General features: G+C 37.8%; 56 protein-coding genes, 1 tRNA gene and 1 other RNA gene (1 of these 58 running past the window's edge). 5 read left to right on the forward strand and 53 right to left on the reverse strand.

The features are described from left to right. Positions 1-226: 226 nt before the first annotated feature. Both ACTJJ9_RS14555 and ACTJJ9_RS14560 read right to left on the reverse strand, forming a co-directional pair. Positions 227-706 carry a GNAT family N-acetyltransferase gene (locus ACTJJ9_RS14555; protein ID WP_145582097.1) on the reverse strand — a complete coding sequence of 160 codons (480 nt, stop codon included), beginning with the start codon at positions 704-706 and terminating at the stop codon, positions 227-229. A gap of 92 nt (positions 707-798) precedes the next feature. Beyond that, positions 799-1,908, reverse strand: coding sequence for a PQQ-dependent sugar dehydrogenase (locus tag ACTJJ9_RS14560; protein ID WP_095297215.1), 1,110 nt, complete (start codon positions 1,906-1,908; stop codon positions 799-801). A 535-nt stretch (positions 1,909-2,443) separates the two neighbouring features. Between ACTJJ9_RS14560 and ACTJJ9_RS14565 the strand changes: the two genes are divergently transcribed. Then, positions 2,444-2,899 carry a hypothetical protein gene (locus ACTJJ9_RS14565; protein WP_095297213.1) on the forward strand — a complete coding sequence of 152 codons (456 nt, stop codon included), beginning with the start codon at positions 2,444-2,446 and terminating at the stop codon, positions 2,897-2,899. Positions 2,900-3,066: 167 nt separating this feature from the next. Here ACTJJ9_RS14565 and ACTJJ9_RS14570 read toward each other — a convergent pair whose 3' ends face one another. The 3 genes from ACTJJ9_RS14570 to ACTJJ9_RS14580 form a co-directional block, all read right to left on the reverse strand. Beyond that, positions 3,067-3,573, reverse strand: a complete 507-nt coding sequence (locus ACTJJ9_RS14570) for a CBO0543 family protein (RefSeq protein WP_145582096.1) — start codon at positions 3,571-3,573, stop codon at positions 3,067-3,069. Between the two features lie 199 nt (positions 3,574-3,772). Continuing rightward, on the reverse strand, positions 3,773-4,807 hold the full coding sequence (locus ACTJJ9_RS14575) for a DUF3231 family protein (protein ID WP_145582095.1): 1,035 nt from the start codon (positions 4,805-4,807) through the stop codon (positions 3,773-3,775). 178 nt (positions 4,808-4,985) lie between these two features. Then, the gene (locus tag ACTJJ9_RS14580) at positions 4,986-5,582 is read right to left on the reverse strand and encodes a CBO0543 family protein (RefSeq protein ID WP_095297207.1); all 597 of its coding nucleotides are present in this window, start codon (positions 5,580-5,582) and stop codon (positions 4,986-4,988) included. 325 nt (positions 5,583-5,907) lie between these two features. Between ACTJJ9_RS14580 and ACTJJ9_RS14585 the strand changes: the two genes are divergently transcribed. Beyond that, positions 5,908-6,948, forward strand: a complete 1,041-nt coding sequence (locus ACTJJ9_RS14585; protein ID WP_145582094.1) for an NAD(P)-dependent alcohol dehydrogenase — start codon at positions 5,908-5,910, stop codon at positions 6,946-6,948. Positions 6,949-7,300: 352 nt separating this feature from the next. Here ACTJJ9_RS14585 and ACTJJ9_RS14590 read toward each other — a convergent pair whose 3' ends face one another. The 19 genes from ACTJJ9_RS14590 to ACTJJ9_RS14680 form a co-directional block, all read right to left on the reverse strand. After that, entirely contained in the window at positions 7,301-8,050 is a 750-nt protein-coding gene (locus tag ACTJJ9_RS14590) for an ABC transporter permease (protein ID WP_095297204.1), read from the reverse strand. Next, a complete protein-coding gene (locus ACTJJ9_RS14595) occupies positions 8,051-8,812 on the reverse strand; it encodes an ABC transporter ATP-binding protein (RefSeq protein WP_440768701.1) in 762 nt (253 codons plus the stop codon). A gap of 166 nt (positions 8,813-8,978) precedes the next feature. After that, positions 8,979-9,323, reverse strand: coding sequence for a DUF1048 domain-containing protein (locus ACTJJ9_RS14600; RefSeq protein ID WP_095297200.1), 345 nt, complete (start codon positions 9,321-9,323; stop codon positions 8,979-8,981). 70 nt (positions 9,324-9,393) lie between these two features. Then, complete coding sequence (locus tag ACTJJ9_RS14605) at positions 9,394-9,714, reverse strand: PadR family transcriptional regulator (RefSeq protein WP_095297199.1); 321 nt, start codon at positions 9,712-9,714, stop codon at positions 9,394-9,396. 532 nt (positions 9,715-10,246) lie between these two features. Then, positions 10,247-10,609, reverse strand: a transfer-messenger RNA (tmRNA) gene (ssrA, locus tag ACTJJ9_RS14610). 148 nt (positions 10,610-10,757) lie between these two features. Continuing rightward, complete coding sequence (gene smpB / locus ACTJJ9_RS14615; protein WP_095297197.1) at positions 10,758-11,228, reverse strand: SsrA-binding protein SmpB; 471 nt, start codon at positions 11,226-11,228, stop codon at positions 10,758-10,760. Positions 11,229-11,366: 138 nt separating this feature from the next. Next, positions 11,367-13,706, reverse strand: coding sequence for a ribonuclease R (gene rnr, locus ACTJJ9_RS14620; RefSeq protein WP_145582092.1), 2,340 nt, complete (start codon positions 13,704-13,706; stop codon positions 11,367-11,369). Positions 13,707-13,718: 12 nt separating this feature from the next. Then, complete coding sequence (locus tag ACTJJ9_RS14625; RefSeq protein ID WP_095297193.1) at positions 13,719-14,459, reverse strand: alpha/beta hydrolase; 741 nt, start codon at positions 14,457-14,459, stop codon at positions 13,719-13,721. Positions 14,460-14,726: 267 nt separating this feature from the next. Continuing rightward, entirely contained in the window at positions 14,727-14,960 is a 234-nt protein-coding gene (gene secG / locus ACTJJ9_RS14630; protein WP_095297191.1) for a preprotein translocase subunit SecG, read from the reverse strand. Between the two features lie 250 nt (positions 14,961-15,210). Further along, on the reverse strand, positions 15,211-16,503 hold the full coding sequence (gene eno / locus ACTJJ9_RS14635) for a phosphopyruvate hydratase (protein WP_095297188.1): 1,293 nt from the start codon (positions 16,501-16,503) through the stop codon (positions 15,211-15,213). A 75-nt stretch (positions 16,504-16,578) separates the two neighbouring features. After that, positions 16,579-18,114, reverse strand: coding sequence for a 2,3-bisphosphoglycerate-independent phosphoglycerate mutase (gene gpmI / locus ACTJJ9_RS14640; RefSeq protein WP_145582091.1), 1,536 nt, complete (start codon positions 18,112-18,114; stop codon positions 16,579-16,581). Beyond that, positions 18,107-18,868, reverse strand: coding sequence for a triose-phosphate isomerase (gene tpiA, locus ACTJJ9_RS14645; RefSeq protein WP_095297184.1), 762 nt, complete (start codon positions 18,866-18,868; stop codon positions 18,107-18,109). Before tpiA ends, gpmI begins: the two co-directional genes overlap by 8 nt. Positions 18,869-18,968: 100 nt before the next feature. Beyond that, positions 18,969-20,153, reverse strand: coding sequence for a phosphoglycerate kinase (locus ACTJJ9_RS14650; RefSeq protein WP_145582090.1), 1,185 nt, complete (start codon positions 20,151-20,153; stop codon positions 18,969-18,971). Between the two features lie 160 nt (positions 20,154-20,313). Further along, positions 20,314-21,321 (reverse strand): type I glyceraldehyde-3-phosphate dehydrogenase, encoded by a 1,008-nt coding sequence (gap, locus tag ACTJJ9_RS14655; protein WP_095297180.1) that lies wholly within the window; start codon positions 21,319-21,321, stop codon positions 20,314-20,316. 120 nt (positions 21,322-21,441) lie between these two features. Beyond that, complete coding sequence (locus ACTJJ9_RS14660; RefSeq protein WP_095297177.1) at positions 21,442-22,461, reverse strand: sugar-binding transcriptional regulator; 1,020 nt, start codon at positions 22,459-22,461, stop codon at positions 21,442-21,444. A gap of 145 nt (positions 22,462-22,606) precedes the next feature. Beyond that, positions 22,607-22,843 (reverse strand): glutaredoxin family protein, encoded by a 237-nt coding sequence (locus tag ACTJJ9_RS14665; RefSeq protein ID WP_145582089.1) that lies wholly within the window; start codon positions 22,841-22,843, stop codon positions 22,607-22,609. A gap of 29 nt (positions 22,844-22,872) precedes the next feature. Next, entirely contained in the window at positions 22,873-24,138 is a 1,266-nt protein-coding gene (rpoN, locus tag ACTJJ9_RS14670) for an RNA polymerase factor sigma-54 (RefSeq protein WP_145582088.1), read from the reverse strand. 343 nt (positions 24,139-24,481) lie between these two features. Then, positions 24,482-24,557 (reverse strand) — tRNA-Arg (locus ACTJJ9_RS14675). A gap of 122 nt (positions 24,558-24,679) precedes the next feature. Further along, positions 24,680-24,934, reverse strand: coding sequence for a hypothetical protein (locus ACTJJ9_RS14680; protein ID WP_095297173.1), 255 nt, complete (start codon positions 24,932-24,934; stop codon positions 24,680-24,682). 283 nt (positions 24,935-25,217) lie between these two features. Here ACTJJ9_RS14680 and clpP point away from each other — a divergent pair, with 283 nt between their 5' ends. Beyond that, positions 25,218-25,814, forward strand: a complete 597-nt coding sequence (gene clpP / locus ACTJJ9_RS14685) for an ATP-dependent Clp endopeptidase proteolytic subunit ClpP (protein ID WP_095297171.1) — start codon at positions 25,218-25,220, stop codon at positions 25,812-25,814. 111 nt (positions 25,815-25,925) lie between these two features. Here clpP and ACTJJ9_RS14690 read toward each other — a convergent pair whose 3' ends face one another. The 19 genes from ACTJJ9_RS14690 to hprK all read right to left on the reverse strand — a co-directional run bounded on the left by ACTJJ9_RS14690 (position 25,926) and on the right by hprK (position 43,514). Continuing rightward, positions 25,926-26,183 (reverse strand): HPr family phosphocarrier protein, encoded by a 258-nt coding sequence (locus ACTJJ9_RS14690; RefSeq protein WP_095297169.1) that lies wholly within the window; start codon positions 26,181-26,183, stop codon positions 25,926-25,928. A 207-nt stretch (positions 26,184-26,390) separates the two neighbouring features. Beyond that, positions 26,391-27,341 (reverse strand): DNA-binding protein WhiA, encoded by a 951-nt coding sequence (whiA, locus tag ACTJJ9_RS14695; RefSeq protein ID WP_095297167.1) that lies wholly within the window; start codon positions 27,339-27,341, stop codon positions 26,391-26,393. A gap of 30 nt (positions 27,342-27,371) precedes the next feature. After that, on the reverse strand, positions 27,372-28,340 hold the full coding sequence (locus ACTJJ9_RS14700) for a YvcK family protein (protein WP_145582087.1): 969 nt from the start codon (positions 28,338-28,340) through the stop codon (positions 27,372-27,374). Between the two features lie 3 nt (positions 28,341-28,343). Next, a complete protein-coding gene (gene rapZ / locus ACTJJ9_RS14705) occupies positions 28,344-29,252 on the reverse strand; it encodes an RNase adapter RapZ (RefSeq protein ID WP_145582086.1) in 909 nt (302 codons plus the stop codon). Between the two features lie 150 nt (positions 29,253-29,402). After that, positions 29,403-29,861 (reverse strand): 8-oxo-dGTP diphosphatase, encoded by a 459-nt coding sequence (locus ACTJJ9_RS14710; protein WP_095297161.1) that lies wholly within the window; start codon positions 29,859-29,861, stop codon positions 29,403-29,405. Positions 29,862-30,682: 821 nt separating this feature from the next. Further along, a complete protein-coding gene (trxB, locus tag ACTJJ9_RS14715; RefSeq protein WP_095297159.1) occupies positions 30,683-31,633 on the reverse strand; it encodes a thioredoxin-disulfide reductase in 951 nt (316 codons plus the stop codon). A gap of 172 nt (positions 31,634-31,805) precedes the next feature. Further along, positions 31,806-33,266 (reverse strand): tetratricopeptide repeat protein, encoded by a 1,461-nt coding sequence (locus ACTJJ9_RS14720; RefSeq protein ID WP_255451886.1) that lies wholly within the window; start codon positions 33,264-33,266, stop codon positions 31,806-31,808. Between the two features lie 248 nt (positions 33,267-33,514). Further along, positions 33,515-34,144 (reverse strand): bifunctional phosphoribosyl-AMP cyclohydrolase/phosphoribosyl-ATP diphosphatase HisIE, encoded by a 630-nt coding sequence (hisIE, locus tag ACTJJ9_RS14725; protein ID WP_145582084.1) that lies wholly within the window; start codon positions 34,142-34,144, stop codon positions 33,515-33,517. After that, complete coding sequence (gene hisF, locus ACTJJ9_RS14730) at positions 34,141-34,899, reverse strand: imidazole glycerol phosphate synthase subunit HisF (protein WP_145582083.1); 759 nt, start codon at positions 34,897-34,899, stop codon at positions 34,141-34,143. The genes hisIE and hisF overlap by 4 nt, the downstream gene beginning before the upstream one ends. Before the next feature lie 32 nt (positions 34,900-34,931). Then, positions 34,932-35,555, reverse strand: coding sequence for an imidazole glycerol phosphate synthase subunit HisH (gene hisH, locus ACTJJ9_RS14735; protein ID WP_145582082.1), 624 nt, complete (start codon positions 35,553-35,555; stop codon positions 34,932-34,934). Next, complete coding sequence (hisB, locus tag ACTJJ9_RS14740; RefSeq protein ID WP_145582081.1) at positions 35,556-36,143, reverse strand: imidazoleglycerol-phosphate dehydratase HisB; 588 nt, start codon at positions 36,141-36,143, stop codon at positions 35,556-35,558. It lies immediately after the preceding gene. 13 nt (positions 36,144-36,156) lie between these two features. Continuing rightward, complete coding sequence (gene hisD / locus ACTJJ9_RS14745) at positions 36,157-37,425, reverse strand: histidinol dehydrogenase (RefSeq protein ID WP_095297148.1); 1,269 nt, start codon at positions 37,423-37,425, stop codon at positions 36,157-36,159. A 1-nt stretch (position 37,426) separates the two neighbouring features. Further along, positions 37,427-38,059, reverse strand: a complete 633-nt coding sequence (gene hisG, locus ACTJJ9_RS14750; protein WP_095297146.1) for an ATP phosphoribosyltransferase — start codon at positions 38,057-38,059, stop codon at positions 37,427-37,429. After that, positions 38,060-39,226, reverse strand: a complete 1,167-nt coding sequence (locus tag ACTJJ9_RS14755; protein WP_095297144.1) for an ATP phosphoribosyltransferase regulatory subunit — start codon at positions 39,224-39,226, stop codon at positions 38,060-38,062. A 227-nt stretch (positions 39,227-39,453) separates the two neighbouring features. Continuing rightward, entirely contained in the window at positions 39,454-39,990 is a 537-nt protein-coding gene (locus tag ACTJJ9_RS14760; protein WP_095297143.1) for an acyltransferase, read from the reverse strand. Continuing rightward, entirely contained in the window at positions 39,990-40,631 is a 642-nt protein-coding gene (ppaX, locus tag ACTJJ9_RS14765; protein ID WP_145582080.1) for a pyrophosphatase PpaX, read from the reverse strand. The genes ACTJJ9_RS14760 and ppaX overlap by 1 nt, the downstream gene beginning before the upstream one ends. Continuing rightward, positions 40,621-41,568: a nucleoside recognition domain-containing protein gene (locus ACTJJ9_RS14770; RefSeq protein WP_145582077.1), complete on the reverse strand. Its 948-nt coding sequence runs from the start codon at positions 41,566-41,568 to the stop codon at positions 40,621-40,623. Before ACTJJ9_RS14770 ends, ppaX begins: the two co-directional genes overlap by 11 nt. Before the next feature lie 49 nt (positions 41,569-41,617). Then, on the reverse strand, positions 41,618-42,436 hold the full coding sequence (gene lgt / locus ACTJJ9_RS14775; RefSeq protein WP_145582075.1) for a prolipoprotein diacylglyceryl transferase: 819 nt from the start codon (positions 42,434-42,436) through the stop codon (positions 41,618-41,620). A gap of 142 nt (positions 42,437-42,578) precedes the next feature. Continuing rightward, the gene (gene hprK, locus ACTJJ9_RS14780; RefSeq protein WP_095297136.1) at positions 42,579-43,514 is read right to left on the reverse strand and encodes an HPr(Ser) kinase/phosphatase; all 936 of its coding nucleotides are present in this window, start codon (positions 43,512-43,514) and stop codon (positions 42,579-42,581) included. A gap of 460 nt (positions 43,515-43,974) precedes the next feature. On the opposite strand from hprK, the gene ACTJJ9_RS14785 reads away from it, so the two are divergent. Together ACTJJ9_RS14785 and ACTJJ9_RS14790 are read left to right on the forward strand one after the other, a co-directional pair. Further along, positions 43,975-44,871 (forward strand): macrolide 2'-phosphotransferase, encoded by an 897-nt coding sequence (locus ACTJJ9_RS14785; RefSeq protein ID WP_145582073.1) that lies wholly within the window; start codon positions 43,975-43,977, stop codon positions 44,869-44,871. A 113-nt stretch (positions 44,872-44,984) separates the two neighbouring features. Further along, positions 44,985-45,674 (forward strand): N-acetylmuramoyl-L-alanine amidase, encoded by a 690-nt coding sequence (locus ACTJJ9_RS14790; RefSeq protein ID WP_145582071.1) that lies wholly within the window; start codon positions 44,985-44,987, stop codon positions 45,672-45,674. A gap of 38 nt (positions 45,675-45,712) precedes the next feature. Here ACTJJ9_RS14790 and ACTJJ9_RS14795 read toward each other — a convergent pair whose 3' ends face one another. The 10 genes from ACTJJ9_RS14795 to uvrB all read right to left on the reverse strand — a co-directional run. Next, entirely contained in the window at positions 45,713-47,194 is a 1,482-nt protein-coding gene (locus tag ACTJJ9_RS14795; protein WP_186324195.1) for a metallophosphoesterase, read from the reverse strand. Positions 47,195-47,390: 196 nt separating this feature from the next. Further along, on the reverse strand, positions 47,391-47,756 hold the full coding sequence (locus ACTJJ9_RS14800; protein ID WP_145582068.1) for a phage holin family protein: 366 nt from the start codon (positions 47,754-47,756) through the stop codon (positions 47,391-47,393). Next, complete coding sequence (locus ACTJJ9_RS14805; RefSeq protein WP_095297126.1) at positions 47,757-47,954, reverse strand: PspC domain-containing protein; 198 nt, start codon at positions 47,952-47,954, stop codon at positions 47,757-47,759. A 13-nt stretch (positions 47,955-47,967) separates the two neighbouring features. After that, positions 47,968-49,053 carry a DUF4097 family beta strand repeat-containing protein gene (locus ACTJJ9_RS14810; RefSeq protein ID WP_145582066.1) on the reverse strand — a complete coding sequence of 362 codons (1,086 nt, stop codon included), beginning with the start codon at positions 49,051-49,053 and terminating at the stop codon, positions 47,968-47,970. 16 nt (positions 49,054-49,069) lie between these two features. Beyond that, positions 49,070-49,396, reverse strand: a complete 327-nt coding sequence (locus ACTJJ9_RS14815; protein ID WP_145582064.1) for a DUF4870 domain-containing protein — start codon at positions 49,394-49,396, stop codon at positions 49,070-49,072. 82 nt (positions 49,397-49,478) lie between these two features. Then, complete coding sequence (locus tag ACTJJ9_RS14820; RefSeq protein ID WP_170944187.1) at positions 49,479-49,670, reverse strand: aspartyl-phosphate phosphatase Spo0E family protein; 192 nt, start codon at positions 49,668-49,670, stop codon at positions 49,479-49,481. 87 nt (positions 49,671-49,757) lie between these two features. Then, on the reverse strand, positions 49,758-51,851 hold the full coding sequence (locus ACTJJ9_RS14825) for an SA1320 family protein (RefSeq protein WP_145582062.1): 2,094 nt from the start codon (positions 51,849-51,851) through the stop codon (positions 49,758-49,760). A 13-nt stretch (positions 51,852-51,864) separates the two neighbouring features. Continuing rightward, positions 51,865-52,803, reverse strand: coding sequence for a DUF1672 family protein (locus ACTJJ9_RS14830; protein ID WP_145582060.1), 939 nt, complete (start codon positions 52,801-52,803; stop codon positions 51,865-51,867). Positions 52,804-53,110: 307 nt separating this feature from the next. Then, complete coding sequence (gene uvrA, locus ACTJJ9_RS14835) at positions 53,111-55,984, reverse strand: excinuclease ABC subunit UvrA (RefSeq protein WP_145582058.1); 2,874 nt, start codon at positions 55,982-55,984, stop codon at positions 53,111-53,113. A gap of 7 nt (positions 55,985-55,991) precedes the next feature. Continuing rightward, positions 55,992-57,671 carry the 3' portion of an excinuclease ABC subunit UvrB gene (gene uvrB / locus ACTJJ9_RS14840; RefSeq protein WP_145582056.1) on the reverse strand. 303 nt of this gene lie beyond the right edge of the window, so 1,680 of the gene's 1,983 nt are visible here — the last part of the coding sequence; its start codon lies beyond the right edge, outside the window; the stop codon is at positions 55,992-55,994.

Below are 57,671 nucleotides of genomic sequence, written 5' to 3' on the forward strand. Positions count from 1 at the left end.
TCGCTGCTTGATTTCTCCTTCATAAAAAAGTTTAAATCTCTATAAATTTAAACTTTTTTTGAAGGCCACCAAGCGAAAGCGCGGTAGAAATCTGTGTCTATTTTCTTGACGTAGTATCAACATCTATTTCAACATTCATTCTTCAGCTGAATTTCTATAGCATAATTAAGGAGTGGTTATGTAACCACCCCTTTTTCTTGTCACTTTGTAGATGAAACACCTATAGTTACGTTAATTTCTTTATCAATTCGATCTCGTCCCTAATTGGTATACCTTCATTACCTATCAAAGGAATTTCAGGCTTTAATTTTCTGGCTTTCTCAACTGCATTGTTGATGATTTTCGATAGGATAAACCCACGTTTTTGATAAAACTTTAATGCTAGCAAATTATCATTTGTTGTAATAAGCTTTACAAGCTTACAATTTTCCTTGCTAGCAAGATTTTCAACCTCTTTAACAAGTAATGAACCTATTCCCTGTCCTTCTTTTACACTGTCTAATGAGATAATTTCACATTCGTTATTTTCAATAATATAAGTAATTAAGCCAACAATTTTATCTTTATCCTCTACAACAGCGAAGCCATCCAACGAACTACAATCATAGATTCCACTGGATATGACCATCTCTGGACTTCCCCAATGCTCCGTAAAAAAGTCAACAATTAAATGATTTGGTAAGTTCTTAACTTCAACTACATTCATTTTTCATTCTCCTCAACAAACGATCTTAGCATACTACTTTCTTCTTCGATATGTTATCTTCTTTTGTCAACTTAACGTTCTTTTCTTTTATGTTAATGTAATTGTGAAAGTGTAATTTTATAAAGCTTATCATCATTTTCTAGCGGGTTTCCTCTCCCATCTGTATTATTACTAATGAAATAAAGGGAGTTATCTTCAATTAGTACATCTCGAATTCTTCCAAGTCCAGCTATAGCTTCTCGTTGTTCACCTGTTTCAAGATTAAATTCTAATACAGCAGTACCTCTTAAAGCTGCTACGTACAATTTGTTATTATAAAAGTCCATTCCCGATGGTGCCCAAGTTGCTCCAGATCCAGAAGTAAATAACGGCGAAACCATCTCTTCCTTTTCCTCTTTACCTTCAATAATTGGCCAACCGTAATTTTTCCCTGCTTCAATTTGATTAATCTCATCATTTGCATCATTACCATGCTCACTTGCATATAACGTACCATCAGGTGACCATGTCATTCCTTGAGGATTACGATGACCAAAACTATAGATGTAGGAATCTTGAAACGGATTATCATTTGGAACCGTTCCATCAAGATTTATTCTAACTATTTTCCCACCTAATGAATGAGGATCCTGTGCAAGCTCCGGTTCATAGGCGTCACCTGTTGTTGCATAAAGCTTGTTATCTGGACCAATTTTCAGCCTTCCCCCATGATGATAAAAACCGCTTGGGACTTTATCAAGAAGCAATTTTTCTTCCTTCCAAACGTTCCCATTCAATCGAAGTGTTACGATTCGATTAAATTGCCCTGTACTATCTTCATATGAATAATACGCATAAGCAAGCTTTGATTGGGGAAAATCTGGTGCAAGCACAAACCCTAATAAGCCAGCCTCAGATGCTGTTGCAAGCTCTCTCTTAAGTTCTACGCTTTGCCGCTCGCTCTTACCATTCTCTATTTTAACGATAGATCCTGGTCTCTCTGTCAAATAAAATGTTTCTCCTTGTTTTTCGATAGACCAAGGAACGTCAAGATTTTCTGCAATTACTTCAACGTTTTCAGTGGATACTTGTCTGTTTTCCTGTTCGCGATTCTCCAGATCCATTGAAGAGCCTTGCTGCTCATCTCGAGAATTTTGTAGCTCATTTACGGAACATCCAACTGTTAAGGTTACAAACATAAATATAAGTAAGACATTTTTCATCAACAATGCTCCATTCCTTTCAACCTTAATTTCTCGAACTACTTTACCATTCAATTTCCTCGTTCTGTTAAGGCCCACTCTATCTGTTTATTACAGCATTTTCTCTTCTTAATCTTGGAATAAACCTATCGCTTGAGGATAACCATCATCGCTCTTTCCCTCAAGACAAAGCTTGGATACAGCACAAATTAGCAATCCTTACTATCCAAAATTTGTCACGAATATCCTTTTCCTTAAATTATAAACAATAAGAAAACACTTTCAATAACTAATCGAGTAACAATTGTTAGGAATAGCATGATTAATTATCCTATATGGCAACCTTTACAAAGATAAAGCGTGTTTATTCCAATACTAAAATCAAGTGGTTTCACAAAAATATTAAAAGCTTCACTCCATACATATAAAGGATTTGAAGCTTTAACTATTCTCTTATAATCGATCATTTTTCAATACTAATGAACTTTAATGAATACTCTAGCAATTAATGAGGAAATTAATATATATATTTATTTTTTCAATTAGGAGAAATATCATGACTATTATCTTTTTGTTAGTATCGTACTTAATTACCCTCCTTATTATCCTTTTTATGCCTAAACGATTAAACCGTCATGAGTTTTATTTTGCATTTCTTGCAGTCTCATTTCATACAATTTTTGCTGACCTACTCTTCGCTGACATATTGGATTTGTATGACTTAATGAAACAAAATGGTCCATCTTTTTCAGATTTAATGGTCCAAATAACATTACCTTTTCTTTTTGGGATATTGTATTTGAACTTTATGCCGATTGAGAAAAAGAAATTTTTACTCTATTTAACTTTTTGGGTTGTTTTCTCAGTCCTTTACGAGCAGCTTTCACGATATTTCGGTTACATTGAATATAAAGGGTGGAAAATAGTTTATTCGATACTCTTCTATATATACGCATGCATCTTTATGCGTTGGCATTATATGTTCATTAAGGAGGCTCTAAATAAAAAGTAGAGTCATTTCTATTTAGCATTTTTTTGTTAGAGGTCATTGTTCAACTGAGTACTTGAGGATTCATGATAAATGCTTTAAATTATAATAGCGAAGGTTGGGATTAAAGCTTATTTTGCGATTCCACAAATCATCTTTAATAAATTGTTCAAAGTGTATAAACTATACACTTATTTCATATCCGTCAATTTCACATCAAATATACTTAACAGCGCTCCTATAATGATGATTGATATAAGCCAAGCTAATAAAGGCCTTTTATGGTGAATCGGCAAAATAAAGAAAATGATTGCGGTAAATAAAACAGACCACCAAAAGTTCCACCCATTATGATATGTAATGAAGCCTAGCTTACTGTTAAAGTATTCAGCACTTATATAGATTCCAACCCATAATAAAAACCATAATAACCGTTTTAACCATCCATGAGGAAATCTCCCTAGATAAATTAATACCGTTGCAGAGTATGTTACGACCATAGCTAAAACCGTAATTGTTGTATGATTAGGTAAAACTAAATCATGAAATAACCACATCGTTTTTTTATAGAGGAGAAAATTATATAAAAAATCTCCAATGATAAAAAAAAGAATCGTTGAATAATACTGTTTCCAATTCCTCCAATCTCCCCATTTAAAACCCGCTATTATATAAAAAAAATTAATTAAAATATACATTGGATCAATCCTTTAAAATTAGTATTACTATACTCTCTAAATTCAAAGAAATTATAGAAATGTCACAAGCTTATCATTAGGTCATTTACATTAATGAAAATAGCCTTAATCCTGCTTGGATTAACGCTATTTTCATTAAAACAAAGAAAAATTGCTACCAAATAATAAATAACACAAACATTTAAATATTCGGGAAAATCTAATCAGATACTAATTTTCCTCTATCTGCAGCTGACGGAGCCTTTTCAAACCAGCCCTTATTAATATATATTTTTGCTGCATCTTGAACGAAAGCAGAATTTTTTATTAAAGCATTTGTATAGATTAGCCCAATATCATGCCTTCCATTTACAGCGAGTGCATTTCCAAACGTTCTTAATTTAATTGTGAACATATCCATTTTATGAAATAGCATGATTTTGTCCGAAAAAGGTGAAAAGGTAGATGAGGTGACTAAATCATCAAGTGAAGATGGTGATGGCAAATTTTCTTCATGAAGCTTTTTTATATAGTTCTCATTATTTTTTGTGATAATGTCTTTTCCTCTTTCAAACAATTTGCGAATCGCTTGGTCCTTTACTACTTGAGAAAATGCCATAATCAGTGCTTTACTCGTTGCATTATTTTCTAAAACATCGTATAGATGAGCAATTTCTAATGCGTGTAGTGGTCGAACATGCCCAAAATATCCATTTAAAAAATCCTCATGAACAAATTCCACCCTTTCAGGTACCGGAATCAATGGCGGCTTATTAATAAGACCTTTATTCATTAATATCTCTTTAATTTGTTCCATTAAATCCATTGTGGATTCCATACAATACCTAAAAAAGTCCTGGACATCCTTTCTGAAAACTAACGGAATAGCTACATTATAAATACTCATTCCTGCCTTTGATGTATATTTTAAATAATGGACATAAAATTCATCTTGGAATAAACGAGGTGCACCTAAATTGACATCTTCATCTGAAAATCCTTTAGGTATTGGGAAATTTTCTCGATTAAAAATATCAGTAGTTGTTTTTAGAAATTCTTCGCTTAATTTTAATGCATTTTCTAATAATGTTTTAATATCCTTATCCTCAACATGTTGTAGATAGTAGCTTAAGATGCATTTTGCCATACTATTTCCCATGTATGTCGCCCAAAGCTTACCCATTTCAGCAGAGGTTAATTTTTCTGTTATTTCTGTCTTATTTGATCCTAATTTAATTGGTTTCATCATATCCATAGTATCTTCCTTCATCTCATTTTTTTATAGTATCAGCCTTTCTTGTAGTTTATATTCTTTTCATTAAAGGTATAGATGTTTTAATTGTATTTAAGTAATCTGCATAACTAAATAACGATCCTTCGGTACCTGAAGCATCGCTACTCTATTGTTAAAAAGTCATTTGGCCAATCTCAATTTATTTAGAATATTTATGATAGAAACTCCATTTCTTTGTTTTAAGAAGCACTCCAAATATGTCACTTATCCATTTGGCTATAAGCCCTACAGCAACATACCCCCAAAATAGCATTAAAAAGTTCTCATTACCCCCAAAACGTAATAAACCAAATCCGACCATAAGTGGTTTAACAAAAAAGGCAAAGGCCACACAGAGAAGCAGCATCCAAATATAATAATTCTTCTCTTTGTTAATCGTATATTGGTAAAGAAGAATATAGGCTACAGGAACAAATGATGAATCAAGGGCAACACTAGCTGGAAGGGATGGAAGCATTTTATAAGGATATGTCCATAATCCCCTTAAGACTCCAAATGAATCGATAATAGCGAAGAAAACATGAACACTGTATCCATAAAACCCCAGTTGGAAAATTTTCCTTCTATCGATAAAGAGAATTAATAGTACTAAAGGAAGTAGAAACATCGCAAGAACAACCCAGAATTGCCAAGTAGATATATTAGAGTATTCGTGCCAATAATTTATCCACCGATCGCTTTGTTCAATCTCTGCCTTTCTAATCTGCTCTATTACTTTTAGTTGGTCTCCGTCCACAATATTTCCTCCTTTTTTTGATAGTATTCATTTATTCTTGAACGTTTATTCCTATTTAAAGCGGAGGAAATCTATTTATTCAAACAATTTTAAAATGTAGGTAGAGCAATCGACTATGTTGACAACTGTGATAAAAGCCAGATAAAAGCCAGTAATCAGAGGTTAAAAAAATGCTATCCAACCTCTTGACTTAGAGTTAACTATAAGGGTTAACATTGTTTTACAAGAGAAAAAAAAGATAGGAATGACTAAAGGGAAATCAACCTTAAAAGCTATACTCTGTAATCATTCTCTTGAAAGATATAAACTATAGGAGGTTTTATGAATGATAACTGCTAAAGCACGAGCTGTGGACGGACCAGACAAACCGTTTAGAGCTGCAGAAATTAAACGACGCGATCTTGATTCACATGATGTTCTGATTGAAATTAAATATGCAGGTATATGCCATTCTGACATTCACACTGCCCATGGAGAATGGGGTGCTGTAAACTATCCACTCGTACCTGGACATGAAATTGCAGGAATTGTCACAGAAATTGGTAGTGAGGTTACAAAGTACAAGGTCGGTGACCGTGTCGGGGTCGGATGTATGGTTGACTCCTGTGGTGAATGCGAAAATTGCCGTAAAGGAGAAGAACAATATTGTCTTAAAGGAAATATCCCTACATACGCTGGTGTTGACAAATACGGCGAGCCTACTCAAGGTGGCTATTCTACCCACATTGTTGTAACAGAGGATTTCGTAGTTAGAATTCCAGATAGCATTGAGCTTGATGTCGCAGCACCATTACTTTGTGCAGGTATTACGACATATTCGCCACTAAACCATTGGGGCGCTGGTCCAGGTAAGAAGGTAGCGGTCGTTGGCATGGGCGGTCTTGGTCATATGGCAGTCAAAATTGCCCATGCAATGGGTGCTGAAGTCACTGTACTGTCGCAATCATTGAAGAAAAAGGAGGATGGTTTGCAATTTGGCGCAAACAACTATTATGCCACAAGCGATCCAGAAACCTTCAAGAAACTTGTCGGAACTTTTGATTTAATTATTAACACGGTAAGTGCAAAGATTGACATCGATGCATATTTCTCATTACTCACTCTTGACGGAACACTTGTTAATGTTGGTGCTCCTGGCGAACCGTTGTCACTAAATGTAATGTCTCTCATCGGTCATCGCCGTTCATTTGCGGGGTCAATGATAGGAGGAATCCGTGAAACTCAGGAAATGTTAGACTTCTGTGCAAAACATAACATTACCCCTAAAATTGAAGTCATTTCGGCAGATCAAATTGACGAAGCTTACAAACGCGTGCTAGCTTCTGATGTGAAGTATCGATTCGTGATTGACACAAGTACAATGTAAACTTCGCAAATGATATTTTCTAATAGTCATTTTGAGGATGTCCAAAGGCTTAGCTTTTGAGACATCCTTTTGATATGTTTGCTATAAACTTAAAAAAGTCCTAGATCATTTCAGCACAATAATTTGTTAAGTTTTCCGATGATAAGCCTACCATTAAAAAATTTAAAATTATCTCTTCCATTTCCTCTAAAATTGTTTCGTTACTTTTATTTAGTAAACCTCTTGTACCTATTTCTATTCATGATTTTTTGACTTAAATCGAGCATATCTAACTTTAGTATTTTCCTTCAATTAAAAAACTATGAATCACATTCCAACTGACATGTAATCCATAGTTTCTTATGTTAAAGAATTATCCTAACTGGCGTTTAAAGACTTTACTTGCGAAGAAGTAAGCAATAATCATAATGCCGACGCACCAGACAAGAGCGATCCAGATACCATTGCCAACTGACCCTTCATACAAGAGAGCACGAATCGAGTTCACAATTGAAGTCACAGGCTGGTTCTCTGCGAACACACGGACAATTTTTGGCATCGTTTCTGTAGGGACAAATGCCGAACTGATAAACGGTAAGAAAATCAGCGGGTACGAGTAAGCTGTTGCCCCTTCCATAGACTTCGCAGTCAATCCAGGAATGACAGCTAACCATGTCAATGCCAGCGTAAACAGACCGAGTATCCCAGCTACAGCGAGCCAATCAAGGATATCCGCGCTAGAACGGAATCCCATCAAGAGTGCGACGAGGATAACCACTACAACCGTAAGCGCATTGGAAACAAGCGAGGTCAACACGTGAGCCCACAATACCGATGAGCGCTTAATAGGCATTGTAATGAAACGTGCCATCAGCCCGCTCTTTACATCATTAAACAGCCTCAGTGACGTGTATGCGACACCAGATGCGATAGCCATTAGCAATATTCCTGGCAATAAATAATTGACATAGTTATCTGTCCCTGTCTCTATTGCGCCGCCAAATACGTAGACAAATAGTAGCATCATCATAATCGGTGTAATCGCCACCGTAATAATTGTATCCGGGCTGCGCATGATATTGCGCATTAAACGTCCTAATAATACACCTGTTTTACTTTTCATTTATATCTCCTCCTTATTGCCGATGATTGCGAGAAAAATTTCTTCCAATGTCGGCTGCTTCTCGATATACTCCACTTTCGCCTGTGGGAACATCTTTTTGAGTTCAGTAAGTGTACCAGTCGTGATGATTTTTCCGCCATGCAGAATGGCGATACGATCCGCTAGTTGTTCCGCTTCCTCTAAGTACTGGGTCGTCAGCAAGATCGTTGTACCGCCGTTGGCAAGCTCCTTGACAGTATCCCAGACTTCAATCCGCGCTTCCGGGTCAAGCCCTGTCGTCGGTTCGTCGAGAAAAATGACTGATGGCGTCCCAATTAGACTCATGGCGATATCAAGCCGGCGCTTCATCCCTCCAGAATACTGATCCGCTCTGCGGTTAGCCGCTTCGGTAAGACTGAATCTTGCAAGCAGATTGTCGGCAACCTGAGTGGGATTAGAAACTCCACGTAACTTGGCGATCATTATTAGGTTTTCTCGCCCGCTAAGCATGCCATCTAAAGCCGAAAACTGCCCTGTCAGGCTGATGCTCTGACGAACATGGTCCGGTTGACGCTGTACATCAAATCCGCTAATTCCTACCTCACCGCCATCGGGCTTCATCAACGTCGAAAGGATGTTGACCGTTGTCGTCTTGCCCGCTCCATTAGAGCCGAGCAGTGCGAAAATTTCGCCACGTCGTACCTCAAAATCTACTCCCTTTAAAACTTCCTTGTCTTTAAACGATTTTTTTAACCCTTTTACAGAAATCACTGCATTACTCATGCTTTTTTCCTCCTTATAAATACGTAATCAGCTTGCCTATACCCCTCTATTTAGTCTCACTGATAATCTGTATTACTTAGTACTGGATTTAAAATATAACTGAATAACGAAGGTAGTAATACATTTGTAACCAGCTATTCAGTCGGTAGTATCTTTTGGTTTTATTTCATTTATTTTTTCCCAATCGCTTCATAATGCTCTGATTCAAATCTTCACGATACTTTGCGACATACGTTTTAGCGTTTGCTACTAGTTCGTCAGCAAAGGCAGCCACGTCGTCCCCAGTAATTTCCAGCACTTGTCTGCCTTCTGCCGCACCTGCTTCGAACAAATCGATTAGTTCATACTGCATGTGTAGCATATCCATCCCATTGCCAGATGAGAAATTCCACATGTAGTTTTGAATTTTCTTAAATACATACTGGTAATCCTCTGGAAGGGCTTCAACCCGTGCCATCATCATTTTGTACTCTTTTTTATCACCAATCATTTTTTTGAACATTTCCAACATATTATTTTTCCTCCTTTTTATTAAACTGAACAAGACACTCCATTAATATCTGACGGAATATCTTATGCAGTTAACTTGACTTCAAGACGTTGATTTTTGATGATACATAATCCCATTTTTCCCAAAACAATTCAAGCTCCTTGCGGCCAGCCTCATTAAGTGTGTAAAACTTGCGGGGTGGTCCCATATCTGACGGTTTTTTTTCAATGTTCACTAGTTTTTTCTTTTCTAATCGCACAAGGATAGTGTACACCGTCCCTTCCACAACTTCGGTAAACCCAAGATCGTTCAGTCTGCGGGTAATCTCATAGCCATAGGTTTCATGGCGGCTGATGATTTCTAGAACGCAGCCTTCTAATGAACCCTTCAGCATTTCCGTTAAATTTTCCATGTTCTGTGCCTCCTCTATTCTGTCTGACTTATATTCAGTATCACTTAGTACTGAGGAATATTTAATGAATAGCATTTTCAGGATATCCCGCTATTAAGTATTGCTTATTACAAGTACATTGTATCACCGAGTAGCGAAGGTGTCAACTTGATATTCTAAAAATATTTTAAACCAGCTATAGCTGATTTTCCTATTGAGCTTTTACAATTGATTATACTAATTGCTCTAACTCTCCTGTTAAAATTTCATCCTTATTGTTTAATGCAAAATATTCCTAAAACGTTTTGTATTTATCAAAAGGATTATTTGGTAGTAGCTCAAGCGGCAAAAGTAGAGTGGAATATGTCCGAGAAGTTGCGATAGATTTTTTCACTTTAACATCTTTCGTGTTACAAAGCATTGGGATTTGTCATTCTTAAAAATTATTTTGCACAGAAACATTTAATCGTATACGGAAAAAGCAACCCAATGGGAAAAACAAATAAATTGAGCTAAATATGCCTAAAATAAAAAAACCACCAAATTATGTATTTGGTGGAGACGGTGGGAATCGAACCCACGTCCAGAAATATCGCCACTTAAGCGTCTACGAGCGTAGTCGATATATTTGCGAATTCGCTAACTCTTATGCCTATCGACAGGCGTCGGAGCAGCTAGTCTGATTGGTCTCTTCCCTCATCCCCAGACGGAGGAATTAGGCGTAGTCCACTAAGAGTGAGTCCCTTACCCTACCACATGGACGATGGAGGGAGGAACAGCTAAGCAGTTATTAAGCTGCTAAAGCTAAGTTATTGTTAGATTTGCCAGTTATTATTGGCGTGACGTTTTTACGAAGACGATCCCTTCGGCCCGCAACCTAAGCTCGATCTACCCCTGTCGAATCCGTAACGTCCCCATGATAAGCCGTATATACCAGCTAGGGAATACGGGAGAAAAAAGAGTAAATAAGCTTAATTGCTTATGAAGTTTTTATGTTTGTAAGTGACTGTCTTACAAAATCTATTATAACAAACATGGACAAAAATGCAATTGTAAGGTTTTTCCTAATAATCTTTTTGACGTTCTCTAAAGGCACGTTCGATGTCACGTTTAGCTTCTTTTTTCTTTAAGTCCTCACGCTTATCGTATTTCTTTTTCCCTTTACCAAGACCGATTAATACCTTTGCATAACCGTTCTTAATATACATTTTTAATGGGACGAGTGTATAGCCTTCTTCCTTCGTTACCCCAATAAGTTTCGCTATTTCCTTTTTATGCAACAGCAATTTTCTAGTTCGTAACGGATCGTGATTATATCGGTTCCCTTGTTCATACGGACTAACGTGCATATTGTATAAGAATACTTCACCACGTTCAATTCGAGCATAGGAATCCTTTAAATTCGCGCGGCCATTACGAATTGATTTAATTTCAGTACCTTGAAGGACAATGCCAGCTTCATATGTTTCTTCAATTGCAAAATCATGATTCGCTTTTTTGTTTTGAGCGACGGTTTTTCCCATTCCTTTAGGCATTGTTATTCCTCCCTTCATTACGAAGTCTTGTGCGATAGCTTCTATTTTAACAAAAAATGGGCGGATACTCAATATTTATGCAATTTCTCAAATCACTAAACAAAGCTGACACTTATCTGTGCCAGCTTTGGATTCAAACTAACGCTTCTTCTTTTTCCGCTTCGCTTTTGGTGCGTTTTCAAAATGCTTTTTCTTCTTTTTCCGAGGTGGCCGTGTTGACCATTCCTCATTCTCAGAGGTCTTGCCACCGCCACGGCTTTTGCTTTGGCTTCCATTACGTCCACCCTTGCCTGCGATAATCACCTTTTTTATTTCCTTCTCAGGTCGTCTTCTCGTACCCTTCATGCCAACTATTTCAAAATCAATCGAACTTTCATCCTTGTTGACATTCACAACGCGGACTGTAATTTCATCGCCAATTCTGTAGACATTACCTGTGCGTTCACCAATCATCGCGTAATGCTTTTCATCATAGCGATAATAATCGTCTGTCATATAGCTAACGTGGACTAGTCCCTCGATTGTATTAGGCAGCTCAACAAACATTCCGAAGTTTGTCACTGAACTGATCATTCCATCATATTCCTCACCAATTTTATCAAGCATGAATTCAGCCTTTTTCAGCTCATCTGTCTCACGCTCTGCTTCAACCGCTCTTCGTTCCATATTGGAAGCATGCTCAGCAATATTCGGAAGACTATCTGCCCATTTTGAACGAGTTTCCTCATCAACCTTTCCTTCAATTAAATAAGTTCGAATTAAACGATGAACGATTAAGTCTGGATAACGGCGAATTGGTGATGTAAAATGCGTGTAAAATTCAGTTGATAATCCGAAGTGACCAAGACTTGCCGGGTCATATTTAGCTTGCTTCATTGAACGAAGCATCACCGTTGAAATTACCGTTTCCTCTGGTGTCCCTTGTACTTCCTCTAAAATATTTTGGAGGGCACGTGGATGAATGTCATTTGCCGTTCCTTTGACTGTATAGCCAAAATTCGTAATAAACTCAAGGAATCGTTGTAGCTTTTCCTTATTCGGATCCTCATGGATACGATAAATAAATGGAACATTCATCCAATGGAAATGCTCGGCAACAGTTTCATTTGCAAGAAGCATAAATTCTTCAATAAGACGCTCAGCAACTGAACGTTCGCGAATGACAACATCATAAGGATTTCCTTCCTTATCAACTAATACCTTTGCTTCTTTAAAATCAAAGTCAATCGCTCCACGATTCATCCGTTTTGTGCGAAGAATTTGCGCAAGCTCTCCCATTTGCTCAAACATTGGGACAAGCGCTTCATACTTTTTCATAACCTCTTCATCACGATCTTCTAGGATTTTTCTCACATCTGAATAGGTCATTCTTTCTGTCGTTTTTATGACACTTTGGAAAATATCATGCTTTACGACAGTCCCAGTTTCATCAATTTCCATTTCACATGATAATGTTAAACGATCGACCTTAGGATTTAATGAACAAATGCCATTAGAAAGGCGATGTGGAATCATTGGAATAACACGGTCTACAAGATAGACACTTGTCCCACGCTCTAATGCTTCCCTGTCAATTGGTGAGTTTTCTGTCACATAGTGACTAACATCAGCAATGTGAACTCCTAGCTTATAGTGGCCATTTTCTAGTTTTTGTACGGTTACAGCATCATCTAAATCCTTTGCATCAGCGCCATCGATCGTTACAATGACTTCATTTCGCAAATCTCGACGTCCCTTTAAATCATCCTCATGAATTGTATCAGGTACATCATTTGCCTGCTGTAGCGCTTCTTCAGGAAAAAGTCCAGGTAGGCCATGCTTATGAATTACCGATAAGATATCAACACCTGGATCATTTTTATGACCTAAAATTTGAATAACTTCTCCTTCAGCACTCATACGTCCTTCTGGATATGTCGTTAGTTTCACAACAACTTTATGCCCTTCAATCGCACCATTTGCTGCATTTTTCGGGATGAAGATATCATTGATGATCTTTTTATCATCTGGAATGACAAATCCGAAGTTTTTACTTTCTGTATATGTCCCAACGACTTCCTTCACACCACGTTCGATAATCCGGATGACGGTTCCTTCCTGTCTTGAGCCTGACGTTTCCGCACTTACTCTAACAAGAACGGTATCTCCATGCATCGCTGTTTTCAGCTCAGTTGGTGGTATAAATACATCATCAAGACTCGGATCCTCCGGATCTAAAAACGCAAAGCCCTTCGCATGACCTATCAGCTTTCCTTTTAATAAGTTCATTTTCTCCGGTAAGCCGTAACGATTGCTTCTTGTTCTTACAACAAGCCCTTGGTCTTCCATCGCAACTAACGCTTTGACAAAATCTTTAAATTCCGCCGAATCTTCTATTCCGAAGGCTTCTTCAAGCTCCTGAACAGTTAACGGTTTATACGCTTCTTCCTTCATGAATGCAAGAAGCTTATCTATATGTACTTTAATTTCCGACTCCATTAAAATCCTCCTTTACCAGTTAAGTTTTTCTAAAAATTGATACACATCCTCGTGTAACAAGTCACGTTCCTTATCTAATGTAATAACATGGCCTGATTCCTCATACCACTTTAGTTCCTTTTGGATTGTTTCGACTTCATTATAAATAATATTTGCACTATCTGTATTAATCATGTGGTCATGTCGTGCTTGCGCTACAAATGTCGGTGCATAAATCATATCAACATTTTTCCGAACATCTGCAATAAGCTCCTGTAAAGCTTTTAATGTATTCATCGGAGTTTTTGCAAATTCCTTCATTTCTTCCTCGATTACTTCAGGTGATTTCCCTTCAAACTTCTTATAATTTCTCGCATAATCAAGGACACCTTGGTACATCACTTCTTCACTTTTGATGTACATCGGTGCACACATTGGAATAACCGCCTTTACAGGTACAGTGTAGCCTAATTTTAGCGAAAACACACCGCCTAATGATAAGCCACACACTGCAATTTGTTCAAACCCTAGATTTTTTAAATGCTCATAGCCTTCCATCACATCCTGCCACCAATCTTCCGGACCTGTATGAACTAGCTCCTCAGGTGGAACACCATGTCCTTTATATTGTGGGGCATGACAAGTATAGCCACGTTCATTTAAGAAGCGTGCAAGCATCCGAACGTCTGCTGTATTTCCTGTAAAGCCGTGTAATAATAATATTGCCTTTTCTCCGCCTTCAAATGTAAATGGTTTTGGTAAAACTCTTTTCATCACCTGTAACTCCTTTTACTAATTTCATTTAGTTTATCCTTTACATGCTTGGAATAGTCGATTTCGTATTATGTATCCTCTTATTATTTAAGCAAATGTTTTCCGGTTGTACCAAATTAATGCTTGAAAGATGCATGAAGCTCCCTTCTTAGCTTAATGAGAATTCTTCAACGCTTTAAGCAGCATATGACAATCGGAGCAAAACACATTCCCTGCTTCTTAGCTATTAAAAAAAGAGTCTGATACTTCAGACCCTTTGTTCGACCATTATCCAACGATATATGCTACTAGTATTGTTAATACAAAAAATAGCACAGCTAAAACAATCGTAATACGGTGTAAAATCAAATCAAGACCACGAGCCTTTTGTTTTCCAAAAAGCTGTTCTGCACCACCTGAGATGGCACCTGATAACCCAGCGCTTTTACCTGATTGTAATAAAACAACGGTAATGAGTGCAATTGAGACTAAAACAAGTAGGATAATTAATGCTGTATGCATGAAAAGACACCTCCTGATATACGCACAAGTAGATAGTTTAAATGTATCATAAATGGAAGAGCTTCACAATAGAAGTTTATTTTCCTAATGCGAATTCGCATGAACTTCAAAGAGAGTAAAATTAATTTTTGCGCATTTTTAATGGATCCATTGATTTGAACTATCAATTTATATCCTAACTGTTAAGAGCTCTTATTTACGCATAAAAAAACGGAACTACTTTAAGCAGTTCCGTTTTTCATATCTCAACTTATTTTTTTAAGTTATAGAAAGTTTTGATGCCATCATATTTTGCAGAATCAGCCAATTGATCTTCGATGCGAAGAAGTTGGTTGTATTTTGCAACACGGTCTGTACGTGATGGAGCACCAGTTTTGATTTGACCAGCGTTTGTTGCTACAGCGATGTCAGCGATTGTGCTGTCTTCAGTTTCACCAGAGCGGTGAGAGATAACTGCTGTGTAGCCAGCGCGTTTTGCCATTTCGATTGCATCGAAAGTTTCAGTAAGTGTACCGATTTGGTTCACTTTGATTAGGATTGAGTTACCAATTCCTTTTTCGATACCTTCAGAAAGTTTCTTAGTGTTTGTAACGAATAAGTCGTCACCAACAAGTTGAACCTTTCCACCAATACGTTCAGTTAATAATTTATGACCTTCCCAGTCGTTTTCATCTAAACCGTCTTCGATAGAGATGATTGGGTATTTGTTCGCCATTTCTTCATACCAGTCAACCATTTCAGCAGATGTTTTAACAACACCTTCACCTGAAAGATGGTATTTACCGTCTTCTTTGTTATAGAACTCAGAAGATGCAGCATCCATTGCAAGCATAACTTGTTCGCCTGGCTTGTAACCAGCTTTTTCGATTGCTTCGATGATTGTTTGGAAAGCTTCTTCGTTTGATCCTAGGTTAGGAGCGAAACCACCTTCATCACCTACAGCAGTGTTAAGACCTTTTTCTTTAAGAACTGATTTTAAAGTATGGAAAATTTCTGCTCCCATACGTAGTGCTTCACGGAAGTTTTCAGCACCAACAGGCATGATCATGAATTCTTGGATATCAACGTTGTTATCCGCATGCTCTCCACCGTTTACGATGTTCATCATTGGAACTGGTAGAGTTTTTGAGTTGAATCCACCAAGGTATTGATATAAAGGAACTTGTAGGTAATCTGCAGCTGCACGAGCACATGCGATTGAAACACCAAGAATTGCGTTTGCACCTAATTTTCCTTTGTTTTCTGTACCGTCAAGCTCGATTAAAGCTTGGTCAATTGCGTTTTGTTCTGTTACTTCGAAACCGATTAATTCTGGAGCGATTAATTCGTTAACGTTTTTAACAGCAGTTAAAACACCTTTTCCTAAATAACGGCTTTTGTCACCGTCACGAAGCTCAACTGCTTCATATTCACCAGTTGATGCACCAGATGGTACTAATGCGCGACCAAATGCGCCTGATTCAGTGTGTACTTCAACTTCAACTGTTGGGTTACCGCGAGAGTCTAATACTTCACGAGCATATACGTCTACAATGTATGGCATATTGTTTAATCTCCTTTTTTATTATAAATTTTTGCTTTTTCTGCATTCGGCGGCCGACCGTTTGCTTTGTTTCAATTACTTTTTAATAAGTGATGTTCCAGTCATTTCAACTGGTTTTTCAACATTTAGTAAATCTAGCATTGTTGGTGCTAAATCTCCTAAAATTCCGCCGTCACGAAGGGTAACGCCCTCTTCTGTTACGATGACAGGAACAGGGTTTGTTGTATGAGCTGTCATTGGCTCACCTTCTAATGTGACAACTTCATCAGAGTTACCATGGTCAGCTGTAATAATGGCTTTACCGCCTTTCGCAAGTATCGCATCTACAACCTTTCCAAGGCATTCATCAACTGTTTCGATTGCTTTAATCGTTGGCTCGAGCATTCCCGAGTGTCCAACCATATCTGGATTAGCAAAGTTTAGAAGGATTGCATCAAACTTGTCTGAAGCAATTGCTTCAAGTAACGCGTCCGTTACTTCATAAGCGCTCATTTCAGGCTTCAAGTCATAAGTTGCAACCTTTGGTGAATCGATAAGGATTCGCTCTTCACCAGGGAATTTTTCTTCACGTCCACCACTCATGAAGAATGTAACGTGAGGATACTTTTCCGTTTCCGCAATACGAAGTTGAGTTAAGTTATTTTGTGATAATACCTCACCAATTGTATTATCTAAGTTTGTTGGCTTAAACGCAACATATCCGTTTACTGTTTCACTAAAATGTGTAAGACAAACGAAATGCAAATGTTTTGGATGTTTTTCACCACGGTCAAATGAACGGAAATCTTCATTTGTAAACGTGTTTGAAATTTGAATTGCTCTATCAGGACGGAAATTATAGAAAATAACCGCATCGTTATCACTGATTGTAGCAACTGGTGATCCGTCTTCTTTTGTAATAACAGAAGGAAGAACGAATTCATCGTAGATACCGTTGTTATAAGAGTCTTCCACACATTCCAGTGCTGTTTTGTATGAAGGACCTTCACCGTATACCATTGCACGGTATGACTTTTCTACACGATCCCAGCGCTTATCACGGTCCATAGAGTAATAACGGCCTGATAATGTCGCAATTTCACCGACACCATATTCTTTGATTTTTTCTTGAAGCTCATTCAAATAAATTTTCGCAGTTTTTGGACCTACATCACGGCCATCAAGGAAGCCATGGATATAGACATTTTCTACACCCTCTTTTGCAGCAAGGCGAAGAAGGGCATATAAATGATGAATATGACTATGTACTCCACCATCTGATAGTAAGCCAAAAATATGAAGGTTTGTCCCATTTTGCTTCACATGGTTAATAGCAGCTGTGAACGTTTCATTCTTTTCGAATTCACCTTCACGGATTGCCACGTTTACACGAGTTAAGCTTTGATAGACAACTCGTCCTGCTCCAATATTTAAATGACCTACTTCTGAGTTCCCCATTTGACCTTCTGGAAGTCCTACCGCTTCACCAGATGCTGTTAATTGTGCATGTGGATATTGATTCCAATAACGGTCAAAGTTAGGTTTTTTCGCTTGTGCAACAGCGTTACCTTTCACTTCGTCACGACAAGCAAATCCATCAAGGATAATTAATGCTACAGGTGATTTACTCATTGTTACTAGCCTCCAAAAGCTGAAGGAAGGATTGTGCTTCTAAGCTTGCGCCACCAACTAATGCACCATCGATATCAGATTGTGCCATATATTCTTTGATGTTTTCAGGTTTTACACTTCCACCGTATTGAATACGAACAGCCTCAGCAACATCACTTGAAAATTGTTCAGCAACAACTTTACGGATGTGTGCACAAACTTCATTCGCATCTTCAGCTGATGAAGATTTTCCAGTTCCAATTGCCCAAATTGGTTCATAAGCGATAACAGTTTGCTTCACTTGGTCATCAGATAACCCTTGAAGTGCTTTTTTCACTTGGTCACCAACTAGCTCATTTGTTTTACCTGCTTCGCGCTCTTCAAGCGTTTCACCACAGCAAACAATTGGAGTTAATCCGTGTTTAAATGCAGCTAATGTCTTTTTGTTTACAGTTTCATCTGTTTCAGCAAACATTTCGCGACGCTCAGAGTGTCCTAAAATAACATAGCTAACATCTAAATCCTTTAATGCTACTGGACTGATTTCTCCAGTAAATGCACCACTTTCCTCGAAATGCATGTTTTGTGCACCGATTTTTAGGTCACTGCCTTTCACTTGTTGTACAAGGCTTTCTAAAAATAGTGCAGGCGCACATACAACAGAGTCAACATGATCTGCGTTTGGTACTAGACCTTTTACTTCTTCAACAAAGCTTTTCGCTTCAGAAGCAACTTTGTTCATTTTCCAGTTACCAGCAATAATTGGTTTTCTCATGTTTACACCTTCCTTTTCATATGAAATTGCAGAATGAGAATAAGATGTCGCGACTAATCTTACTTTTCCTTTCCTGCAATTTCATCATAACATAATTATCTTATTTATCGTTTAATGCAACGACACCTGGAAGCTCTTTTCCTTCCATGAACTCAAGAGAAGCTCCACCACCAGTAGAAATATGGCTCATCTTATCTGCTAAACCAAATTTTTCTACAGCAGCAGCTGAATCTCCTCCTCCAATGACAGAGTATGTACCTTCTGCCTCAGCAAGCGCTTCTGCAACAGCTTTTGTACCATTTGCAAATGCATCAAGTTCAAATACACCCATTGGTCCGTTCCAAATAACTAATTTTGATTTTTTAATAACATCTGCGTAAATTTCGCGAGTTTTTGGACCTGCATCAAGACCTTCCCAATCACTTGGAATGCTATCTACTGGAACAACTTTGATGTTTGCATCGTTTGAGAAATCATCCGCAACAACAACATCAACTGGCATATAGAAATTAACGCCTTTTTCCTTCGCTTGTTCAAGGAATGATTTAGCTAAATCAATTTTATCTTCTTCAAGAAGTGATTTACCAACATCATGTCCAAGAGATTTGATGAACGTATATGCTAGTCCACCACCAATGATTAAGTTATCAACTTTATCAAGAAGGTTTTGGATAACACCGATTTTGTCTTTTACTTTCGCTCCACCGATAATTGCAGTGAATGGACGTTCTGGATTTGAAAGAGCCTTTCCTAATACTTCAAGCTCTTTTTCCATTAAGAAGCCTGCAACAGCTGGAATATGCTTTGCAATTCCTTCAGTTGAAGCATGTGCACGGTGTGCAGCACCAAATGCATCATTTACATAAATATCAGCTAAATCAGCAAATGCTTTTGCAAGCTCAGGATCGTTCTTTTCTTCACCTGGATAGAAACGAACGTTTTCTAATAGAAGAATGCCACCCTCTTCAAGCTTAGCAATCTCAGCCTTAACAGTGTCGCCATATGCTTCATCAGTTTTCACAACGTTTTTACCTGAAAGAGCTTGTAGTTTTTCAGCAACTGCATTTAAGCGCAATTCTTCAACAACTTCACCATTCGGACGTCCTAAATGGCTAGCTAAAACAACCTTTGCACCTTGCTCTGTAAGGTACTCAATTGTTGGTAAAGCTGCACGAATACGTGTATCATCTGTCACTTGTCCATCCTTCATCGGTACGTTAAAATCAACGCGACAAAAGACGACTTTTCCTTTTACATCAATGTCTTTCACTGATTTTTTATTCATGAAAAGCCCTCCATTTTATCAATGCTCTAAAAGCGCCTTTTTCTTCGTAGACTTGCCTAAGCAGCTAGACACCTTCACATGTTCTTTTTTCCCTTAGTTCGAAACAAAACAAGGAAAGGGGATGGTCCCCTTTCCCCATTTTCTTACTTATTTATAAGAATTAAAGTCCTTTTGAAGCGATGTAAGCAGCTAAGTCAACTACACGGTTAGAGTAACCAGTTTCGTTATCGTACCAAGAGATAACTTTAACCATTTTACCTTCCATAACCATTGTTGATAAAGCATCGATTGTAGAAGAGTTTGTGTTACCGTTGTAGTCACCAGATACTAGTGGCTCTTCGCTGTAACCAAGAACTCCTTGTAAATCGCCTTCTGCTGCTTCTTTAAGAGCTGCGTTTACTTCTTCAACAGTTACTTCTTTGTCTAACTCAGCAACTAAGTCAACTAAAGAAACGTTTGGAGTTGGAACACGAACTGCTCCACCATTTAATTTACCTTTTAATTCAGGTAATACTAGAGATACCGCTTTAGCAGCACCAGTTGAAGTTGGAATCATGTTTTCAGCTGCTGCACGAGCACGACGGTAGTCTTTATGTGGTAAATCTAAGATTTGTTGGTCATTTGTGTATGAGTGAATAGTAGTCATCATACCACGGTTGATACCGAATTTATCGTTTAATACTTTAGCAAATGGAGCTAAGCAGTTAGTAGTACAAGATGCATTAGAAATTACATCGTGGCTAGCTGCATCGTATTTATCTTCGTTAACACCCATAACGATTGTGATATCTTCGTCACTTGCTGGTGCAGAGATGATAACTTTTTTAGCGCCTGCTTCTAAGTGTTTTGCAGCGTCAGCACGTTTTGTGAAGAATCCAGTAGATTCAACAACGATTTCAACGCCTTGTGCACCCCATGATAATTTCGCTGGGTCACGCTCAGCAGAAACTGTGATTGTTTTACCGTCAACAACTAGGTTGTTTCCGTCAACAGAAACCTCTGCATCTAATTTTCCGTGTACAGAATCATATTTTAAAAGATGAGCTAACATGTTAGCATCTGTTAAGTCGTTAACTGCAACAACCTCAACGTTAGGATTTTTTAAAGCTGCACGGAATACATTACGACCAATACGACCAAAACCATTAATACCAACTTTTACTGCCATGTTTAATTTCCTCCTTTAAATTTGTTCAAACATATATTAACATTTGAACGCTTTATTACTTAGTGTGTTCATTTTCCTGGAAAAATTACATAAGAAATGAACGTTTATAATTAGGGATGATTAATCCCTTATTAACGCGTTTGCTGCACCTTCATCTGTAATAAGGACAGATGCTAATGCTTGTTTCATATAGGCTTTAATTGCTTTTGCCTTTGAAGCTCCTCCTGCTACTGCAATAACATTTGGCATCTCTTCAATGTCGTCTAGCTGGATCCCTACTGTTTGAACTTTATGTACGATTTTTCCCTCTTGGTCAAAGTAATAGCCAAATGCTTCAGCAACCGCATTGCCCGCTTCAATTTTACGAAAATCCTTCTCAGGAGTTCTGCGACGTTCCGCCATTGTTTTAGCGTCTCCTATTCCATGAATAACCATACTTGAGGATTTCATCATCGTTAAAAGCTCTTTAATTGAGGGCTCCTCAATAATTGATTGATAAGCTTCCATACTAAGCTGATCAGGTACATGCAGGAGCCTATAATTCCCGCTAGCACGCTCGGCCATCTTAGCACAGATTGTGTTTGCTTGATTTTCCACTGTCTCACCTAATCCACCACGCGCCGGAACAAAGAGAATTTCACGATTTTTACTATCTGGAGTCATCATTTCGGCTACTGCAGCAAGGGTTGTGCCTCCAGTAACAGCGATAATATTATCACTGCTTAATCGCTTTTTAATGCATGAAACACACGCTCTTCCCATATCCTTTTTGACCCATGGAGAATGATCACTATCTCCAGAAACAACAATGACCTTTTCTAGCTTAAACTTTTCTTTAAGTGTTGATTCAAGAACCGTTAAACCTAAAACATCCTTCATCATTTCCTCGAGAGACTTTAATAGTGATTTCCCGTCCTTTGTTAAGCTCATCCCAGAGACTTGAATATCAATTAATTTTTGATCCTTCAAAAATTGTACTTCATTTCTAAGAATTCGTTCGCTTAAACCGAGACTTGTAGAGAGACTTCTGCGTCCAATCGGCTGCATCAATCGAATGTATTGTAAAATTTGATAGCGTTTTTGCATAACCTCCAAAAGATCAGGCAATAATTTTTTTTGTACTTCTATTAATGATATCATTATTTGCTATCCCTTTCTGAGTCGACATGGACTTAATTGGTCCCGCTATGACTTATTATGTCCCGCCTGCTCAAAAAAAAATCTCCCCTGCTACATCTTTATTTTAACAGGGTAAAAATGCATATTCAAGGAATGTTTGACGAGTTTATGAAAGTAAACGCTTTCTTATTAAATCTTTTTCTAAAATCCCATATGATGCGATTTCATTGTCGATTTTTACGACAGGAATCATAATTTGATAAAGTTCTAAAAGCTCATCATCTTTATAAATATCGACAACTTCATAGTCAAAAGGAATTTCCTTTTGAAGCTCCTCAACTAAAGCAAGTCCCTTCTCACATAAAGAGCAGTTTTCTTTCGAATAGAAGATCACTTTTTTCATAGGTTCTTTTCCACATCCCTTTCTTGTCTTCAACTAAATTGTCTTCGGATTGCTGCTGAAGGAATTCGCAATAGTTCACGATATTTTGTAACAGTTCTTCTTGAAATCACAATCCCATACCTGTCTTTTAGCTCATTAGCGATGCTTTGATCTGAGTATGGTCGTCGCTTATCTTCCTCATCAATGAGCTCCTTTAGCCTTTCTTTAACAGAAGCTGTCGATATTTCACTATTTACAAGCTTCCCAGAGAAAAAGGATTTCATTGGCACCAATCCGTATGGTGTTCGAATATATTTTTCTTTAACAGCTCGGCTAACGGTTGACTCATGAATGTTGAGGATTTCCGCTACTTCCTTTAATTTTAACGGCTTTAAGAATAATTTTCCATTCAGAAAATAATCTGCTTGTTTATTAAGGATGACCTCCATTATATTCATCATTGTCTCTTTTCTGTGCTGTAGTGCGTTTAGTAGCCACCTTGCTTCTATACGTTTTTCTTTAATATAGTTTTCTATCTCTTTATCTTTACATTTATTTAAGAACGGATTAAGCGTTAGTTGTGGAAGGAGTTCATCATGAAAAATAAGCTGTAAATGGCCATGATGTTTATTAACTGTAAAATCAGGTGTTATATAAGAGGATAGATTGGATTCGAAGGAAGCCCCTGGTCTTGGGTTCAGCGTTTGAATAAGTAAGGAGATTTCTTGAATTATATGAATCGGCTCGTTTAATTTTGCTGATAAGCTTCTCCATGATTTTTCGGCAAAGCAATGAAAATGATGGAAAATGACTGTTTCAGCTAATTCGTAACGTGGTGATAACCTCTTTAGCTGAAGTAGGATACACTCTTGTAAAGTACGTGCCCCAACTCCAGGAGGATCCAACGATTGCAGCAATTCGAGACTTTTTTCAAGAGCAGCTTGTTCTATTTTATTTTCTTCGGCAAGTAATTCTATATCAACAACTAGATAGCCATTTTGATCAAGATTTTCAATAAGATATTCGACATCTGCTCTTTTAGATAATGGATAATCGATTAATTGCTCACGTAAATAGTCTTTTAAGCTGTTTCTTTCCACTATTGTATTTTCAAACGTTTGCATATTTTTCGGTAACCTTTCAATCGTTCTAATCGGCACATCTAATAGTTCAAGGACTGGGTTTTCTAACGAAAGCTCTTGTACATACTCATAAAGCTCGACGGTTGAATATTGTAGTAACGTAATTGCCTGCTGCAGTTCCTTTGTCATTTTCACTGACAAGATTGGCACTTGCTTATTTTCCATTTTCATCATTTTAGCCCCTCCTTTTTTTCAGTTTATCAACGATTTCTCAAAAGGTTCCACCTGCTTATTGAATAAAAAAGCTGGAGAAATTTCTTTTATTATATGAATATGTTAAGTTGAAAAGGAGATACCGAACTAAGATGAATTTGTATTACATAATACTAAAGCGTATTGTTAAGCTTCCGTGATGCTCCTGCCTAGAGAAGCGTGTCAAAGGGAGCTCCTACTTAATAAGGATCCCGGACGCCAGAGGAAAGCGAACGCCACATAAGGGAACAAACAAGTAAAATTTAACAGCGTCTTACATAAAAAAATAGCAAGAGCTGAGATGTCTCAACCCTTGCTATTTTGACGCGCTCGGAGGGATTCGAACCCCCGGCAGACGTGGTACCGGAAACCACCGCTCTATCCAACTGAGCTACGAGCGCATATTAAATTAGTCAGCCAAATCATTATACGACATGTTAGGTCCAAATTTCAATAGTAGAATTTGGATTCATTTAACTTCCCCCGAGTAACCAAAATTTTTTGGTCAATCAGGGGGCTATTATCATTCTGAACGGGATGGTTTTGATGCTTGAAAAAAGCGAATAAAATAGGCTAGCCCTATTAACATGAAACCATCTCTAACAGGATATAAAATATCTTGTAAGATTTCAGTAATTCGAATTGGAGCCGGACTTTCTCCCTCTGGTACATATTGTGTTTTGTTTAAATCCATTGTTGTATCAATATTACAGATTGCTCCGACAATGATAACAACCCACCCCACAATAATGAGGATTTTTGTAATGTTTCTTTCCATTTCGTTTCTCCTTTATGTATGATGAAAATTATGGAAGTATAATTCCATTTTTCATCTTAACATACAAATGAAGTTTTCTGTTTGAAAAAACAAAAAAATGGCAAATATAATCACATGTTCTGTTTTTTAATACATATATTTATTGAGTAGTTATCTTTTCAAACGTTTTTATGCTTTTCGTTTGACCTTTATTGACCTTAGTTGTATGATGGAAATACATAGGAATAAACACTTGAAAGTACTTAGCGTACAATCTTTCTGATAATGAAGGAGGAATATTTAAATGAATTTAATCCCTACAGTTATTGAGCAAACAAATCGTGGTGAGCGTGCATATGACATTTATTCACGTCTATTAAAAGACCGCATCATTATGCTAGGCAGCGGTATCGATGACAATGTTGCTAACTCAATTGTATCTCAATTACTATTCTTAGAAGCAGAAGATCCAGAAAAGGATATTTCTATTTACATTAACAGCCCTGGTGGTTCAATTACAGCAGGTATGGCGATTTATGACACAATTCAATATATTAAACCTAGCGTGTCAACAATTTGTATTGGAATGGCTGCATCAATGGGTGCTTTCTTACTTGCTGCAGGTGAAAAAGGAAAACGTTATGCATTACCTAATAGTGAAGTAATGATTCATCAACCATTAGGTGGCGCACAAGGTCAAGCAACTGAAATTGAAATTGCCGCAAAACGCATTCTTTTCTTACGTGATAAGTTAAACAATATTTTATCTGAACGTACTGGTCAGCCTCTAGAAGTTATCGAGCGTGATACAGAGCGTGATAATTTCATGACTGCTGAGCGTGCTTTAGAATATGGTTTAATTGACAAAGTTTTAACTCGTAATGAATTAAACAATAAATAATTTAGCAAAAGGTTGTCTCATAACGGTTTTGACCGTTTTAGACAACCTTTTTTATTTTTCGATCAAATAAATAAGCACACCGTTATATACGATGTGCCCTTTTTATACATATTATCCTTCTTGTTGTACAAACTTCACTAATGCTTCGACTGCTTCTTGTTCATCATTACCTTCTGCAATCAGCGTAATAACAGCGTCTTTGCTAATCGCTAAGCTCATTAAGCCCATAATACTTTTTGCATTTACTTTTTTTCCGTCTTTTTCTAAAAATATGTCTGATGCAAAGCGATTTGCCTCTTGTACAAATAATGCAGCAGGACGTGCTTGTAAACCTGATTTAAGGTGAACCTCTACTTGTTTTTCAACCATAGCTATCTCCTCTTTTCATCTATTTATTTAGCACTGTTAACTTGTTTGCCCATTTCCACACAAGGTGTTCATTCTCGCTTGTAAGGTCAAGGAAACGAATTGGCGTATTTCACCTTTTCGTTTCCCGTGACACATTTATTTATCTAGAAGTCTCACACCATACGCTACATTCAGCAACATTCAACAATAAGCTGTTTTATAAACTTTTTACTTCAATGATACTGGTTGACCCAATCGTAGCTGCTCAGCAATTTGGTCTAGTTTTCGTAATCGATGATTAATTCCCGATTTACTAATAGTACCACTCGAGACCATTTCTCCAAGTTCTTTAAGCGTTACATCTTGGTATTCGACACGAAGCTTGGCAATTTCACGAAGCTTATCTGGCAACGAATCAATCCCAATTTGCTCATCAATATATCGAATGTTTTCAACTTGACGCAAAGCTGCACCAATCGTTTTATTTAAATTTGCAGTTTCACAATTTACTAATCGATTGACTGAATTTCTCATATCACGAACAATTCTAACGTCCTCAAAACGCAATAACGCTTGATGTGCACCGATAATATTTAAAAACTCAGTAATCTTTTCTGCTTCCTTTAAGTAGGTAATGAATCCTTTCTTTCTTTCCAATGTCTTACTGTTTAAATCAAAGGTATTCATTAACTCACATAACGAATCATTATGTTCTTTATATAGAGAGAAAATTTCAAGATGGTAGGAAGATGTTTCCGGGTTGTTAACAGAGCCACCTGCTAGAAAAGCTCCTCTAATATAAGAACGTTTGCAACATTTCTTTTTTACTAATGAACTAGAAATATTTCTTACAATCGAAAAGCCTTCTTCTAAAATGTTCAAATCCTCTAATATTTCTTTTGCGTCTTCCACTAAACGAACAATATAAACATTGTTCTTTTTTAATCTCATTTTTTTTCGCACTAGCAATTCAACAGATACATGATATTGCTTTTTAATTAATGTATAGATTCGCCTTGCTATCGCTGCATTTTCTGTTTGAATATCTACCATAATCACTCGGTTTGAAAAGGAGAGTGATCCATTCATACGGATGAGTGCAGATAGTTCAGCCTTTATACAGCAAGGCTTAAGTTCTAGGTTTGTTAGTTCTTTTTTTGTTTCAGATGCAAATGACAACCTCTGCACCCCCCATTCTTACCACATTTATTACGATAATTCCTGCTGAAGGATTCCATATAATAGCTTAGCCACTTTATTCGTATCATGTCTAATGACACTATTGTCATAGCAGACAATTTTATCTGTAATGACTTCGAGCCCTAGCCTTTTCAGCGCCTCAATATCATAGTGTACAGGCTTGGCAAGCTCTTCCTCATATAATAATTTAATATGATCTGGGATTTCCTCTTCATTAACAAGAATCGTATTAATAAATGTGCATTTCATATGATCATATAATGCTTTCACATGGTCACTTGCTGAGTAATTCAACGTTTCCCCAGCCTGTGTCATAACATTACAAATGTAAACCTTTTTTGCTTTTGCCTTACAAACCTCTTCTCCAATTTTCGGAACAAGTAGATTCGGTAATATACTTGTATATAAACTACCTGGTCCGATAACAATTAAATCGGCTTTACGGATGACCTCAATTGTTTCTGGAAGTGGTTCAATATTTTGTGGAGAAAGAAAAACTCGTTTTATTTTCTTACCAGAGAAGGGTATTTTTGATTCTCCTGAGACAATTGTACCATCTTCCATCTCTGCATTTAAGATAACGCTCATGTTTGCAGCAGGTAAAACCTTACCACGAACATTTAAAACTGTGCTCATTTCTTTTATTGCATGGACAAAATCACCGGTAATCGTCGTCATTGCTGCTAAAATTAAATTCCCTAATGAATGTCCTGTCAAGTTATTTCCTTTATTGAAGCGATGTTGAAAGAGCTCTTCAACAAGTGGCTCAACATCTGACAAAGCTGCTAACACATTGCGAATATCACCTGGAGGAGGAATATTTAATTCATCGCGGAGTCTGCCAGAACTCCCGCCATCATCAGCAACAGTGACGATAGCCGTTATATCGACAGGGAACTGCTTTAATCCTCTTAATAGTACAGATAAGCCAGTTCCACCGCCTATAATAACAACCTTTGGCAATTGTTCAGTTCCCATTTTTTAATGATTCTTTCGCTTCTCAATATCCCTGTGGGAAACTTGAGTATGATATTCCTGTTTAAAATGGTTCGCAATGTATTCTGCTAATGTAACTGAGCGATGCTGTCCTCCCGTACATCCAATCGCAATCACAATTTGACTTTTTCCTTCTCGCTTATAATAAGGCAGCATAAAGGTAAGCAAATCGATTAGTTTTTCTAAAAACTTTTGCGTCTCACTCCATTTTAGCACATAAGACGATACTTCCTCTTGTAAACCAGTTAATGGTCTCATGCTGTCAATATAATGCGGATTCGGTAGGAATCGTACATCAAACATTAAATCAGCATCAATTGGTACACCATACTTAAAGCCAAACGATGTGACATTTACTGTAAAAGTATGCTCCACACTTGAAGAGAACTGCTTGAGAATTTTTTCTCTTAATTCCCGAGGCTTTAAGTTCGATGTATCATAAATAAGCTGTGCTCTTCCTTTAAGCTCCTCTAAAAGCTCGCGTTCAAGACCGATCCCCTCAAGCGGCAGTCCCTTCGAAGCTAACGGATGAGAACGTCTTGTTTCCTTATATCTTGTCACAAGTGTTGCATCATTAGCATCAAGGAACAGAATTTGCGGGGTTAACCAAGTGCTTTCAGATAAATCATCAAGCGCTTGGAAAAGGGAGTCAAAAAACTCGCGACCGCGTAAATCCATGACAAGAGCAACCTTGTTCATTTTTGATCCTGACTCCTTCATCAATTCTAAAAATTTAGGAAGCAGCGTTGGAGGTAAATTGTCGACGCAAAAATACCCTAAGTCTTCAAAGCTTTGAATTGCTACCGTCTTACCTGCTCCTGACATTCCTGTAATAATAACCATTTGTATTTCTTGTGGTGTTGTAGACTGTTCGATATTTGTTTCATTAGACATGTTAGTTCAGTTCCTCCTTTCTACTCGTAACCACTCATCTGAATGAGAATGTTTTAGTGTCCGATTCTAATTCCTAACTTTATTATCGCTTAAACATCCATCGATTTCCATATGATGAACAAATAATTTCATGAATTTTCACATCCATCTTTATTGAGGATCGAGTCGATAGGAGATGAGTTCATAATCAGGTGTATACGTAAAGGTCCCGTACAGCATTCCCGTGCCTTTCATTACATAATCGAGTATATGATAATCGCCAGGAGCCATCGGCAATGCTTTAACATCCTCTTTCGGATGCCATTTAATTGTTCCTTCTTCTGATTCATGTACATTCGTTCCTTGAAAATCCGTAGCTAGGAAAGTAAACATCATCCATTCAGATACAATGTCTTTCCCATCCTGAATGAGGAAGGTAAAAACTCCCTTTAATTGAGGGTTTCTAATGTATATGCCTGTTTCTTCACGATATTCTCGTGTAACAGTATCTTTAATTGATTCACCTAGCTCCATCTTACCGCCTGGAGCTACCCACCAGCCTCTTCTTGGCTTTTGAAGGAGAAGAACGTTGTCTCCATCCATTAAGACACAATTCGTTACGCGCTGCATCTTGATTCACCTCGTTTTTGTACTTATCAGAAAGCTCAAGGCACAACCAAAAGCAGACGTTGTAAAGCTTACTGTCACTTAGTTAGCCTTGTTCTTATTATTCTGTTTTAGTAATTTTTTCTTGCCCTTATTCCGTTAAACTGGCAGTAATACTTGAAGCGGAATTTCGCCAAGAACACGAAGATAAGTCTCGCTTCATTATACTATTTATACGTATTCTTCACAATTAATGGAGCCTTGTTCATTGGTATTTATGTAGTATTTTAAGAAAGATTGAATCATTGGTTCTAGTTTAAGTATGTAGCTTAATATGGCTGTGCGAGGCACTTCCGCTTTTCTTATTGTTTAGCTCCAGCGCCTAGCACCTCGAGGTCATAACTCAAATCAGAATTGAAGGTAAAGTGCACCTTCTATTCTGATTCGTCTTATGCTTGTCGGGGCTAATCAAGGCACTTCCGCTTTTCTTATTGTCTAGCTCCAGTGCCTAGCCCCTCGAGGTCATAACCCAAATCAGAATTGAAGGTAAAGTGCACCTTCTATTCTGATTCGTCTTATGCTTGTCGGGGCTAATCAAGGCACTTCCGCTTTTCTAAATATATACGAATCATGTAGGAATCTGTTTCACTTTTTTTTGAGGAAAATTGAACAGATTGTGGACAAAAAAAAAAGGGAGCATAGGAAAGGGCGCCTATGCTCTAAAATAAGTCTATTTATAAAAGGGGGTCAATTACTATTTATATAGTAACTCATAATTGTTTCATCCATGTTACAGGAGAGTTAAAACAGAATTACGAATGTGTAAAATTATCTTCCATCAAGATTTACTTTGCAACTTTTAGCTTTTCTGCTAGCTCTTCAACATAATGCTGAGCGCTTTGAGCTGCGATACTACCATCACCAGTTGCTGTTACGATTTGACGAAGCATTTTTTCACGAATGTCCCCAGCCGCAAAAATCCCTTTTACTTTTGTTTCCATCCGTTCATTTGTTTCAATGTAGCCATTTTCATTTGTAATCCCAAGACTCTCAAATGGTTTAGAAAGAGGTACCATTCCAATGTAAATAAAGACGCCATCTGTTTTAAACTCTCGCTCTTCTCCATTTACTGTATTGACTAATGTTACCTTCCCAACTTTTCCATCTTGATCATGAATTTCTTTAACTGTATGATTCCAGATAAAATCGATCTTTTCGTTATCGAATGCACGTTGTTGAAGAATTTTTTGTGCACGTAATTCATCGCGTCGGTGTACAATTGTTACCTTTGAAGCGAAACGAGTTAAATAAACTCCTTCCTCAACTGCAGAATCCCCGCCACCAACAACGACTAATTCCTTACCTTTGAAAAAGGCACCGTCACATACTGCACAATAAGAGACACCACGGCCGCCTAATTCCTTTTCACCTGGTACACCGATTTTTTTATACTCTGCACCAGTTGTAATGATAACTGCTCTCGCTTTATATTCTTTCTTTCCAGCGATAACAGTTTTATATTCTTCACCATCGATAATTTCTTGAATATCGCCATATGCATATTCAGCACCGAATTTTTTCGCATGCTCGAACATTTTTGTTGATAGCTCAGGTCCTAATATATGATCAAAACCAGGGTAGTTTTCCACTTCTTCTGTGTTAGCCATTTGTCCACCTGGAATTCCACGTTCAATCATTAGAGTTGATAGGTTCGCACGTGATGTATAAACAGCTGCTGTCATCCCCGCTGGACCAGCACCTGCAATAATCACGTCATAGATTTTTTCTTCTGACACGATTGTTCACTCCTCATCAAGTTGTTTACTTTGATTATCTGCTACTTTAAAACATATATCCTATCTTTTACTTATTTTCGTATATTCATCGTATAAAATATTTGCGATATATGCTATTTTTTTGCTCATCATCAAGTTTTATTGATATTTATTAATCGTATAAAAGGAAAATTTATACCTTTGCAGTTTCCGTATCTTGTTGGATTTCTCTTACGATTTTTACATATTTCCCAACAGTTGAAACAGATATTCCATACAAATGTGCGATTCCCGATTGACTGATTGCTTCATGTTGTTCCTGATACCACACATAGTGAAGAGCAGATGCCCAGCCTAAAACATTTTTTAATGAAAAATCCATATTATAAGCCTTTAGTAAAACGTGAAGGGAAAACATAACTAATTCATTATCTTTCCCATTTTGAAATAAGGCATTTGTTATTTGATAAATCAGTCCTGCACTTTTCTTTCCGTCGGTGTTCTCAGATAAAACTGCTTCTAAGAAATCTTGCTCAATTTCTGATTGTAGTCGGTTAGCTTTGAAATCAGCTAGCTTATTTGTTTGCATTGCCATAAAAATCGCATACAAACGTTCTTCTAAAGAGAGGCTCGCAGCATTTAATTGATGAAGATTATCTTTCGTATTCCAAGGCTCTAAGCCGATTTTACTCTTATTTTCTTTTATCACTCGCTCCCACATCTGCTCTGCAAATGTAATATGACCTGTAAAATACGCTGAATAGGATAACCAATAATAAAACGTATCATCCCCTTCAAAGCCTTGCTTGTAGAGAGAACGCAACCATTTGTAAGCAATCGGATAATACCCGACGAGGGCAAATGTTGCGCCGAGCTTATAACGATGTTCATAAAGAAGAGGGTGTACGTTTGCTAACATATTTGCAATTTGTTCAACCTTCTCATCCTGGCGTTCATAATAATAAAAAACCAATAAATTACAATACGCATGTAGATTACCAGGATTTTGTTCAAGAACTGTTTGCAAATATTCCTTCGCCTTTTCCACTTCTCCAACATAAAAATAAGCAAGTGATAAATTATTATGAGCTGACCAAAATTCAGGGTATTCTTTCACTATTTCTTCAAGAAGAAGAATCGCCTCTTCAAATTGACTATTTTCCAATAGTGATTTTGCGGCATCCTGCTTAAGAATAAGATCGTCTGGATCTTTTAAAAAAGGCTCCTCATCATCACCTTCCATTGTTAGAAGGTCAATTAGGTCCTCGTTTTCCTCAAAAAATTCACCAAATGGTGCTAGTTTTGCATATTCAGTTGCACATTTATATGCTTCCTGAAATAACCCAAGATGTGCGAAATTATTCGCCATAAAGTAATGACATTCCGTCATGTCCTTGTCAACTTCATCAAGTATATATGAAAGCAATTCATTTGATTGGCTATACTTTCCCATATCGGTATAAATTGTCGCTAATTGGGAAAGCTTTACTGAGTCCCTCGGATCTAAATCCACAGCCTTTTCGAAATATTTGCTCGCCTTTTGATAATTTTGTTCTCGATAAGCCTTTAGGCCTTTATTATAGTAATATTGTCCATCTTGGAGAAACGGGACAACCTGTGCTTTTTGTTGTTTTTTGCTCAATTGTTTTCCCACTGAAATCCTCCATTTCATTCATTTCACCGTAGGTTAGTATACCATAAGAAAGAGTGTAGAAATAGAGGTTTTTAAAAGTAATGGGTGAAAGTGGAAAGAGGTTTCTCTTTTGAAAGTATTCGCTCACGAAATGAAAGGATTTTCTGATAAATGAAAGTATTTGCCCACGATATGAAAGTAATCATCGATTAATGAAAGGACTTCCTGAAATTTAGATAAACAGAAAAAAGACCCATATAAAATGAGTCCTATTTCTTCCCAACATGTCTTTCTTCAAGTACCTTTAACACATCATCAAGAGGCAGCTTTTGCTCACGTAGCAGTACCAATAAGTGGAACAATAAGTCAGCAACCTCCCATTTAAGTTCACCGTGGTCTCTGTTTTTAGAAGCAATAATAACTTCTGCTGCTTCTTCTCCGACCTTTTTCAGGATTTTATCGACACCTTCGTTGAATAAATAGGTCGTATAAGCACCTTCTGGACGTTCTGCCTCACGTTCTGCAATGACCTTTTCTAAAGTGTTAAAGATAGCAAAACGATCTTGGAGTGATGAAGCAGCTTGACCATCTATAGTTTTATTAAAGCATGTATATTCACCTGTGTGACATGCTGGTCCAGCAGGCTCAACAAGGACTAAAATGGCGTCCTCGTCACAGTCATAGCGTAGCTCGACAACTTTTTGAGTATTTCCTGAAGTTGCCCCTTTATGCCAGAGCTCCTGTCTCGAACGACTATAAAACCATGTTTCCTTTGTCGCAATCGTCTTTTTTAATGACTCTTCATTCATGTATGCTAATGTCAATACTTCCTTACTAGTTGCATCCTGTACGATTGCTGGAACGAGTCCATTTTGATCGAATTTAATTTGCTCAATCATCGTACGTTCACCCCCTGTTTTTCTAAATAGTCTTTTACTTCTTTCACTGATGTTTCTTTATAGTGGAAGATAGATGCCGCTAATGCTGCGTCAGCTTTCCCTGCATTGAAGGCTGCTAAAAAATGCTCTGCACTTCCAGCACCACCTGAGGCGATCACCGGAACAGAAACCGCTTCGCTAACAGCTTTATTAAGAGCTAAATTAAATCCATTCTTTTCACCGTCACTGTCCATGCTCGTTAATAAAATTTCCCCGGCACCACGTTTAACAGCTTCACGAGCCCAATCGACAACTTCCCATTCCGTTTCCTTTCTGCCACCATGTGTATACACCCGCCAGCTACCTAGAGATTCATCATATTTCGCATCAATTGCGACTACGATACATTGGGAGCCAAAAAAGCCTGCACCTTCTGTAATGAGATCTGGATTTAATACTGCTGCTGTGTTTAATGAAACTTTATCAGCACCTGCACGAAGGATTTTTTTCATATCCTCTAATGAGTTAATTCCACCGCCAACTGTGAAAGGAATGGCTAGTTGTGCTGCAACCTGCTCGACAACATCAACCATCGTTTTTCGGCCTTCATGCGATGCGGAAATATCAAGGAAGACAAGCTCATCTGCACCTTCCTGATCATAGAATTTTGCTAGTTCAACAGGATCGCCTGCATCTCTTAATCCTAAAAACTGAATCCCTTTCACGACACGTCCTTCCTTCACATCTAAGCAAGGGATAATTCGTTTTGTTATCATCGGTCATATCCTCTCTTCCTATGATTCTATCATCAAGCTTCCTTCACAATTTGAACGAAATTCTTTAAAATCGCTAAGCCTAGCTCACTACTTTTTTCCGGATGAAATTGAGTGCCGAAAACATTTCCTCTGCCAACGACAGCCGGGACATCGACTCCATATTCCGCTGTTGCTAACAATGTATCAGCAGCGTCTGTTTCAACGTAATAAGAATGAACGAAATATGCATAGCCTTTCTCAATTCCTGATAACAAACGATTTTCATTTCTGATGTCAAGCTCATTCCAGCCCATATGCGGGACCTTCAGCGATATCCCGTTTGTATTCTCTGGAATTTTCACTACTTTACCAGGTAGGAGTGATAAACCGTTAGCTAGTCCATTTTCCTCACTTTCTTCAAATAAAAGCTGCATCCCAAGGCAAATTCCAAGTAGCGGCTTCCCGTTTGCTGCAATTTTTTGAATGAAGGACGTTAACCCTGTTTCATTTAAAATCGCCATTGCATCCTTAAATGAACCGACACCGGGTAAAATATATCCGTCTGCTTTTTCCAGCTCAGCTTCCTCACTTGAAATAAAGTAATCTACATCCATCCGCTCTAACGCTTTGCTGACACTGTACAGATTCCCCATTCCGTAATCAATAATCGCAATCATTTACAACATTCCTTTCGTAGAAGGAACCCCCTTAATACGCGGGTCCACGGTTGTCGCCTCATCTAACGCTCTACCTAATGCTTTAAATACCGCTTCAATCATATGGTGTGTATTTTGACCATAATGAATGATGACATGGAGATTCATGCGCGCTTCTAGAGCAAGCTTCCATAAAAATTCGTGAACATTCTCAGTATCAAATGTCCCGACCTTTTGATTTGGGAATTCCCCTCTAAACTCAAGATGTGGACGATTGCTTAAATCAACGACTACTTGAGCTAATGCTTCATCCATTGGAACAAAAGCATTTCCGTAACGCTTAATTCCTTTTTTATCGCCGAGCGCTTCACGCAAAGCGTTTCCTAAGCAAATACCGATATCCTCTGTCGTATGGTGATCATCGATTTCCACATCACCATCTGCATCAACTGTTAAATCAAATTGCCCGTGTTTTGTAAATAGATCTAGCATATGATCCATAAAAGGAACATCTGTCTTTAATGATGATTGACCTTCCCCATCGATATTAAAAGATAGAGAGATTTTAGTTTCATTCGTTTTCCGATCGATTGATGCTATTCTTGCCATTAAAATTGCCCCCTTATTTTAATCGTTCCTCGACTGCACGCGCGTGAGCTTCCAAGCCTTCAAGACGAGCAAGCTTAGCCACCTTCGCAAAGTTCTTTTCAAATGATTGCTTACTATATTGGATAATGCTAGATTTTTTCATAAAATCATCGACATTTAACGGACTTGAAAACCGTGCTGTTCCATTTGTTGGAAGAACATGATTCGGTCCAGCAAAATAGTCACCAATTGGCTCAGAGCTATATCGTCCTAAGAAAATGGCCCCAGCATGCTTAATCCATGGTAAACAAGCTAATGGATTTTCCGTTATTACTTCAAGATGCTCAGGTGCAAGCTCATTTACAACTGCAATGGCTGTTTCAAGGTCATCTGTAACATAGATATGTCCATATGCTTCAACAGACGCTTTAGCAATTTCCTCTCTTGGTAGCAATGCAACCTGTCTTTCGACCTCAGCCTTTACCTTTTCCGCTTGATCCATTGAGGTTGTCACAAGAATACTTGATGAGTTTTTATCATGCTCTGCTTGTGATAATAAGTCTGCAGCAATTTCATTAGCGCGAGCTGTTTCATCGCTTAACACAACAATTTCACTTGGACCAGCAATCATGTCGATATCGACAACACCAAACACTTCTCGTTTCGCAAGAGCTACATAAATATTTCCTGGCCCCATAATTTTGTCCACAGAAGCGATTGTTTCAGTTCCATAAGCTAATGCAGCTATCGCTTGAGCGCCACCTACTTTATAGATTTCTGCTACTCCAAGCTCTTTCGCAGCAACTAATACTCCAGCTGGCAATGTCCCTTTTCCGTTTGGAGGTGATGTGATAACGATTCTTTTAACTCCAGCTACTTGCGCCGGGATAACGTTCATTAAAACAGAGGAGGGGTATGCTGCTGTTCCGCCTGGTACGTATACGCCAACTGCATCCAATGGCGTCATTTTTTGTCCTAGCATCGTACCATCATCATCATAGCTAAACCATGATTCACGTTTTTGTTTTTCATGGAAGGAGCGAATATTTGCCGCTGCCTCTCGGATGATGTCAACAAGCTCTTTATCTAGCTCTCTATAAGCTTCAGTAAATTCCTCATCTGTAACAAGCAAGCTTGAAAGTAATACTTGATCAAATTTTTTAGTGTAAGCAAAAAGCGCTTTGTCGCCATCGTTGCGAACGGTAGCGATGATGTCTTGGACGTCCTTTCGCTGCTGCTCAGTTCCAGTATCGATCGTCCTTCTTAAAGATACTTTTTTATCGGTAATTCGAGTGATTTTCATCTCACAAGCCTCCAATTACTTTTGATAGACGTTCTACTAATTTATCAATTGGCTCATCCTTCATCCGATAGCTAACTGGATTTACGATTAACCGTGAAGTGATATGGCAAATACGTTCTAATTCAACAAGTCCATTCTCTTTTAGCGTTTGTCCTGTTGAAACGATATCGACAATACGGTCTGCTAAGCCAATTAAAGGGGCAAGCTCAATCGAACCATTTAACTTAATGATTTCAACCTGCTCCCCTTGTTCACGAAAATAGCTTGATGCAACCTTCGGATATTTCGTTGCAATTTTCGGGGCAACATCTGAAATTTTCCCATCAGGAAGACCTGCGACAGCTAAATAGCATTCGCTAATTTTCAAATCTAGTACCTCGTAGACATCACCATCTTCTTCTAGCATTACATCTTTTCCCGCAATGCCGACATCTGCAACCCCATGTTCTACATAAGTCACTACATCCATCGGCTTCGCTAAAATAAACCGGATGTTTTCTTTTGGTACATCTAAAATCAGCTTTCTTGATTCATCAAATTCAGGTGGGAGCTGATAGCCAGCTTTGCGGAGCATATCGGCTGCTTCTTCAAAAATTCTCCCTTTTGGCATCGCAATTGTTAATACATTCGACATTTACAGCTCCTCCTTTCGTGAACCGATAAAATATGCAACCTCTTCAAACTGTTTAGTAAAAGCGTCGACATCCTTAATACCTGTGATCTCCTGCATCACAACGCGCTTGTTGCCTTCTCGTAGCTCATTTGTATAGGAAATCGCCTCCATACGACGTTCCTGACTGTAAATGACGCATTGCAATTGCGGCGTTTCCTCGATGTTTAATGCCTCGATAAGTCGATCAATATGAAGACCGAAGCCTGTAGCTGGTGCGGCGCGATTGAATTTTTCAAACAAATGATCATAGCGTCCGCCACTACCAATTAAGAAGCCAACATTTTCTGCATAAACCTCAAATAAAATTCCCGTATAGTAGCTCATATGACTGACAATATTTAAATCAAGCTTTAAATAGTCTGTTACACCAAAGGCTTCTAAATTTGTCCATAGCTTGTTGATTTCCTCTAATGAGAGTGTTGCTTCCTCTGATGAGACAAGCTCTTTAGCAGCTTCCACTTTGTCGATTCCACCGCGCAATGTTAATAATGCAAGCAGACGCTCTTTATCAATAGAGGATAATGGTAATCCCTTTACATGCTCACGATAGCCGACATAATTTTTTTCATATAAGAAACGGCGTAGTACATCTGCACGCTCTTGGTTTCCAAGCACTTCCTTAAATAAAGCATTTGCATAGCCTATATGTCCGATTGCGATTTTGAAATGCTCTAAACCTGCTTCCTTTAATGTTGAAACCATTAAGGAAATCACTTCTGCATCGGCACTCGTCGTTCCGTCACCAATTAATTCAACACCAACCTGTTCAAATTCGGCTGGTCGCCCCCCTTCACGTTGTTGGGCACGATAAACGTTTGCAGAGTATGCAAGTCTTAATGGATAAAGATTATTGTAAAGCTTAGAAGCTGCTACACGGGCAATTGGTGCTGTCATATCCGGTCTTAGCACCAATGTATGTCCTTGTTGATCAAGTAATTTAAAAAGCTGTTGATCCAAAATAGCAGATTGAACACCAACTGTTTCGTAATATTCCAATGTTGGTGTTTCAATAAATTGAAAGCCCCACTGCTCAATGATCTTCGTCATCGCTTGACGCGTTCTCTTTTTGACCTCGTATAATTTTGGTAATGTATCAACCATTCCAAGTGGTTTCTCAAACATAAACATGCTCCGGTACCCCCGTCATTGAATACTTAGTATTTTTCGAAATCCTTCACTTCGCTAATATGCTAATATATTACCAAAGTGAAGAATCTATTTCAAGCAAAAAGTCATTTTTCTCCATAATTATTTAGGGAATATTCTGTCTTTTTTAGCTATAGCTGTTTACTGTTTCTTAAATACTCTATAGACAAAACTCTTGGCAAACGGTAAAAAAGGCTGTTACGATAGGATTATCCCCTATTCGGAACAGCCTCTTGTCCGATTTCTCGTTTTTCACGCTCTTCTTTTGTATAGATTAATTTCATTGGGTTTCCCCCTACGAACGAGCCAGCTGGGACGTCTTTATGTACGAGTGTTCCAGCAGAGACAATCGCCCCATCCCCAATATGGACCCCTGGTAGAATCGTAGAGTTTGCACCGATCATCACTTCATTCCCAATATGGACCTCTCCTAATCGGTACTCCTTAATTAAATACTCATGAGCAAGAATTGTTGTATTATAGCCGATTACTGTATTCTTCCCAACTGATATCTTTTCAGGAAACATGACATCAAGCATAACCATTAATGCAAACGATGCTTGCTCTCCAACCTTCATCCGTAAAAATGTCCGATACATCCAATTTTTCAACGATAAAAATGGGGTGTACCTGGCAAGCTGAATCACAATAAAATTACGAACAACCTTCCAAAATGGCACAGTTTTATATACATGCCATAATGAATTAGCACCTTCAACAGGAAACCTTGTCGTTCTCCGTGACATTATTCCACTCCGACGATAGCGAGTAAATCACTCATTTTATCTAATACGTAATCAGGTTGGAAGCTTTCAATATAGTCTCTTCCTTTTATGCTCCAAGCAACACCAGCTGTTTTTGTGCCAGCATTTTTACCTGCGCCAATATCATGGTGGTTGTCCCCGACCATTATTGCTTCCTCAGGCTTCGCATCAAGCTGTTCAAGCGCCTTGAATATCGGCTCAGGATTTGGCTTTGCATGCTCAACATCATCTAACGTGACAACAACATCAAAAAATTGATCTAATTTCGTAAGCTTTAATCCCATATTGACAGTTGTTCGGATTTTTGTTGTGACAATTCCTAGCTTAAATCCTTTTTCCTTCAGAGTTTGAATCGTTTCAAAAACCGTTTCAAATTCGGTGACAAGCTTATCATGCTGTTCATGATTAAACTTACGATAAACTTCAACCATTTCTTCCTTCTTCTCAGGGTTAATGCTCTCAAATGTTTCGTAAAGAGTTGGACCAATAAACGGAAAAACATCCTCACGCTTATATTTTTCCGGATAATATTTGTTAAGAGTGTGGAGAAAAGATTCAATGATTAATTCGTTTGTATTAATTAACGTTCCATCTAAATCGAATAAAAGTGTATTAATTTTCATAAGTTGATTCCTTTCTAAGCGATACTTCCTCAACCTTCCGCCAAATAGCAGCAATTATCATCGTTAAAACAATTGCAACGGCTAATCGAATGATTAACAACGGAAGAACAGGGATGCCGAGTGGGATGAATATCAGTGTATCTTCTACAACTGCATGACATGAAACTAGGAAGATGAACGCTAGTGTTAAATCCTTATAGCTAACATTATCCTCCTTAACAGCTTGAATCATGACCCCTGCTCCGAAGGCTAAGCCTATTGTAAGACCTGCTACCAATGTCATTGACGTATTTTCTTTCATTCCGAGCATTTTCGTGACAGGAGCCATCCACCTTGTAAATGTCTTTAAAAGTCCTAAGTCTTTTAAAAATTGAATAACAAGCATTAATGGGATGACAATAAGGGCAAGCTGGAGAACACCTAGACAAGCCTTTTGTAAGCTAAAGCCAATTATTTCAAGCCAATTATCTGGTGTAACGTTTTGCTTCGAAGTAAATCCGTATTGAGCAAGTTCGTTCCCACCATGCCAGACAAGGTTTACAACGATAGCCGAGCTAAAGGCAAGTCCAAGTCTAACAATTAGGATAATCCAAAGTTTCATACCAACCTTTGCAGCAACTGACGACTCAATTAATAAATTATGAGAAAAGGATAGCATTAACGCTAAAATAAATACTTCCTTTACTGTTAAATCGAGTGATAAAATTGCACCAATCCCTGCATAAAGATTTAGAAAGTTCCCAATGACAAGGGGAATGGCTGCCTCACCTGATAAGCCGAAGATCCCCATAATCGGTGTAATAAGCTTTGTTAACCATGGCAACACAGGTGTATGCTGTAGGACACTCACAAACAATGTAATTGGAAAAATCACCTTACTTAACGTCCAGGTTGTCTGGATACCAGATTGAAGACCATTTTTAAAGCTATTCTTCACAGGCAACCTCTCCTCTTGCTGTAAAATTACTAATAAATAAATATTTTTCTTATTGACTTACATCTAAGTACCGTTCCTTTGAATAGCCTTTTACACGTCGGAAAATCATGATCCCAACAGCTATTAAGATTAGTACAATCGAAATGACTTGAGCAATTCGAAGTGAATCTGTCAGCATTAAACTATCTGTACGCATCCCTTCAATAAAGAAGCGGCCGACAGAATACCAGATGATATAGGTTAAGAATAACTCCCCACGTCTAAAGTTCGCTCTTCTTAATAAAATTAAAAGGATAAATCCAACAAAGTTCCATATTGATTCATATAAAAAGGTTGGATGGTAGTATTCCCCATTAATATACATTTGATTAACAATAAAATCAGGTAAATGTAAGCCTTCTAAAAACTCTCTCGTTACCGCATCACCATGAGCCTCTTGATTCATGAAGTTCCCCCAGCGGCCAATTGCCTGTCCGAGAATAATCGATGGAGCTGCAATATCTGCTAGCTTCCAGAATGACAATTTTTTCACCCGTGCATAAATCGCCCCTGTAATAAAGGCTGCGATTAATCCACCATGTATCGCAAGTCCGCCATTCCAAATCTTAATAATGTCTCCCGGATTATGATAATAATAATCCCACTGAAAAATAACATAATAGAGTCTTGCCCCGATAATAGCAGCCGGGATCGCAAATAAAACAAGATCAACAAACGTATCTTTATGTAAGCCTCGTCGCGTTCCTTCACGAACAGCAAGCCACAATCCAAGCAACGCACCAACACCAATTATTACCCCATACCAATGAATTTGAATCGGACCTAAATCAAGAAATATCGGGTTCAATGGTTTTATGCTTTCTTCCATTTCATCATCTCCCTATCGTTTACTAGTCTGTGTCATAGCCCAAATGGCCTTCCATCTATATAGACTTCAACCAAGATTTCATGCTCATTATGTATTTTATCTTTCATAATGAATAGAGCCGAAATAGCTCGGCCCTATTCTTTTACTCCTCTTCGCGATCTCCATCCTCAATAACGCCAGCTAGTTTATTTGTAAACTGCTCAGCTGCATTGACACCCATTCGTTTTAATCGATGATTCATTGCTGCAACCTCAATAATGACTGATAGGTTTCTTCCCGGACGAACAGGAACTGTTAATTTCGTAACATCTGTATCAATAATTCTCATTTTCTCTTCTTCTAAGCCGAGTCGATCATACTGTTTATTTTGATCCCATAGCTCAAGATTTATGACAAGTGTAATTCGTTTAAAGCTCCGAACAGCACCTGCACCAAATAATGTCATGACATTAATGATCCCTAAGCCACGAATCTCTAATAAATGCTCAATAAGCTCTGGAGCACTTCCGATTAATGTATCTTGATCTTCTTGTCTTATTTCAACACAATCATCAGCAACAAGTCGATGTCCACGTTTTACAAGCTCTAACGCAGTTTCACTCTTACCGACACCGCTTTTCCCGATAATAAGCACGCCAACTCCATAAATATCAACTAATACACCATGAACAGCTGTCGTTGGAGCTAGCTTCCCTTCAAGGAAATTAGTTAAATGACTAGACAATCTAGTTGTCTTCATAGGCGAACGCAATACTGGGACACCTTTGCGATTCGATGCATCAACTAATTCTTCAGGCGCTTCCATTTCTCTCGTAAGAATAATTGCAGGAGTAATATCTGTACAAAGCTCGTCCATACGGTGTTTTCTTTCTTGTGGTGTTAATTGTAAAAAGAAGGAAAGCTCAGTTTTCCCTAGCAATTGTACTCGTTCTTTTGGATAATATGTAAAAAAACCCGCCATTTCTATACCAGGTCGTGAAATATCACTCGTTACAATTGGCCGATTAATTCCTTCTTCTCCACTGATAACTTCAAATTTAAATTTATCAATTAAATCCTTTGTCCGAACTGTAGGCACGGTTTATCCTCCTTTTTTAATAAGGTCTCATTTTTCCCCTTATCATTGTATTCCTGTATTTTTCTAGTAAGAAGACTCATTTTATATTTTAGCATTTGTCTATCGGTTTCCAAAATATAAATTGCTTTATTCAAAATAAATTACAAAAATTACCCACGAACTCTTTTATTTATGTTACCATTAAAGCACTTATAATGAACGGAGGGATCCTGATGATTGTTAACCAACCTTTAAAAAACGGAAACTAAATACGTTTTGACTCTGTTTTCCTTCAGAGAACTTGGATTGGTCTAACTATCATCAGAAACCTTATTATAGATAAAAATGACGAAGGGATAGGACAAATCTATCCTCTTTTTTATGCCCATATATAGACACTTCACGATACCAATCCATAGCCTTTAGACAAAAGACAGCAGTCATTTAAAAAGGAAAGATAATCTTAAAAGGAAGTGATTGCATGAACAAGGATCAGGTTATTGAAATTGCAAGAAAATATCAATTAAATGTCGTAGCGGAGTCAATTGTCTTTAACGAATCTGGATTAGATTTTCTCGTTGCCTATGCAAAAGATCATCATGGTGACGAATGGGTATTAAGACTTCCGAGACGTGTGGATGTCATGCAGCGGACAATAATAGAGAAGAAGGTTCTCGATCTTGTCCAAGATGATGTCCCATTTGAAACACCAAATTGGTCAATATACGAAAAGGATATTATTGCATATAAAAAATTATCAGGCGTACCTGCAGGGACAATTGATCCAAGCATTCAAAATTATGTTTGGGAAATCGATCATAAAAATGTCCCAGAGCAATATCACAAAACACTCGCAAATGTATTAGCAGCATTGCACACGATGCCAAAAGGAAAAGCACGAGAGGCTGGTCTTCTTATTCAAACAGCAGAAGAAGCAAGAACTTCTATGATCGAACGGATGGAAAAGGTGAAGTCTACATTCGGCGTCAGTCAATCGCTATGGGATCGCTGGCAAGCATGGGTAAAAAATGATGAAATATGGCCAAAGGAAACAGGTCTAATTCACGGTGATGTTCATGCAGGTCATACATTAATTGATAAACATGCAAACGTTACTGGTTTAATCGATTGGACCGAAGCAAAAGTGACAGATGTTGCAAATGACTTTGTCTTTGAATATCGCGCATTTGGAGAAAACGCTCTTGAAAAGGTTCTGCATTATTACAAAGAGGCTGGAGGAATATACTGGCCAAGGATGAAGGAGCATATCATCGAGCTTAATGCAGCCTATCCAGTTGCGATTGCAGAATTTGCGCTCACCTCAGGATTAGAGGAGTACATGGAAATGGCGAAGGAAACATTAGGAGTAAATAAATAGGTGATGAAGCGCATGTGGTCAATGAATGATCACATGCGTTTTTTTATATTTCTCCGCTACTTTCATTAAATAACTCCCTATATAAAAGATGAAAAATGAAAGGAGTGAATGAAATGAAAATAATGATTGATGCAGGACACGGCTATGAAACACCTGGAAAACGTACCGTTGATGGGATGAGGGAATATGAATTTAATCGTGCAGTTGCCAATGAAATCAAGAAGCTTTTACATCGTTATTCTGGAGTGACAACTCTTTTTTCCCATTCAGATAAGCAAGATGTACCGCTTTATGAACGGACAAAAAAGGCGAATCAAGCCAATGTTGATTTATTTGTTTCCATCCATGCAAACGCCCATGGGAATGGGAAGGAATGGACATCAGCCTCTGGGATTGAAACATATGTACACTCAAGCAAACCAAAAACGGCATTCGCACTTGCTAAAATCGTCCAAGCTGAGCTAATTAAGGAGACAAAACGTAAAGATCGCGGTGTAAAAACAGCAAGCTTCCATGTTTTAAAAGAGACAAAAATGACAGCAATTTTATGTGAATGTGGATTTATGACAAATAAGGTCGAAGCACAATTGCTTAAGGAGCAAGCCTATCGACATGCTTGTGCAACTGGAATAGTCAATGCGATTGTAACTTTCTATAAGCTAGTAGAAGGGAAAGGGGCTCAGCATACTGACACCCAAAAGCTATACAAGGTTCAAGTAGGCGCCTTTTCTGAAAAGGAAAATGCAGAAAAGCTTGTAAACGAGCTAAAAGGAAAAGGATATCAAGCATTCATCTCAAACTAGCAGGAGAGAGGCTGTCTCAAATGTTACAGCCTCTCCTTTCATTTTTTATTTACAACGTTATCCTTCCCAATTTTCCGATACAGCTTCACGTCAAAGTAAGATGAAGCAATCATTTTCTCTGACTTTGTTACATCAATATCCATTGTAAATTGGTCCTTATTTGGATATTCATTAGGTCTGTAATAAAAATATTGATCCAAATATGGTGAGTATGTCTGTACATCAATCGAATTTGTTTCCTCATCAATATGAAGGAGGCGTATAAACCCACCCCCACCTTGTGGCGCTTTCTGATAATCTGCTAATAGCTGGTACACCTTCCGATCGGTGATACCGTCGAGATTATCATCTACCTCATCAACTAGCATTTCACTTCCATGATAATGACCTGATAAAACAGCGACGACATTTCGATTAGGCACAACGACCTTTTCAAAAAGCTCATTCCCTTTTCGGCTTCTCTCCCCGTCTTTTTCAAGATATTCATGAAAGGCTAAAATTGCGGTCCGATCAGCATAACGTCGTAATACGTTATTCAACCATATGATATCTTCCTTTTTCACTTTCCAGCCCATATATAAGAATAGATACTCTTTTCCATTCACAGAAACGAGGTCATAGTGACCACGATTGTTTTCATAAGCATCACCGTAATATCGCTTTCTTTGAAATCGTTCCTGACCAAAATACTCCTTATATTTTTTAAAATCACTTCCGACATCATGATTCCCAGGTAATACTCCGTATGGAATTTTTGCGACATCCAACGTATTTAAATACGTACTCGCTCGCTGCCATTGTTTTTCATCATTCCCTTTATGAACAATATCCCCTGTATGAAAGACATACTCTATCTTCATTTCTTCTTTATTTTGCGCAATCCATTCTGTAACGGATTTGAACACAGATGGATAATTTTGTGCATAATATTGTGTATCAGACATCCAAACAAAGGAATAATCATACTTCTTTGTCGGAATGATGATCTGATCCTGAACAAGAATACTTAGCCTTTGATGGTGAAGATAATCACGTGCACTAACCGCTGCTTGAATGGTTACCTCATTCTTTCCAGAAATTGTATCTGCAAGCTCGACCCACTTTTTCTTCACATGATTCCAGCCAAACATCGTAATTTTTCTCCCTGGCAATGATTTCCCTTGCCAACTTACGCTTAAACGATCAGTAGGTTTCGCTTCTTCTTTAATCAAAACATCAAAGCGATGGTACGGATATTTTGATAAGGATTTCGTTTTCGTCCCTTCACTATTTCCTTTTGTAAGTGAACGATATTGATTGTCAGAAAATTCTTTTTCACCCTCAGGCTTAAAGTGAATTGGGGGTTCTGTTTTCGAAAGATTTTCACTAATTTTTATTTTATCGAAATCGGAAGAATACTCATCAACTTGAAAATAATCTGGAATTATTGAGGATTTCGTTGCATAAATAAAAAAATTTGTTGAAAAAAGCGAAGTAAAAAGAAGCATGATCGTTATGATTACTAATAAAGGATATTTCATACTCATCACCTATCATTAGTATGAGCAGGAACGGTTGTTTTTACTAAATAAATATGAATCTGTCAACTTATACGGATAATTTGTCATCTTTTTTAAAAAATCTCTCAACTTTACTATAAAATCTGTCAACTTTTCATTATAATCTGTCATTCGACATCATTAGACATAATGAAAAAGCGGGAGCCTAACCCCCGCTTTATTTATCCTTTTGTAAAGGCTCAATAATTGCCTTTTGGATCATTAGATTCAGTAATGCCATCACGATAGCAGCCAAAATTGCGGCACCAAATCCATCAATATTAAAGGCATCTCCCATTAAACCTTCTGTTATCATTAATGTGATTGCATTAATGATAAAGAGGAAAAACCCTAATGTTAGAACCGTAACAGGTAAGGTTAACAAAATGAGAAATCGCTTAACGAGAACATTTAACACAGATAATATAAAGCTCGCACCAATAGCAGCCCATATTCCACTTAAATAAAACGAGTCAAAGTAGCCGGCGACAACAATTAAAATGAGGGCATTAACAAGAATGCTGATTAACCATCTTTTTAACATCTATCTAACATCCGATTCTTCCGGGACAATAAAGACACATGCTAAGTAAATGAGAATCAGCGGGAAAAATCCTGTTGGAAACAATAAAATAATAAACGCGATTCTCAATATTGATGGATCAATGCCAACCATTTTAGACAAGCCACCGAGTACACCTGACAGTTTTCTGTCTGTACGAGACCGGTATAATTTTTTCAACGTCATATCATCCTTACGTATTTTTTATTGAAATCGAACCAACCTTTGAGTCTGCAAATACCGATAAGGTTGTTTCCTCCGCTGTACGGAACTTTAACTCTTTCTGGATTGTATCATTTTTCTCATGAATAATCTCCGCATCCTTTACATGTGCTGCAAGTGTGCCGAGATTTGATCGCAATTCACCTATTACTCTACATTGTTCTGGTGTATAAATATCGATCGTTCCCGTTGTTGTTTTTGCATAAATGGATTCACATGCTGGGTCTGTTAACGTTAGCTGCAAATTACCGTTAAAGCTTTGTGCATCAAGCTTATTAGTTGAACCAGTAAATTGGATAAGTCCTGTTATTGACTCAACCTCTACGTTGTCAAAGTTTGATTGACTAAGCTTAATCTGACCATTTGCTGTTTCAAATTCGCCTTTTTTCCCGTTAACACCCGAGAATGAAACGACTCCATTCGCCGTCTTTGCTTTCAAGTTGTCTACTTTTAAATCTTCCCCTCTTATTGGCCCATTAAACAGCTTGATTTTGATTTGTTCATATGTTTGCTCAGGGATAAAGATTCTAACATTGATTTTCATCGTTTTTTTCTCGGTATGGAAAATAAGACGATTCCCTTCAACGACACATTCCACTTCACGTAAAAATTGCTCTCTTGCTTGTTCATTATTTTCTACTCGATACAGCTTTGCATCACATTCAATACGAACATCACTTTCATTCCATGGTTGAATATTTATACTACCATTTGGAATATTGATATCTATATCGTGAAACTCAACATGTTGTAGCTGATAAATATGATGGACATCAATTGATTTTCCAAAATTTAAATCAAGATCAATATCCTTAACCTTTTTGACAGCAGTATCAACCCAATCCATAAGCTTAGCCCCTAATGAGGATTGCTTGTCATGAAATTGCTTTTCCTTATTTTCATATTCCCCACCAATGACCTCTGTAGATAGAGCAGAAATCTTCTCTTTCTGTACCTGATGTTCACTTTCTAATGCTTCAATTAATGTTAAGGCTTCCGTAGCTGATAGCTTTCCCTCTTCAACTAATTTTAAAATTCGTTGTCTTTGTTCCTTCATTACGATCTCCTCACAATCATGATAAAGTTGTTAAAAGCTTAATTCCTTTTACAATATTCCAAATCACAACAAATAGATTAATAATACCAATGAGTAAAAAGCCACCAATAACTAATGAAAACATAGCTGCTTCTGATATATATGAAAGTCCACTATAAATAATCATCCCTATCAAGCTGATTACTGATAGAAAAGGGATAATATGCGAAACCAATGCTTTTTTTGCATGTGATTTCACATCAGTATGATCAACAATAAAGTAAATAGCGATCGGCAATAGAAATGGTGCAAAAAACACACTAAAATAATTTAGCGAGGCGATTACTTTATTCTGCTTATCCATTGTTCCTTCACTCTCCTTATCTTTAATACGAAAGACAGTAGGAGGAGGTTTCATTTTTAAAAACAAAAAAACCCACAAATGTTTATGATGTGGGTTTTACCTTACATATTCTTTTTCCTTCACATTGAGCTTCATTATAAAGGTTAATTAATTCATCCAAAATCATGCTTAAGCGCATCGCTTCTTTTGAGCGGTATCCATAATCCTTACTAACCTGAAACAACTTCATCCTTGTTGGCTCAATCAATGCCATTTGGAGATATTCTCTTTCCATCTCAAACCCCTTCAAAATTTCTTCCATTTTATTGTAAAGATTATTCCTAATAAGGTCAATTCATTTGATAAATTTTGTATATACATGTCAATTTATAGTACAGCGATTCACTTGGTCATAAAGCTTTGTCATATTGGTTAAAATACCTTCTGACAATTCGCTGAGGACATCAATTGATTCTGACTTATTATATCTTAATTGCTTTACAATATCCTTAAACAGTAATTCCATATCATCTAAGACGGCCATTGCTGCTAAATTATAAAGATGGATATGATGATAGTTCGTCTGACTAAACAACGCACTATCTACATATGGTCTAAAATTATGTGCCAATGTCGAAAAGTTAACGATGAGACGTCCGATTCCATCATGAATCCCTTCAATTGTTAATTTCAGCTCATCAAGTGGAGCTAATGCACCATTGACAAAGCCTTTTATTTTATCGTCGTAATCTGTAAACAGGCTAATCAACTTACCTGGAAGATTTCCATGTAGCAATGAAACAGTTAACCCTTTCACAGACGAGATGAGAGCTTGAAGCGCTGATTCAATTAAAGATAGGATAAGTTTAACGCCTGTTAAAAGTGGAAATAGCTTAATGTGTATTTTTTGTGTGAAAACGGCATATACAATGTCTAAATGCAATTCCTTAAACTTCATTCCTTCCTGAAGATAAGGAGATTCCTCTATTGTAAACACCTTTGATGATTGAGCAGTAGATGTAGTTATTCCAGGTGAGTGACCATTTTTTATAGCGTTAGAAATCGCTTGATCAGCTTGCGCAAATTTATTTGCTGTACTCGTTACTTCCTTAGCAAAATCAGTAACTTGCTCAAGTACAGTTTCCTTATTTTTCATAATAATGCCATAGTGAGCACGAAGCTCCCCAACAACAGCGTCAGCCCACGAGTTTGTCCCGCCAACAAATAAATCTGTGATTCCTTCAGAAATAATCGATTGAAGCGTATTAGATAATTGACTAACATTCGCTTTTAACTCATCCAAATGATTTCGCGCTGTTCCAAAAATGGATTCAACACTTATATTTTGATTAAAGACGTGCTCAAGTAATTCTACCGGCGGAGAATTCAAAATAGCATTTAATGATAGACACTTTGATTCCGCTTGATTCAGCAAAGTATGGAGAAAATCAATTTCTAAGATTAAGAGATTTTCAACTGAAGTAAGTCCCATTAATAATCGATCGCCTGCTAATTGGTCAAATAGATCCTCAAATATATCCTGAAGCTTATGAACTCGTTCATAAAACTGATTACTTTCTTCCTCAACGATTCCATTGGAATTCTCTAGATAACCCCCTGATCTGGAAATCTTCACCGCTACATCCTCAGACAATGCATTTGCGAGCATATCAAGATTTCCTTTGTCCATGACAATTTTCCGTGAGCTCCCCCCACCATGAAGCGACTCACCTGTCCAAATGCTTGTGATGACATGAGAATCTGCATCAACGTAAATAACGTCATCACCTACTTGATAATACTGCCGACCATCGTCTTCACGTAAATAGCCTGTATGGTTCGTTGACAGCTTATCAAATTCGGGAATTCCGTTATTAATACGATACTGAACACCAGGAATTCGGTTACCTAATCCTAGTGATTTTTCTGTCGTTGTCAAAACATCGTATGCACTTAAATAGTTCGTAATATTATTAAATTCCTGTGATTCATCGATCATACCATCTGGCAAGATTGCAGGGTTTAACGTTACTGCTTTAACGTCTGGATGTTCCACTGCGACTGAATTCGTTAGACCACCTCCGAGTGAATTACCAGTGATGGAAGAGATTTCCCCAAACTTTTCTTCCATTTCATTAAAGTAATCACGTGCAGCTGTGATTTGGTCTGGTGTTAGTTTACTTAGGAGTTGTGCGTCTGTGATGAGGTCCTGCTTGCCATTTTCTGCTGTTGCGTCAGTGCCGACGTAGATGATGGTGTATTCATTGGTTGTTCTATTAACAACAGTTAATGCATCAAGTCCTGTATTGTCATTATAAATTGTATCCACTACTAAATATGGTTTATTATTTACAAAGACTACAGAATCCTTTGGAGGATATAAGTAAGCTTGATAGCCAGCAAGTTCTACCAAATCAGTATCTAGTGTATACTCTATTTGTCTATTAACATTCTCACTAATTTCATTTCCTCTCACATACTTCACCTTCCTATTCTCTCAATAAATAATTTGGATAAACTAACTCTAAAGAATTATCTTTGATACCTATGGCAGTTTCACTATCAATTCGATTATCGTTAAGGGTCACGCTATATGAGCCTTTTGGAAGGTTTTGTAATGATTCTAAATCCTTGCATACTTGCTCAAAAATTTCTTTACTTGGTTGGGTGTCCTTTTCACTCATATATAATTGAATGCTAATTATCAAATTCTCAGGAGAAAAAGTATTTTTTTCAAATATTTCTTTCATTTGAGCAATTTCAATGTTTGGATTTTCGATATATTTCACATATAAGGTATCAAGCGCTTCATCCTTTATAGGAGAAATAAAATAATACTGAGTCATATATCCAAAGCCACCTACATTCTCCAATGATTCGATAGTTCTTCCTACTACTTTTCCCTGATTTTGAAGTTCTTTAAAGTAAGAATCTAATTGGGAAAATTCCTCTTTAAATAGTTGATAATATAATCCACTCTTAATTGCATTCTCTACTTGCCCCTCCTGCGTAAAGACCCTGTCTAGTTTTACTTCTTCATTCTGTTTATCAATCGGCACAACTGCATATGTATAAAAGTGAGGCACCCCCACTGATTCAACAAATACTGTTGCCGCATCCTGCGAACCTACAACATTATGTACCTTCACTTCTGTTCTATAAGTATCGATAAAAAACTTTTGCACCGCTTCTGAAATTTCGTCTTTGTGGTCTTTGGCGATTTTATCTGTTTCTTCCCCATTACGTGGCATGTAGCCTTCACCTGTATAGTCCTGGACACTTACATATCTTTCATCCTGATTGTCCTTTTCAGATGTTTCCGTTGAATTAGAATTTGTATTTTCTTTTGAATTTTCCACGCTTACACAACCTCCCAATAGTAGCATTGTGCTAATGCTGCCTATGACCAGTTTCTTTGTATGTTTCAAATCGAGTCCTCCTTGTTGGAACGAACTTTGAGTTTGCTTCCTGATTTCCCTTTCATATTGTATAGGATAAAAATTGGTTTTTCATTGGATTTTAAACAATTATTGTAAATTAGAGTTAAAAACAGGATAAACGTATTAGATTGTTGTTGTTAGTAGTGACATTTTTACTAAGTGGCGTTTTTCGAGGAAGTACATTTGTTTGTTCTCTCATTTGCATGATGTTACCAAAATTTTTATTATATATTGCTCAAAGTACAGTTATGATTGAGCATTAAGAAAAGAGCACCTAAATAGATGCTCTCCTCTTCTACTGCACAATTTCTTCTTTTTCCTTAATCAACTTCTTCATCCGTTCGCGGTCACGTTCAATGACAGGACGTAAGTATTTCCCTGTGTAGGATTGTTCAGTTTTCATAATGACTTCTGGTGTGCCGACCGCAACGATGGTTCCACCTTTGTCTCCACCTTCTGGTCCAAGGTCGACGAGGTAGTCAGCTGTTTTGATAACATCTAAATTATGCTCGATGACGAGGACAGTGTCGCCATTTTCGACGAGTCGTTGGAGAACCTTCAATAGTCGAGCAATATCGTCTACATGGAGACCAGTTGTTGGCTCATCAAGGATATACATTGTTTTCCCATTCGAGCGTCTGTGCAATTCTGATGCAAGCTTCACCCGTTGTGCTTCTCCACCCGATAACGTTGTTGCTGGCTGTCCTAATGTAATATAACCTAGGCCGACATCTAAAATCGTTTGCAGCTTTCGTTTGATTTTTGGGTGATTTTCGAAAAAGCTGACAGCATCTTCTACAGTCATATCAAGGATATCTGAGATATTTTTACCTTTATAGGTTACCTCAAGTGTTTCCCGATTGTATCGTTTTCCATGACAGACCTCACATGGCACATAAACGTCTGGAAGGAAGTGCATTTCGATTTTAATAATTCCATCGCCGCGACATGCTTCACAACGGCCACCCTTCACATTAAAGCTAAAACGGCCTTTTTTATAGCCACGTACCTTTGCTTCATTTGTTGCCGCAAATACATCACGAATATCATCAAATACACCAGTGTACGTTGCTGGGTTTGATCGTGGTGTCCGTCCAATTGGAGATTGGTCGATATCGATAACCTTCTCTAAATGGTCTATCCCTTTAATTTCTTTAAACTCTCCAGGCTTTGCTTTTGCACGATGAAGCTTTTGTGCCAGAGATTTATGAAGAATTTCATTTACTAGCGTACTCTTTCCAGACCCGGAAACTCCTGTTACAGCAATAAACATTCCTAATGGAAGCTTTACGCTAACATTCTTCAAATTGTTTTCCTTTGCCCCTTTTATTTCTATAAATCGGCCATCTGGCTTTCTACGCTCAATCGGAAGTGGAATAAATTTCTTCCCTGATAAATATTGCCCAGTTATTGAGTGTTCATTTGCAATTACTTCTTCGGGTGTTCCTGCTGCAATAACCTGACCACCATGAACACCAGCACCTGGACCAATATCTATCAAATAGTCGGCTGCAATCATTGTATCCTCATCATGCTCAACAACGATTAATGTGTTTCCAATGTCACGCATACTTTTCATCGTTTCAATGAGGCGATCATTATCTCTTTGGTGCAAACCAATTGACGGCTCATCTAATATGTATAGCACACCTGTTAAGCGAGAGCCTATTTGCGTAGCTAAGCGAATCCGTTGTGCTTCTCCGCCAGATAATGTACCTGCTGCACGACTTAATGTTAAATATTCGAGTCCGACATTATTTAAAAATCCTAATCTCTCACTAATTTCTTTTAAAATCAAGTTTGAAATTTGCATTTCCTTTTCAGAAAGTGAAAGTCCTCTGAAAAATGCTAGCGACTCTTGGACAGATAGCTTTGTAATTTCACCAATATGCTTTCCGTCAATTAATACAGCTAATGTTTCCTTTTTTAAGCGATACCCTTTACATGTTGGGCAGTTTTTTTCAGCCATATATTTTTCCATTTGTTCACGAATATAATCAGAGGTCGTTTCCTTATAGCGTCGCTCAACATTCCGAATAACGCCTTCAAATTGAATATAGTTTTCTCTAACTTGTCCAAAGTCATTTTCATAGCGGAAATAAATTTCTTCCCCATCACTGCCGAAAAGAACTTTGTCCAATAAATGTTTTGGAATATCCTTTACAGGAGTATCCATATCGATCCCGTAATGATTACATACTGCTTCTAATAATTGTGGATAGTATTGGGAGCTAGTCGGTTCCCATGGAGCAATCGCACCTTGATGAAGGGTTAGCTCTTTATTAGGGATCACTAAATCTAAATCGACCTCTAGCTTTATTCCAAGACCGTCACATTCAGGGCAGGCACCGAATGGGCTATTAAAGGAAAACATTCTTGGTTCAAGCTCACCGATCGAAAAGCCACATTGTGGACATGCATGATGCTCACTAAATAACAGCTCCTCCTCACCGATGACATCGATGATAACCTTACCTTCACCTAGCTGTAGAGCTGATTCAAGCGAGTCTGCTAATCGGGAAGAAATTCCCTCCTTAACGACAATACGGTCAATAACAACCTCAATCGAATGTTTTTTGTTTTTTTCTAACTCAATCTCATCTGAAAGCTCGAGCATTTCTCCATCAACCCGGACGCGGACGTAGCCTTGCTTTTTAATATCCTCGAACACTTTAACATGTGCGCCCTTTCTTCCTGAGATGACAGGGGCAAGAATTTGTATTTTTGTTCGTTCTGGGTACTCTAAAATTCGATCAACCATTTGTTCAATTGTTTGTGATGAGATTTCGATCCCGTGATTTGGACATGTTGGATGTCCGACTCTCGCGTAGAGCAAGCGTAAATAATCATATACTTCTGTAACAGTTCCAACAGTCGAACGTGGATTTCGACTCGTTGTCTTTTGATCAATTGAGATCGCTGGCGATAGCCCTTCGATCGAATCGACATCTGGTTTATCCATTTGTCCAAGAAATTGACGGGCATATGCAGAAAGTGACTCTACATAGCGACGTTGTCCTTCTGCATAAATCGTATCAAATGCTAGCGAGGACTTACCTGATCCAGATAAACCCGTTAGAACAACGAGTTTATCTCTTGGAATTGTAATATCAACATTTTTTAAATTATGGGCACGTGCTCCCTTTACAACGATATGTTCCATTGCCATAATCGTTTCACCCTTCCGCTTTAAGCTCTAAAATTAAATCACGAAGCTCGGCAGCACGTTCGAAGTTCAATGCCTTTGCCGCTTCCTTCATTTCTGCTTCCATATCGGAAATAACTTTTTCGCGTTCCTTTTTCGGTAATTTTGTAATTGTTTTTGATACAGATGTTTCGTATTCTTCCTGGTCCTCTGCTGCCATTGTTGCCCGGATCGCCTCGCGGATTTCCTTTTGAATCGTTTGTGGCGTTATTCCATGCTTCTTATTGTAGGCCTCCTGAATTTCACGGCGACGCTTTGTTTCATTAATCGCCAATTCCATTGAGTTCGTTATTTTATCAGCGTACATAATGACATGGCCGTTTGCATTACGTGCAGCACGCCCAATCGTTTGAATTAACGAGCGCTCTGAACGTAGGAAGCCCTCTTTGTCTGCATCTAAAATCGCTACTAGCGATACCTCTGGGATGTCTAGTCCTTCCCTTAACAAGTTAATACCTATAAGAACATCATATTTTCCAAGCCGAAGCTCGCGAATAATCTCAATCCGTTCTAATGTTTTGATTTCTGAATGAAGATAATTAACTTTAATCCCGATTTCTTTTAAATAATCGGTCAGATCTTCAGACATCTTTTTCGTTAACGTTGTAATGAGAACACGTTCATTCTTCTCAACTCTTGCTTGTATTTCTCCAATTAAATCATCAATCTGACCTTCAATTGGTCGAACATCTATTGTTGGGTCAAGCAACCCTGTAGGTCGAATGATTTGCTCAATCATCTTCGGTGTATGCTCAATTTCATATGGGCCTGGTGTTGCTGATACGAAGACGATATTTTTTATATGCTTTTCAAACTCTTCAAATCGAAGCGGACGGTTATCCAAGGCAGATGGTAGACGAAAACCATGATCAACCAACACTTGCTTCCGCGCCTGGTCCCCATTATACATCCCGCGAATTTGTGGAATTGTCACATGGGATTCATCAACGACAATTAAAAAATCCTCTGGAAAGAAATCGAGCAATGTATATGGAGTTGAACCTGCAGGACGAAGTGTTAAATGTCTTGAGTAGTTTTCAATTCCTGAACAGAATCCCATTTCACGCATCATTTCCAAATCATAATTAGTCCGCTGTTCAAGGCGTTGCGCTTCAAGAAGCTTGCCGTTTTGACGCATTTTTGCTAATTGCTCCTCAAGCTCTGCTTCGATATTTTTAATCGCCTTTTGCATCTTTTCCTCGCGTGTAACGAAGTGAGATGCCGGGAATATCGCAACATGCTCACGCTCACCTAAAATCTCACCAGTTAACGCATCAACCTCGCGAATCCGATCAATTTCATCACCGAAAAACTCGACGCGAATACATTGCTCGTCTTTAGATACAGGAAAAATCTCGACAACATCACCGCGAACACGGAACGTTCCTCTGCGAAAATCAATGTCATTGCGCTCGTATTGAACATCAACCATTTTTCTTAATAATTGATTCCGTTCAATCTCCATTCCTGTGCGTAATGAAACTACGAGCTCCTTATATTCCTCTGGTGAACCGAGACCATAAATACACGATACACTGGCAATAATGATGACATCCTTCCGTTCAAATAACGCTGATGTTGCTGAGTGACGTAGCTTATCGATTTCATCATTAATGCTAGCATCCTTTTCAATAAACGTATCTGTTTGCGG

The organism is Metabacillus sp. 22489, from assembly GCF_052044855.1.
Classification (GTDB): Bacteria; Bacillota; Bacilli; order Bacillales; family Bacillaceae; genus Metabacillus; species Metabacillus niabensis.

What these genes read in the sequence shown, in the direction of transcription:
- rnr (WP_145582092.1), bottom strand. Translation starts at nt 13,706, where the DNA reads ATGGAGTCGGAAATTAAAGTACATATAGATAAGCTTCTTGCATTCATG.
- ACTJJ9_RS14755 (WP_095297144.1), bottom strand. Translation starts at nt 39,226, where the DNA reads ATGTTTATGTTTGAGAAACCACTTGGAATGGTTGATACATTACCAAAA.
- clpP (WP_095297171.1), top strand. Translation starts at nt 25,218, where the DNA reads ATGAATTTAATCCCTACAGTTATTGAGCAAACAAATCGTGGTGAGCGT.
- ACTJJ9_RS14625 (WP_095297193.1), bottom strand. Translation starts at nt 14,459, where the DNA reads ATGAAAAGAGTTTTACCAAAACCATTTACATTTGAAGGCGGAGAAAAG.
- secG (WP_095297191.1), bottom strand. Translation starts at nt 14,960, where the DNA reads ATGCATACAGCATTAATTATCCTACTTGTTTTAGTCTCAATTGCACTC.
- eno (WP_095297188.1), bottom strand. Translation starts at nt 16,503, where the DNA reads ATGCCATACATTGTAGACGTATATGCTCGTGAAGTATTAGACTCTCGC.
- rapZ (WP_145582086.1), bottom strand. Translation starts at nt 29,252, where the DNA reads ATGTCTAATGAAACAAATATCGAACAGTCTACAACACCACAAGAAATA.
- ACTJJ9_RS14800 (WP_145582068.1), bottom strand. Translation starts at nt 47,756, where the DNA reads ATGTTAAAAAGATGGTTAATCAGCATTCTTGTTAATGCCCTCATTTTA.
- ACTJJ9_RS14570 (WP_145582096.1), bottom strand. Translation starts at nt 3,573, where the DNA reads ATGTATATTTTAATTAATTTTTTTTATATAATAGCGGGTTTTAAATGG.
- hisIE (WP_145582084.1), bottom strand. Translation starts at nt 34,144, where the DNA reads ATGATTGAGCAAATTAAATTCGATCAAAATGGACTCGTTCCAGCAATC.
- ACTJJ9_RS14810 (WP_145582066.1), bottom strand. Translation starts at nt 49,053, where the DNA reads ATGAAGGAACAAAGACAACGAATTTTAAAATTAGTTGAAGAGGGAAAG.
- ACTJJ9_RS14700 (WP_145582087.1), bottom strand. Translation starts at nt 28,340, where the DNA reads ATGGGAACTGAACAATTGCCAAAGGTTGTTATTATAGGCGGTGGAACT.
- ACTJJ9_RS14605 (WP_095297199.1), bottom strand. Translation starts at nt 9,714, where the DNA reads ATGGAAAATTTAACGGAAATGCTGAAGGGTTCATTAGAAGGCTGCGTT.
- ACTJJ9_RS14575 (WP_145582095.1), bottom strand. Translation starts at nt 4,807, where the DNA reads ATGGATATGATGAAACCAATTAAATTAGGATCAAATAAGACAGAAATA.
- rpoN (WP_145582088.1), bottom strand. Translation starts at nt 24,138, where the DNA reads ATGATGAAAATGGAAAATAAGCAAGTGCCAATCTTGTCAGTGAAAATG.
- smpB (WP_095297197.1), bottom strand. Translation starts at nt 11,228, where the DNA reads ATGCCTAAAGGAATGGGAAAAACCGTCGCTCAAAACAAAAAAGCGAAT.
- gpmI (WP_145582091.1), bottom strand. Translation starts at nt 18,114, where the DNA reads ATGAGTAAATCACCTGTAGCATTAATTATCCTTGATGGATTTGCTTGT.
- hisB (WP_145582081.1), bottom strand. Translation starts at nt 36,143, where the DNA reads ATGGCAAGAATAGCATCAATCGATCGGAAAACGAATGAAACTAAAATC.
- ACTJJ9_RS14710 (WP_095297161.1), bottom strand. Translation starts at nt 29,861, where the DNA reads ATGCAGCGCGTAACGAATTGTGTCTTAATGGATGGAGACAACGTTCTT.
- ACTJJ9_RS14785 (WP_145582073.1), top strand. Translation starts at nt 43,975, where the DNA reads ATGAACAAGGATCAGGTTATTGAAATTGCAAGAAAATATCAATTAAAT.
- hisH (WP_145582082.1), bottom strand. Translation starts at nt 35,555, where the DNA reads ATGATTGCGATTATTGATTACGGAATGGGGAATCTGTACAGTGTCAGC.
- ACTJJ9_RS14595 (WP_440768701.1), bottom strand. Translation starts at nt 8,812, where the DNA reads ATGAGTAATGCAGTGATTTCTGTAAAAGGGTTAAAAAAATCGTTTAAA.
- ACTJJ9_RS14555 (WP_145582097.1), bottom strand. Translation starts at nt 706, where the DNA reads ATGAATGTAGTTGAAGTTAAGAACTTACCAAATCATTTAATTGTTGAC.
- ACTJJ9_RS14560 (WP_095297215.1), bottom strand. Translation starts at nt 1,908, where the DNA reads ATGAAAAATGTCTTACTTATATTTATGTTTGTAACCTTAACAGTTGGA.
- ACTJJ9_RS14680 (WP_095297173.1), bottom strand. Translation starts at nt 24,934, where the DNA reads ATGGAAAGAAACATTACAAAAATCCTCATTATTGTGGGGTGGGTTGTT.
- ACTJJ9_RS14650 (WP_145582090.1), bottom strand. Translation starts at nt 20,153, where the DNA reads ATGAATAAAAAATCAGTGAAAGACATTGATGTAAAAGGAAAAGTCGTC.
- tpiA (WP_095297184.1), bottom strand. Translation starts at nt 18,868, where the DNA reads ATGAGAAAACCAATTATTGCTGGTAACTGGAAAATGAACAAAGTTGCT.
- hisF (WP_145582083.1), bottom strand. Translation starts at nt 34,899, where the DNA reads ATGATAACAAAACGAATTATCCCTTGCTTAGATGTGAAGGAAGGACGT.
- ACTJJ9_RS14690 (WP_095297169.1), bottom strand. Translation starts at nt 26,183, where the DNA reads ATGGTTGAAAAACAAGTAGAGGTTCACCTTAAATCAGGTTTACAAGCA.
- gap (WP_095297180.1), bottom strand. Translation starts at nt 21,321, where the DNA reads ATGGCAGTAAAAGTTGGTATTAATGGTTTTGGTCGTATTGGTCGTAAT.
- ACTJJ9_RS14600 (WP_095297200.1), bottom strand. Translation starts at nt 9,323, where the DNA reads ATGTTGGAAATGTTCAAAAAAATGATTGGTGATAAAAAAGAGTACAAA.
- ppaX (WP_145582080.1), bottom strand. Translation starts at nt 40,631, where the DNA reads ATGAAAATTAATACACTTTTATTCGATTTAGATGGAACGTTAATTAAT.
- ACTJJ9_RS14815 (WP_145582064.1), bottom strand. Translation starts at nt 49,396, where the DNA reads ATGGATAAGCAGAATAAAGTAATCGCCTCGCTAAATTATTTTAGTGTG.
- ACTJJ9_RS14820 (WP_170944187.1), bottom strand. Translation starts at nt 49,670, where the DNA reads ATGGAAAGAGAATATCTCCAAATGGCATTGATTGAGCCAACAAGGATG.
- uvrA (WP_145582058.1), bottom strand. Translation starts at nt 55,984, where the DNA reads ATGGCAATGGAACATATCGTTGTAAAGGGAGCACGTGCCCATAATTTA.
- ACTJJ9_RS14795 (WP_186324195.1), bottom strand. Translation starts at nt 47,194, where the DNA reads ATGAAATATCCTTTATTAGTAATCATAACGATCATGCTTCTTTTTACT.
- ACTJJ9_RS14760 (WP_095297143.1), bottom strand. Translation starts at nt 39,990, where the DNA reads ATGTCACGGAGAACGACAAGGTTTCCTGTTGAAGGTGCTAATTCATTA.
- hisD (WP_095297148.1), bottom strand. Translation starts at nt 37,425, where the DNA reads ATGAAAATCACTCGAATTACCGATAAAAAAGTATCTTTAAGAAGGACG.
- lgt (WP_145582075.1), bottom strand. Translation starts at nt 42,436, where the DNA reads ATGGAAGAAAGCATAAAACCATTGAACCCGATATTTCTTGATTTAGGT.
- ACTJJ9_RS14665 (WP_145582089.1), bottom strand. Translation starts at nt 22,843, where the DNA reads ATGAAAAAAGTGATCTTCTATTCGAAAGAAAACTGCTCTTTATGTGAG.
- ACTJJ9_RS14790 (WP_145582071.1), top strand. Translation starts at nt 44,985, where the DNA reads ATGAAAATAATGATTGATGCAGGACACGGCTATGAAACACCTGGAAAA.
- hisG (WP_095297146.1), bottom strand. Translation starts at nt 38,059, where the DNA reads ATGTCGAATGTATTAACAATTGCGATGCCAAAAGGGAGAATTTTTGAA.
- ACTJJ9_RS14585 (WP_145582094.1), top strand. Translation starts at nt 5,908, where the DNA reads ATGATAACTGCTAAAGCACGAGCTGTGGACGGACCAGACAAACCGTTT.
- ACTJJ9_RS14660 (WP_095297177.1), bottom strand. Translation starts at nt 22,461, where the DNA reads ATGATATCATTAATAGAAGTACAAAAAAAATTATTGCCTGATCTTTTG.
- ACTJJ9_RS14590 (WP_095297204.1), bottom strand. Translation starts at nt 8,050, where the DNA reads ATGAAAAGTAAAACAGGTGTATTATTAGGACGTTTAATGCGCAATATC.
- ACTJJ9_RS14565 (WP_095297213.1), top strand. Translation starts at nt 2,444, where the DNA reads ATGACTATTATCTTTTTGTTAGTATCGTACTTAATTACCCTCCTTATT.